Origin of the sequence: Thermococcus sp. EP1, from assembly GCF_001317345.1 — an archaeon.
Lineage (GTDB): Archaea > Methanobacteriota_B > Thermococci > Thermococcales > Thermococcaceae > Thermococcus_A.
Window position 1 is genome coordinate 1 of sequence record NZ_JXCG01000013.1, and the last position, 47,429, is coordinate 47,429.

The following is a 47,429-nucleotide window of genomic DNA, read 5'->3' on the forward strand; positions in this document are numbered from 1 at the left end:
TGGCTGAGTTGCCAATTGCCCCAATTGATAGATTGATTAGAAAGGCTGGTGCTGAGAGAGTTAGCGAAGATGCCGCCAAAGTACTTGCCGAATACCTCGAAGAGTACGCAGTTGAGCTCGCTAAGAAGTCAGTCGAGTTTGCTAGACACGCTGGCAGAAAGACAGTCAAAGCAGAAGACATCAAACTCGCTATCAAAGCTTGATGGCCTTTCTCTCTTTTGTCTTTTATATTATAATTATGGATATCTCCACTGGGTCTCCCATGGCTTAAATATTCTAAAACTGAATCTTTCATGTGTGATTTCTCCCACGAGAAACGTTGGATCACTCATTCTGGGAATAGTAGGAGAACCAGGATTAAGAAGAACCACTTCTTTTCCCATATATTCATATCTCTTATAAAAGAATCTATGAGTATGGCCAAAAATAAGGATATCCACTCCCATTTCCAAAGCCTTATATTTTAATGTCTGCTCGTCTAAACTTAAAAACCGATGACCATGTAAGAGCCCAATTCTAAGTCCCTCAATCTCCAAAACCTTCTCTTCAGGCAAAAAAGGCTTGTCAAGGTTACCTCTTACTGCAATGATTGGTGCAATCTCTTCAAAACGCTCTAGAAGTTCTGGGGCCGTTAAATCCCCAGCATGCAGAATCAATTCCACTTTCTCATCTTTAAAAACATTAAAAAGTAAATCGGGCAGATAAGAGGTTTTGTCTGGATAATGCGTGTCACTTAGTATGCCTACTTTCACAGTTGCTCCCCAACACTCTACGTGGGTATCCTTATATTAAGTTTATCCACTAATTCTTTGTATCTATTCCTCACCGTTACTTCTGTAACTCTAGCAACTTCCGCGACTTCCCTTTGAGTCATCTTCTCTCCCTCAAGAAGACTAGCGATGTATATTGCAGCTGCAGCTATTCCTGTAGGGCCTTTTCCACTAGTAAGACCCCTTTCAATCGCCATATTGACTATTTTTATTGCTCTTCTCTTCGTCTTTTCACGAACTCCAAGCTGATCCCCAAACCTCACAACGTAATCTACTGGATTGGTAGGTCTAAGCTTCAGGTTTAACTCCCGAACTAAGTATCTATAGCTACGGCCAATCTCTTTTTTGTCTACTTTTGAAACATCCTCTATCTCATCAAGAGTTCTAGGAGCATTGGCTACTCTACATGCAGCATATAAACAAGCTGAAACCATGCCCTCTATAGATCTTCCTCGAACTAGTCTGTTAATAACCGCTTTTCTATAAAGAACGGCTGCAATCTCTCGTATATTCCTAGGGAGTCCAAGCTGAGACCCCATTCTATCAAGTTCACTTAGGGCAAATGCCAGATTCCTATCTATAGCATCACTTATCCTCATTCTCCTTTGCCACATTCTCAATCTATACATCTTGGCCCTAGTACTGCCCGAGATATCATTTCCATGAATATCCTTGTTTCTCCAATCTATGTCTGTTGAAAGACCCTTATCATGGAGCATTACAGTCTCAGGAGCTCCAACTCTAGAACGCTTTTCTCTCTGCCCAGGTTCAAATGCTCTCCATTCAGGACCAAGATCCATTATTTCCTCATCCAACACATACCCACATTGAGAACAAACGATTTCCGCCCTGCTTGGATCGTAAATCAAATTTTCCGAACCACAGATTGGACATCTTTTAATACCTCCAAGTTGAGTCAAAAACTCTCACCCCCTCTTTTGGGGGGCAGGGCGACGTTTACTTACTCTTTTTACTTTTTTTGACTTTCTAGAACCAGAAGAGGATCTCTTCCTTTTTCTTTCATCAATATAAAGAATTTCTCCAATATACCTTTCTGGATCTTTGACACGTGGTTTTATAGCTACATATGGAGCAGTGACAGGACCAAAAACATCTTTAACTACCCCAATAAGTTGAAGGTTTTTATCTACTACCGGATCATTTAACACCGGTATGAATGTTGAGCGAAGTATCAAGAAGCCCTGTTTCGCATAATGAGAAACCTTGCCCAAACGCCTCATAGCCCCACCCCAATCGAAAACCTTTTAAATATATTTACTTTTTCCCTTTTAAACCTTTCTACTTACTACTTAATGTAGTCAAATTTGCGGGAAAACTTTTTAAACATTAGGTACCTTTCCAGTAGAATTTTATATTATGATGTGGCAGATTGAGACAAGTATACACTCTTCCGTTTCCTTTAAAGGATAAGCTTTTAAAGTGGTGTATATTTTACCTACTAATGGTTTCTAAAACATGGAGGGGGGTGACTCCATGCCATTGATTGAAGAAGTTGCACCCCACAGATTCGAGAGGATAGGGAGCCATTCACACATTCATGGCCTTGGGTTAGATGAGACAGGGAAAGCGAGATTTATAGGGGATGGCATGGTAGGGCAAACAAAAGCCAGGGAAGCTGCGGGAATTGCAGTGAAACTCATAAAAAAGGGGAAACTAGCAGGAAAGGGAATCTTATTAGTTGGACCAACAGGTAGCGGAAAAACTGCCATTGCAATGGGGATCGCAAAGGAACTTGGAGAAGACGTCCCATTCGTTCAGATTTCAGGAAGTGAAATTTATTCAGCGGAAATTAAAAAGACAGAATTTCTAAAACAAGCATTAAGAAGGGCCATTGGAGTCAGAATAAGCGAGGAAAGAAGAGTCTATGAAGGAAAAGTAGAAAGAATCCAAATTAATAAGACTAAGCATCCATTCAATCCATACGTGGAAATTCCAGAATCTGTAAAAATCACTCTCAAGACTAAAGATGATGAGAAAACTATCAGGGCAGGGCGAGAAATAGCATATCAGCTCTTGGAAATGGGAATTGAGGAGGATGATGTAATCCAATTGGATGCCGAAACCGGCAAAGTTTCAAAACTAGGGACAACAAAAGGAGAAGAGGGCCTGTTCTTTAAAAAAATAGTAGAGATTCCTAGTGGGCCTGTTCTTAAGATAAAGGAGTTCACGTACACAGTTACTTTACATGACTTAGATTTAGTTAACAGTCGTGCAGGAGGAATATTTAGCATATTTTTCGGCGGAGGTCTAGAAATTACAGATGAAATAAGAGAAAAAGTTGATGAGACCGTGAAGCAATGGATAGAAGAAGGGAAGGCCACGCTTGTTCCTGGTGTGCTCTTCATAGATGAGTGCCACATGCTAGATATTGAAGCATTTTCATTTCTAGCACGAGCCATGGAGAATGAACTGGCTCCCATCCTAATTCTGGCAACTAACAGAGGAATAACAAAAATAAGAGGAACTGACCTAGAAGCCCCCCACGGAATCCCAATAGACATGTTGGATAGGTTACTGATAATAAACACAGAACCCTATAGAAGAGATGCAATTAAAGAGATTATAAAGATAAGAGCCAAAGAAGAAGGAATTGAAATCTCAGAGGACGCTATAGAGTATCTCGCAGAACTAGGAGAAAAGACAAGTTTAAGATATGCAGTACAACTTTTGGCACCTGCAAGTGTTCTGGCAGGAAAAGAGAAGGTTAGTAGAGAACATGTAGAAAAAGCAAAAGAGTATTTCTCGGATGTAAAAAGAAGTACTGAATATGTCAAACAGCTCGAAGGAATGCTCCAATGAGTCTCTTTTTTTATAATTCTTCTTAAAGTTTAACCCTTTTTAAAGCCCCCTTCAAGTTTAATCATAAATCTGCTCAACAAAGCATATATACTCCCTTCCATAACTTATAGAATGCATTTCCTTTGCATCTACTGGTTCCGGTGGAAACCTTTTTAAAAGATGTTAAAATTATAGGGATAAAATATAACAATAAAGATAACAATTATGCACAGAAATGTGCTATAATAATCATATAAACATTAAAAATAGGTCAAATTGACAAACATCAATACATTTCCGATGGAGGTAACAAAAATGCTACAGGAAGGACAAACTGATCTCAATTCACTTTTTGAAAAATATATGCACAATGAAAGAATATTTAAAAATAAAGATGTATTGCGGCATAGTTATACACCTAAAGAACTCCCACATAGACGAGAACAAATAGAAACTCTTGTACACATCTTAGTCCCAGTCTTACGGGGAGAAACTCCTTCTAACATTTTTGTATATGGAAAAACGGGGACTGGAAAAACTGTTACTGTGAGATACGTAACAGATGATTTGATGAAGATATCCCAAAAGTACAACATACCTGTAGACGTTATTTACCTTAACTGTGAGATAGTGGATACCCAATATAGGGTGTTAGCCAATATAGTCAACCATTTTAAAGACGAAAGCAAGATAGAAGTTCCTCTTGTTGGATGGCCCACCGACGAGGTCTATACACAGCTGAAAAAAGTTGTTGACATGAAAGAGCGTTTTGTAATAATAGTTCTAGACGAGATAGACAAACTCGTTAAGAAAAGCGGTGACGATATTCTCTATAGCCTCACAAGAATAAATACCGAACTCAACAAAGCAAAAGTGAGTATTATAGGGATTTCCAACGATCTACGGTTTAAGGAATATCTAGACCCAAGAGTACTGTCAAGCCTAAGTGAGGAGGAGGTAGTATTCCCCCCTTATGACGCCAATCAACTTAGAGATATTCTAATGCAAAGAGCACAAGAAGCATTTTATGATGGAGTTTTGGATGATGCGGTTGTTCCTCTCTGTGCCGCTCTAGCGGCTAGAGAGCATGGGGATGCAAGAAGAGCCCTTGACCTACTTAGAGTTAGTGGGGAGATAGCGGAAAGAGAAATGTCCCCCAAAGTCACTGAGAGACATGTGTGGAAAGCCCAAGAAAAGATAGAACAAGATACCATGGAAGAAGTCATCAAAACTTTACCGTTGCATTCAAAAATCCTCCTGTACGCCATAGTTTTACTTGACGAAAATGGAGAACTACCGGCAAACACTGGAGATGTATATTCCGTATACAAAGACCTCTGTGATTATCTTGACCTAGAGCCCTTAACACAAAGAAGAATAAGCGACTTAATAAATGAACTTGACATGCTAGGCATAGTAAATGCCAAGGTCGTGAGCAAAGGTAGGTATGGGAGGACAAAGGAGATAAGGCTCAACGTAACACCTTATAAAGTTAAAAACATATACCGCTTTGAAGAAACATTGAGGCCATTAATCTCAGTGAGCATGCTTAAGCAGAGGAGGTTATTTTATGGATGAACTGGTGAGGGGGTTAATATCAAACAACTACCTAATAACTCCCCCAGCATATTTTCTTTTATCTGAATACTATAAAAAAGAGTTTAACCTTCCTGAACTCATAAAATTTGCAAAAGCAAAAGGAACGTTTATAATTGATGAAATAACGGCCGAGGAGTTTCTGAAGTCTAAGGAAATAATTACTGCTCCAAGTCATTTAGAGAAGTTTCTATCTACTAAAGAGAAACCCAAAGAAGCTGGAGAGGTTCAAGAAAAAACTACAAGAAAGCTTGAAGAAACTGCATATGAAGTTTCAAAAACTCCAAGTGGCCCTATTGAGGCCAAAAGTGTAAGTACAGATATGGAGGAAGTCATTGAAACATCATTTCCTTCTGAAGAAAGTGAAGTTACAGAAGAATCTAGAAGTCTCGAAGAAACAATGCTTCCTGAGACCGTAGAAGAAGTTGAGGAAATATCAACAGAGATCGAGGAACCCCAAGAAATCACAGAAACCTTTGAAAGCGAGAGTAATGGGGAAGAAAATGGAGAAACAAAAAGAAAAATTATCTTTGAAGAATATGGTGTGCCTATAGTTGTCGAGGAAGAAGAGATTCCAGAAGAGAAAAAAGCCTATTCTGTTTATGATGATTTCAAAGTTTCTCCAAAGGAAGGGTTTGAATTCCTAGCGAAGTCAATAAAATCTGAGTTTAATATTAAATTTGATGTACGAAAAGTTAAGATCACACCCCCAAAGGCTAAAAGCGGGACTACTAAAGAAGGAGAGATTATAGTAAAAGTTTATGAGAACTATTTTAAAAGTAGGTTAAAAAAGATGAGAAAAATTCTTCGTGAGAACCCTGAAGTTTCGGGAGTTATTGATATTGGAAAGCTTAGCTACATCAATCCAGAGGGAGATATCACAATAATCGGCCTTATAAACTCAAAAAGAGAAACACGAAACGGATACATGTTTGAAGTGGAAGACAACACTGGAATAATAAAAGTATTTATCGGAAGAGATAAAGAAGATTATGCAAAGGCTTTTGAGATAGTACCCGATAGTGTCATTGCATTTAAAGGAAGATACTCAAATAGAGGCATCTTCTTTGCAGACAGGATTTACTTGCCTGACGTCCCACTCTACAAAAAAGAGAAACCTCCTCTAGAAGAGAAGGTATATGCCGTTCTAATAAGTGACATTCACGTAGGTAGCAACGAGTTCTGTGAAAAGGCATTTATGAAATTTATAGAATGGCTTAATGGACATGTGAACAGCAAAGCAGAAGAAGAAATAGTCAGCAGGATAAAATACCTCATAATAGCTGGAGACGTAGTTGATGGAATCGGTATATACCCAGGTCAGTATAACGAGCTTAATATTCCTGATATTTTTGATCAATACGAGGCTCTTGCAAATCTTCTTTCAAATGTTCCTGAACATATCACGATGTTTATAGGACCCGGAAATCACGATGCTGCAAGAACTGCTTTGCCTCAACCGGAATTCTATAAAGAGTACGCAAAGCCTCTTTATGAATTAAAAAATGCCATTATAATAAGCAACCCAGCAGTAATTGATCTTCATGGTAGAGAATTTTTGATAGTTCACGGTAGGGGAATAGAAGATATCGTTAGCCATATTCCTAATATGAGCCATCACCACCCGGTAAAACCCATGCTAGAACTCCTAAAACTTAGACACGTTGCACCCACCTTCGGGGCAAAAGTTCCTATAGCTCCTGATTCCGAGGATCTACTTGTGATTGAAAGTGTTCCAGACTTAGTACAAATGGGCCACGTTCACGTTCTTGATTACCAAATCTATAGAGGAGTATTCCTAATAAATTCTGGAACATGGCAAGCTCAAACTGAGTTCCAGAAAATGGTTAACATAGTTCCCACACCAGCAAAAGTGCCAATCATCGATGTAGAAACCGCCAGGCTAAGAATGATAGTTGATTTTACTAAATGGTGTGACGTTTGAGGTGAAATAATATGGAAATTTACAGTGAGGATATGAAAAAATACTTTGACTCTTTGCAGAGAGAGATTAATAAAGCCTATGAAATAGCTCAAAAAGCCCGTTCTCAGGGGAGAGACCCCTCAAAAGAGATTGAAGTTCCCCAAGCAACGGATATGGCTGGAAGAGTTGAGAGTCTTGTAGGGCCTAAAGGAGTTGCGGAGAGAATAAGAACACTTGTAAAAGAATATGGAAAAGAACTTGCTGCTTTGAAAATTGTTGATGAGATAATAGAAGGGAGATTTGGAAAGTTTGAGAGTAAAGAAAAACTTGCTGATCAGTCCGTTAGAACAGCCTTGGCTATTCTCACAGAGGGTATTGTTTCTGCACCACTAGAGGGAATCGCAGATGTTAAAATAAAGAAAAATCCCGATGGCACAGAGTACCTTGCTATTTATTATGCAGGACCTATTAGAAGTAGTGGCGGTACTGCCCAAGCTCTTAGTGTTCTTGTTGGAGATTATGTTAGGAAAAAACTTGGCCTAGATAGATTCAAACCTACTGAAGAGCACATTGAGAGGTATGTAGAGGAAATAGACCTATATCACAGAGCTGTTACAAGACTTCAATATCATCCCTCAGCAGACGAAGTCCGTCTGGCAGTTAGAAACATACCAATAGAGATAACTGGAGAAACTACCGACAATGTTGAAGTTAGCCACAGAAACGTTCCAGGAGTCGAAACAAACTACCTAAGGGGAGGTGCAATTTTAGTTATTGCAGAAGGTGTCCTCCAGAAAGCAAAAAAATTAATCAAATACATTGACAAAATGGGGATAGAAGGATGGGAATGGCTAAAAGAATCTGTAGAAGCAAAAGAGAAGGGTAAAACTGAAAATAAAGAAGAAAAAAACACAAGCGATGAAAAAACAGAACAACACTTGGAAGAAACAAATGTAAAAATCAAGAAAGGCTTCTATTATGAACTTTACGAGAAATTTAAAGCAAACATAGCGCCAAATACAAAATATACAAAAGAGATTATTGGAGGAAGACCATTATTTGCAGAACCTTCCACCAATGGAGGCTTTAGGCTCCGGTATGGCAGAAGCAGGGTAAGTGGATTTGCAACCTGGTCCGTAAATCCCGCAGTCATGATAATGGTAGACGAATTCCTAGCAGTAGGGACCCAAATGAAAACAGAGAGACCTGGAAAAGGTTCTATTGCCACACCTGCGAGTACAATCGAGGGGCCTATAGTTAAGTTAAAGAATGGAAGCGTCGTACGAGTTGATGATTATTACAAAGCCCTAGAGCTTAAAGATCAAGTAGAGGAGATACTCTATCTGGGTGATGCTCTTATAGCCTTTGGAGATTTTGTTGAGAACAATCAAACACTTTTACCTGCCAACTATGTTGAAGAGTGGTGGATACAGGAGTTTGTAGAGGCAGTTAACAAAATTTATGAGGTTGAACTGAAACCCTTCCAAGAGAACGATAAAGAGATGGTAGAAGAAGCGGCCGATTATTTAGATCTTGATCCTAACTTCTTAGCAAAACTTCTTTATGACCCCCTTAGAACCAAACCTTCTATTGAAGAAGCTATTCATCTCTCACGCATATTAAGAATACCCCTACACCCATATTATACTCTTTACTGGAACACGCTCACCGTGGAAGAACTGATAAGACTTCAAAACGCACTGGTAAATGCCACCATTGAGTGGGATGAGTATAGGGGTCTTAAATATGCAAGAAAACTTGAAATAAGCCTCCAATCTCTAGGTAATGCAAAACGTTATTTAGAACTTCTTGGAGTAGAGCACAAAGTAGAAGGAGATACTGTAATTGTTGAATATCCTTGGGCCGCTGCACTTCTAACACCTTTGACAAATTTGGAGAAAAAACTTGAGTTTAAGGAATTTTACACTCCAATCGACCTCATAAATGAGATAAGTGAGATTAAGCTGAGAGATAGAGGGATAAGCTGGATAGGTGCGAGAATGGGAAGACCCGAAAAGGCAAAGGAGAGAAAAATGAAACCCCCTGTTCATGTTCTTTTCCCAATTGGTCTAGCTGGGGGAAATTCAAGAGACATCTACAAGGCCGCTCAAGAAGGCAAAACATCCGAAGTAGAAATTGCCCACTTTAAGTGCACCAACTGTGGCCATGTGGATATCTTCCCCCGTTGCCCCCAATGTGGGAGTGATGCAAAGCTTCTCTATCACTGTCCCAAGTGTGGCTTTGAATCTATCTTAGATACTACCTGTCCAAAGTGTGACATAGAAATGAAAGCATACAAAAAGAGAAGGATAAACCCATCAGAACTCTTAAATCAAGCAATGAAAAATGTTGGAATCTATACCCTCGATAAGCTCAAAGGCGTAATGGGTATGAGCTCTGCTCATAAGATACCAGAGCCCCTTGAAAAGGGGATACTACGGGCCAGAAATGATGTATATGTATTCAAAGATGGAACAATAAGATTTGATGCGACAGATGCACCTATAACTCACTTTAAACCCAAAGAAATAGGAGTCAGTGTAGAGAGACTCCAAGAATTGGGTTATACTTATGACTTTGAAGGAAAACCCCTTGTAAGCGAAGATCAAATCCTTGAACTTAAAGTTCAGGACATAATCCTCTCAAAGGAAGCTGGAAAATATCTTGTTAGAGTTGCTAGGTTTATAGATGATCTTCTTGAGAAGTTTTATGGTTTACCAAGATTTTACAACGTTGAAAAAATGGAAGATCTAGTAGGTCATCTCGTTATAGGTTTAGCCCCCCACACCTCGGCTGGGATTATAGGAAGGATTATTGGTTTTGTTGATGCTCTAGTAGGTTATGCTCATCCGTATTATCACGCAGCGAAAAGGAGAAACTGCGACGGTGATGAGGATAGTGTTATGCTTTTACTCGATGCATTGCTCAATTTCAGTAAATACTATCTCCCAGAGAAACGCGGTGGAAAAATGGATGCTCCATTGGTCGTTACTACACGACTTGATCCAAGAGAGGTGGATAGTGAAGTTCATAACATGGACATAGCCAGATACTATCCACTCGAATTTTATAATGCTACTTACGAACTCAAATCCCCCAAAGAGCTAACTGGAACTATAGAACGAGTAGAAGATCGCTTAGGAAAGCCTGAGATGTATGAAGGACTAAAATTCACTCATGATACAGACGATATAGCTCTTGGTCCAAAGATGAGTCTCTATAAGCAATTGGGAGATATGGTCGACAAAGTTAGTCGACAACTAGCTTTGGCCGAAAGGATAAGGGCTGTTAATGAACATCACGTCGCAGAGACCATAATAAACTCCCACATAGTGCCCGATTTAAGAGGAAACCTTAGGAGCTTCACAAGACAAGAATTCAGATGTGTAAAGTGCAATACTAAGTATAGAAGGCCCCCATTAAGTGGTAAATGTACAAAATGTGGAGGCAAAATAGTTCTAACTGTCTCAAAGGGAGCTATCGAAAAGTATTTGCCCACTGCAAAAATGTTAGTTACAAAATACAGTGTTATTGATTATACAAGGCAAAGAATTTGTCTTACTGAAAAGGACATTAAAATATTGTTCCAAAATGTCTTTCCAGAGACTCAAAGAACTCTCTTAGCCCTAAGCCATAAGGACATATGTGAGAGAATGATAGCTAAGAGAACTGGAAGAGCTGTGAAAAATAATGGGTATCTTGATGAACTTAGAGAAAATGGAAAATACAAAAGAGCCGAAAAAGAACAATCAGCATTCAAGTCTCAAGCGCCTAGAAGTGATAAAAAGGAAATTAAAAAGCCCAAAAAGAAAAAAGAAGGAAAGAAAGTAATTAGCCTGGAAGACTTCTTCTCCTAGAACCTTTAATTTTTCTCCACTTAACAAAAAAGATAAATAGTTGAACCACACTATCTTCTTTGATAGGGATGAAATTAGTACCAAGTGTGGCTTACCTTAGAATCCAGAAGCAGTTTTATGTAGGGTACTCTATGGCCCTAGCTGGTTGGGTAGGTGAACATCTGATTATTCGTAAATCTATTCCAAAACCTTCTTTTATGGAAAGGGCCTTGAAGAAGTTAGGATTTTCTCTTGCAGGTGAAGATATCGATGATGATAATTATACATATTTCTTTAAAAGAAAAGATATCGGAATCTCGGCTTATTTTGAACCCTCAAATGACCTTCTATTCCTCCAAGTGTATCCCTTCAAAAAGAGGATCGGCTCTGGTGTAAGCGTTAGAGCACAGTACATTGAATTTTATGATCAGTTTGTGGTCTCTATCGAGCCTGCTCAAAAACTTCCTCCTGGAATCAAGAGCATAGGCGTTAATCCTCTTATACTTGAGGATTATTACCCGATCTCTACTCCCTACTGGGGAATGGTGCATGAGGACTGGGAAAGTGATTTAAAAATGCTTGTTATGAGGGACGAAGTCTTCAATGATCTTGAAAGAAATGAGTATAGATGCCCTATATGCTTTTCTGAGCTTATGATAGAGGATGGGTATTTGAAGTGTCACACCTGCGGATTTGTTTATGCAGGCGAAAGTGAGTTTGATAGAGTATTATCAAGATTCTCATTGGCCCTTGGGGAAGAGGAAATTATATTTTAGCTTTTCTTCTGGAGTAAAATTTATAAATACAACCATAAACTACACAATGGGCACAGCCCCGTGGTGTAGCGGCCAAGCATACGGGACTTTGGATCCCGTGACCGGGGTTCGAATCCCCGCGGGGCTACCATACAACCCTCGGGCTCCAGATATTCCAATTCTCTAACACGTTTTCAAACAATTTTTAGGTGTTTCTTAGTAGCTCCCTCACTCTTAGATGAACACTGTAAAAAGTTAGAAGAATAGTGTCACTCTTCGTGAGTGTATTAAAAAGAAAAAAACACTAAGCGTGATGCTGATAAATCACATAGGTATCTCCGTCGTCGTATATCTCCTGAGGAGCAACACCCCAGAGATATTTCTCCGAGAATCTTGGATATTTATCTATATCGACACCCGCTGTGAAGTATGCAGCCCAGACCAGCTCAGAGCAATAATAACTCCATCCATAAACTTGTTTTGTCCACAACCTATAGTCATAGGGTTTTCCAATCTGAGCAAGAGCAAAAATAACCGCCCTTTTTCTTACACTGTCTGTGGTTCTCACCCTTAAGAGGGCCACTTCATCATACCTCTGTAAGTACTCCGAGAGCTTAATCACTCTAACTCCGGTAAACCAAGCCTCAACCACCATCCACTCTCCTACTTTATCATTGTAATATGCTACCATGCTAGCGTGTGTCCAGTAACCCGGAATCAGCCAATCGCTAGTAGGACTATGTCCTATGAGGATGTCTCCTACAATGACATCAGAGGGATAAGGGTGTTCGTAGTTCTCTTCCCCACCACTGAGAGCTAGCACTGGAGTGGAGAGTGCCAAAATCACAGATACCACAAAGAGAACAGCTTTTTTCATGTTCATCCCCCCAAGTTTTCACAGGCTTGTTAAACCTCAAACATTAAAAACCTTTGCATTTTTCAGAAAAAATTTTAATAATAACAATTTTTTATGAGAGTACTATAAACAAAATCCAAATTACATAGAATAATTTTTGCTTAAATTTAGAGTTATGTATACCCCATGAGAAAGCCCTTGTAAACTCATTATAATCCAATGCATAAAATCTTCTCTACATTCCCGCTTAAATTTATTAACCGCAAGTCCACTAATTATTCTCTGGTGGCAGAAATGATCAAGCTAGTATCTTTTGATGTGTGGAATACTCTTTTGGATATCACCATTATGATTAAAGCTCTCGGAAAAGCACTTTCAGAACTGTTAAACTTGCCTGAAGAGGAAGTGATAGAAAAGATAATCAAGACACGGGAAGAAATCAAAAAAATAAGAAAAGAGAAGAGTGGAAACCCAGAAAGAGCCCTCGAAGAGAGCCAGGAACTTTTAGCTAATGCCCTTAAAGTGGATGTTGAAATAATAAAAAGAGCAGTGGCAAAAGCCACTTTGAACGTCAGTTATGAAATAGTTCTCCCAGGAGTTAAAGAAACCCTAAAAGAACTCCATAGGAAATATATAATCATCACTACAGGGAATGTCATGTTCTGGCCTTCAGCTTATACACGCTTAATTTTAGAGAGATTTGCTCTAGCCGACTATATAACAAAGCAATTCTATTCAGACGAGCTCAAAGCTTATAAACCTATGAAAGAGCTCTTCTTAAAACCCCTTGAATATTTCAATGTTTCCCCAGAGGAAGCCCTTCACATAGGCGACACAAAGCCAGAGGACTTTGAAGGGGCCCTTAATGCAGGTCTTTATGCATGTTGGATAAACAAAGACGCAGAAAAGGTTGAACGAATTCACGAAAGAGGATTCATGGTTAAAAACATTGAAGATCTTTTAGGAATTCTGTCCTCGTTCTAATTTTTAAAATTTTAAATAAAAAGAGAGATTAAAACTTTATGCCGCCCATGATAAGAGCCATGGCTGCCTTTTGTGCATGCAATCTGTTTTCTGCTTCATCCCAAACAACACTGTTTGGAGAGTCCACTACGTCGTCAGTAACTTCTTCTCCCCTGTGAGCTGGGAGACAGTGCATAAAGATGTAGTCTGGCTTTGCATGCTTAACAAGGTCTTTGTTAACTTGGAACGGAGCAAATATCTTCCTTCTTTGCTCTGCCTCAGCTTCTTGGCCCATTGAGGCCCAAACGTCGGTGTAGATCACATCAGCATCCTTAACAGCTTGTATTGGATCATGCAAGAGCTCGAAGCTTCCCCCGCTCTCTGCAGCATTTTGCTCTGCCCACTTAATGACCTTTGCATCGGGTTCATAGCCCTCAGGTGTTGCTACAACAACATTGGCCCCCAACTTTGTTCCAGCAATCATGAGAGAGTGAGCAACGTTATTTCCATCACCAACATAGACTACCTTTAATCCTTCAATCTTACCCTTCTTCTCTTTAATCGTCATGTAGTCAGCTAAGGCCTGACATGGATGTGAAAAGTCGCTTAAACCATTTATAACCGGCACACTTGCATACTTCGCCAAGTCTACGACATCCTGATGATCAAAAACCCTAGCCATTATACCATCCACATACCTGCTCAATACTCTTGCAGTATCCGCTATTGTCTCTCCTCTTCTCAATTGGAGATCTTGGGCATTCAAATACAACCCATAGCCACCAAGCTGATAAATACCAACTTCAAAGCTTATCCTTGTTCTTGTCGATGGCTTTTGGAAAATCATAGCTAACGTTTTACCCTCAAGAACACGATGTGGCTTCCCTATTTTGTTCCATATTTTCATCATTTCGGCTGTTTTAAGAATTGTTTCAAGTTCCTCTCTAGTAAAGTCTTGGAGACATAAAATATCTCTTCCAGCCAAACTTACTACCATGTGCATCACCGTCTAAAGCTCCACATTGCCGTTAATAACTATTTCGTCGTTGAAAAATAACTTATAACGAAAATTTTCGAAAAATTCCTGAGGATTAATGGATAAACGTAAATCCCCACAAATCAATATCTTGCTGAAGTTTTCAACAATGCTAATAAGGAAAGCACTCCTTTTATTCTCGGTGGAGATAATGAAGGACATAAAAGTCAAGCTCATAAATTACACCCCAAGGCCCCTAGAAACCATAACTTGGGCAGCTTTGATAAGCTATTGGGACAAGTGGGAAAGCGAAGCATTCGAAAGGATAACAAAAGATGATGTAGAAAAGCATTTGCCAAGGGTTCTCTCTTATGGACATGAAAGCATCCTAGAACACGCCACCTTTACCTTCGCTATTGAAGGATGTTCTAGAACTTGTAGTCATCAACTTGTTCGCCATAGATTAGCAAGCTACACACAGCAATCAATGCGCTACATCAAAATAAACCCTGAAGATGTCGAAGAAACCTTTGTGATTCCGGAGAGTGTGAAGAAAGATCCAGAACTCTATGAGAAGTGGAAAAAACTTATGGAAGAAACTATTAAGCTCTACGAAGAGAGCTATGCCAAAGGTATACACCAAGAAGATGCACGCTTCATTCTACCACAGGCCGTGAGAACCAAAATAGTTGTAACAATGAACCTGAGAGAGCTCAAGCACTTTCTTGGATTTAGAGCGTGTGCAAGAGCACAATGGGAAATTAACCACATCGCATGGAAGATGCTGGAGGAAATCGCCAAAATAAAGGAACTAAGGCCCATAATAGAATGGGCTAAACTAGGGCCTCGGTGTATAGCACTAGGATACTGTCCAGAGAAAGAGCTCATGCCACCTGGATGCTTAAAAATGACAAAAGATAAGTGGAAAAAGTTAATGGAAGTATGAATCTTATTTCATAAAATTTTTAAAAGTGGTCCTTAAAATAAGAAAAAATATTTGTATAACAACCCTCTTAGAATTGCATTAATGCCCTATTAAAACCTTTATTGGCCTCTTCTCAACTGTAAAGCATTTTTATCGCCACAAATAGCCAAAAAAGCTCTAAAAAGACTTTTATATGTAACTTTAGTGAAATTTTCTTGATACATCCCCCACTTAGTACAATAAGGGAGGTTTAGAATATGGCAGATTATGGGATACTATCTCTTTTGCCACCATTGGTGGCCATAGGTCTAGCAATATTGACAAAAAGAGTACTATTTGCATTATTCTTCGGAGTATGGGTTGGTGGACTCTTAGTCGCAGGGGGAGACCCAATAGAAGCAACAACTCAAACACTTAAATGGATTGTTTTTAATATAGCCTCAGCATGGGAAGAAAACGGCCAACTGGTTACTGATCTCTGGAACACAAGGATATTGCTTTTCGACGCATTGATTGGTGCAGGTGTAGCTTTAATTTATAAAGCAGGTGGAATGAATGCTATTGCAAAGGCCGTAACAAAGAAGGTTAAAAGTAGTAAAGCCGCTTCTTTAATGGCAGCAATCTTTGGAACCGTGATTTTCTTCGATGATTATACAAACACCATTATAGTTGGTAACACAATGAGGCCAATAACAGATAGAGCGAGAGTATCAAGAGAGTTTTTGGCTTATGCTGACGATTCCACAGCTGCCCCTGTAGCAGTTTTAGCCGTTGTTTCAACTTGGATAGGATATGAACTTGGACTCTTGAAAGATGCAATAGCAAGTGTAGGAGAAAGCATAAGTGCCTATTCAGCATGGTTTGCAAGCTGGCCTTATAGATTCTACCCAATATTAGCAATAATCCTAGTTTATCTCGTAGCGATTACTCATAGACATTATGGCCCCATGCTTAAAGCTGAATACAGAGCAAGAAGGGAAGGGAAGGTAATCAGAGATGGGGCTCAACCTATGATGACCACTGAAGTTGATGTTGGAATGCCTATAGAAGGCAAAGAGAATGTGTGGGTATTCATACTCCCCGTGCTAGCATTAGTGACAATGACATTCCTTGGATTATGGGTCACTGGCGGAGGAAGTGCGGCTTATGCTGAAGGGGGCTTCCAAGCTGTTCTTTCAAATGCGGACTCAACTTGGGCCCTTGTATGGGGTTCATTTGCAATGGTTGTTGTCGCAATGGCCCTTGTTATTGGAATGAAAATCATGGACCTCAAAGAAGTTGAAGAAACTGTAGTTGCGGGTATGAAACAGATGCACTTTGCCATGATGATCCTCATCCTCGCCTGGAGTATTAAAAGTGCAAGTGATGCCGTAGGAACTGCAGATTATGTTGTAAGAGTAGCCTCAAATATTCTCTCACCCGGATTAGTCCCATTGGTAATTTTCATTGTCGCAGCCTTCATCTCATTTACCACCGGAACCTCATGGGGAACCTTCGCTATAATGATGCCAATAGCGGTACCTCTAGCTTATCAGCTAAGTGGGAGCTTTGGCCCTGTAGTTTACGCAAGCATAGCATCAGTTTTTGCTGGTGGTGTCTTTGGAGACCACTGCTCACCAATAAGTGATACCACAATCATGAGCTCAATGTTCTCCGGCTGTGATCATATTGATCACGTCAGCACGCAAATTCCATACTCACTTACTGCAGCAGTTGTTGGAGCCTTGATGCTACTATTGTTTGCCATAGGACTAACAAACGGCTGGCTATTACTGGCTATTGCAATACCTCTGCTAATAGGACTCCACTATCTCCTAAGTGAATGGTATGGCAAGAAAGTCGGCATTCCTCATGGAAAAGTACCATTGTATGTGGTAGAAGAAGAACTCGAAGGAAAAGGCGGTGCCATTCCCAAGGGAGCCGTTATAGGGGAAGAATGATCCTATCCCTATCTTTAAATTTTTTACTATTTAAAAATATTTAGAGAAAAGGTTTGTACAACATCATTCACTCGCTAAAATCTCATCTATTGCTTTTTTAAGCTCTTTATACGCCTCCTCAAGTGACTCTGGAATAACTTTTGTGTTGGTTAATACCGGCATGAAATTTGTGTCCCCATTCCATCTTGGGACAACATGAAGGTGAACATGATCATCAATTCCGGCCCCAGCAACTCTCCCAAGATTCACTCCCATATTAAAACCATCAGGATTCATGGCTTTTTTCAATGCCTTTATTATAAGCTGGGATAGTTTCATAATTTCTAAAAGTTCCTCATCGGTAAGATCTTCCCACTTTCCAACATGTCTATAGGGAGCTATCATGACATGACCTGGGTTGTATGGATAATTGTTCATAATTATGAATGCATTCTTCCCCTTGTAAAGAATCAATCTCTCTTCATCTTTGTTTTCCTTTGGGAAATCACAAAATATACAGCCATTGTGTTTAGGGGATCTTATGTATTCAATGCGCCATGGTGCCCATAGGAGTTTCATGTCCTCACCTCAATTGGGGAAAAGCTTGAGGATTAAAAAGGTTTCTCATAAACTTTTTATTTCATTTCAGATATTCACTGTAGGTGATAGAAGATGAAAAGAAAGGGAATTCTTATCATTCTCGACGGCCTTGGAGATAGACCAGTAAGAGAACTCGAGGGAAAGACTCCCCTTGAGTACGCAAAGACTCCAAATATGGACAAACTTGCAAAAATTGGAATCCTTGGTCAACAAGACCCAATAGCTCCTGGGCAACCCGCTGGGAGTGACACTGCACATCTTGCAATATTTGGTTATGACCCTTATCAAACATACAGGGGCAGAGGGTTTTTTGAGGCCTTAGGGGTAGGTCTAAACCTGAATGAAGATGATCTAGCATTTAGAGTCAACTTTGCAACAATTGAAAACGGAACAATAATAGATAGAAGAGCCGGAAGAATTAGCACTGAAGAAGCTCATGAACTAGCAAGGGCCATCCAAGAAAACGTAAAAATCAGCGTAGATTTTATATTTGTCGGTGCAACTGGCCACAGGGCTGTTCTCGTGCTTAAAGGTATGGCTAAAGGTTACAAAGTGGGAGAAAACGACCCCCACGTAGAAGGAAAACCCCCCCATAAGTTTGAGTATGAAGACGAGGAGAGTAAGAAAGTTGCTAAAATCTTAGAAGAATTTGTAGAGAAAGCTCACAGAGTTCTCGAAGAACACCCAATAAACAAGAAAAGAAAAGAAGAAGGCAAACCCGTTGCTAATTACCTCCTAATAAGGGGAGCAGGAACTTATCCAAATATACCAATGAAATTTACAAAGCAATGGAAAGTTAAAGCAGCTGCTGTAGTTGCCACAGCGTTAGTTAAGGGTGTTGCAAGAGCCATAGGATTTGATGTTTATACTCCCGACGGTGCAACTGGTGAATATAATACTAATGCAATCGCCAAAGCCAAAAAGGTAGTGGAGCTTCTCAACGATTATGACTTTGTATTCCTTCACTTCAAGCCAACAGATGCTGCGGGCCACGACAACAATCCAAAGAGAAAAATAGAAATGATAGAGATGGCCGATAAAATGATAGGATATATTATTGAAAATATCAACTTAGAAGAGACTATAATAGCTATTACGGGGGATCATTCAACCCCATGTGAAGTCAAAAACCACAGTGCTGATCCAGTACCTCTTTTAATAGCAGGTGGTGGTGTTAGAACTGATTACACAGAGAGCTTTGGAGAACGGGAATGCATGCATGGAGGAATAGGGAGAATCAGAGGAAAATACATAGTATCAATGATGATGGATTTAATGGGAAGAACTGAAAAGTTTGGTGCTTAATTCTTTTTTCATTTCTTATGTAAAGGTTCACTGAGTTCTATTGTTTCAAACGAATCTCTTGCCAGATCAACGATAAGCAGTTTATTTGTTAAAAGATTTCCACAATGAGTTATGATCTTCACAACTTCAGCAGCCTCTATAGTACCCACGATTCCTGCAAGTGATCCAAAAATAGGCATTTTTTCATTATCCGTATCCTTAATACCCAAAAAAATATCTTCTAAACTCTGAGTTTCCTCAGGAACAATTGTGGTAACTTCACCATAAAGTCCGTTAACTCCCCCATGCACTAACGGGACTTTTGCTTTTTGACAGTATCTATCTATGATATACCGAGTCTCAAAGTTATCAACACAGTCGACCACTACGTCAACTTCTTTTAACACTTCAGTCACATTCTCTTCTGACAATTTTTCATCAGATATTTCCACTTTTATATGAGAGTTAAAATGTTCAAGTTTCCATTTAGCTAAATTAACTTTGGAGTCCTTTCCAACCTCTTCTTCCCAATAGAGAATTTGCCGATCTAAATTGCTCAATTCCGGCCTCTCGCAATCAATGAGCAGAAGAGTACCTACACCAGCTGCTGCTAAATAATAAGCCACAGGACATCCTAATCCTCCAAGACCTACAATGGCCACTTTTGCAGATTTGAGTTTTTCCTGCGCCTCAACCCCCAATAATTTAATCTCTCTATCCTGTCTTTCAATTTCATGTTCTGTAAGCATTAGTAAACACCTCCACGACTTATGAGCTAATTATAAAGGTATTAGTTGATGTAGAGAAAGATAATCTTGTTTTATATCAATCATTTAGGTTTGAGAACCCATAGTATATAAACTATTTCTTTTGCATTTTATCCATTCTATTTTTCTTCTGGAGACCGGTTCTTTCAGGTAAGAATTGTGTCAGAGGCATATTCTCCGACTTATCTAGAAATTTCCTGATAATTTCATACTCCACAAGCATCTGATCATTTGGATCCCTAATTCCTCTACGCACATACCACGCTGGATGCCTTAGATACGTGGACTCAACACCCAGCTTTTTTAGAGCCTTATATGCGGTCCGCCCAATAGCAAAAATCCCCTTTGGTTGTACTATTTTAAGTTCTTTCTCTAAGAGAGATAATTCTTTCTTACTAAAACCTTTAAACTTATTTTCAGGAGGATTACATTTCACAATGTTCGTTATGTAGACAAAATCTGGATTCACCCCAAGAGAAAAAAGCACCTTTCGAAGAAGCATTCCCGAGACATCCCTATAAAAACATATCCCAGTTAAACCACATCCTTTTCTTCCTGGTGCTTCTCCAACCAGAACTATTCGTGAACCGACCCATCCATTAGCAAATGGTAACCCCTCAAACCTTTTCACCTCAACCTGGTATTGGTAGTACTCTTCATGACAAAAGTTTGTAGGATTTTCTATAAACTCGCTATAAAGCTCCACAAGGCGAATAACCTTTTTCTCATCCTCGGGGGTTATAACCAAGAATCTTTGTGAGGGGTTGTATATAGTCCTGGAGTAAATTCCATAAACCCTTTCATCTAATGACAAGAAATCCCTCCAATTCCTCAAAACAAGCGGCATTATCTTAAAATTTTTGGGATTTATGTAAACGTCTCCCACTTTCTTAAGAGTGTCAAACCGTAACAACATATGGAATAAAACGTTAAGTACACTTATAACTCTGATGGTACCATGGAAATGAAGAATTCCATATAAAAGAGGAGAGTGGGCTTCAGAAAATAATAGAAAAGTATGAAAAAGCGAAGAAAATTCAAAAAGGTTATCTAACTCTTGCCTCCCATCGAAGGAAAATGAAAAGGAATATCAGAAAAATCGTGATGTAGTAGCTAACCATGAAAGGGATCACTCCCACAAGGCCAAGTGTATACAATAGAACCAGAAACAGCACTACAGGGAGCAAAAATCGGTATAATCTTTTCCTCTCCATCTTCCCACCAAGATAGTACTCTTCAAATTACTTTTAAAACTCTTTGTATAAAGAAAAAGGTTGAGAAAGGGTTAACCTGCGATAGACTCACAAACTAAAGGTTGAACTTCCAAGTTAAACTCTTCTGGGTACAAAAACATGGCGATCTCTTCTAAGCCCTCTACAATCCTTGGGCTTTGTCGTGAGATTATGTCGTCATTACTTAAAGTATAAACATTCCCATTTTTCACCGCGTCTGTATTGGCAAGAGCTCCTTGGCATAACTCATTTGCTGTTATACCAGCGCTTGGAGGAAGAATTATCACCTCAGGATTTCTAGCAATGACTTCCTCAATGCTTACCTGAGCCCATCCCTGAACGTCGCCAAAGATATTATCCCCACCTGCAAGAGTTAATAACTCATTAATGAAAGTTCCATTGCCTGCTGTCATCAGAGGGTCTCCCCATACAATGTAAAACACTTTGGGTTTTCTCTTACCCTCTACTTTTTTCTGTATGTCTTCTATTTTATTTTTCATGTCAATAATCACTTCTTGGGCTTGTTCTGGCCTATTTGTAACATTTCCAAGAAGTTCAAGGGCCTTATAGATCCCTTCTATACTTTGGGGCTCTACTATCACGACAGGCGCTATTTTCTCCAATTGATCTAAATACCTGATGTGATAGGAGAGGGCAATTATTAGGTCTGGATTTAAAGAGGCAATCACTTCAATGTTAGGATCCATATCTCCAACCACTGTTCGACCTTCTTGAACATTTTCTGGATAGTTATCCCATTTTGTGATTCCAATAACTTTATCCAACGCCCCAATAAAATAGAGAGTCTCTGTAATGCTTGGGGCAAGAGACACAATACGCTCTGGTTCGCTTTCTATTGTCACCTCTCTATTGGCAAAGTCCACAACTTTTAGAGGGTACTTTTCAATGGGAGTGGTTGTTGTTTGAGTTTCTTGTGAAGTGGTTTGCTCCTGAGTGGTTTGTGTTCCCGTACTAGGAGCTTGATTCACACATCCAGCAATGAACACTCCGAACACAAGCAACAGTGCTATAAACATGGTTTTCTTCATACTTCTCACCTTGGATATTTTGTCCATCTACAATAAAAAAGAGAGAGTATATAAATTTATTGGATAATTTATCCAAATAGTTTCTCAGTAAGACCATTCTCATTTAAAAAAATCCCAGAGATTAAGCACTGAAACATCGCAAAACAAACCTATTAAACATCTAAGCTAAAAATAATGTAAGAAAAACAAACTAAAGTGTTGAAAGTACTTTGGTTGTAACATCATTCCCTTCCTTATCATAGATTCTGTAATAGCACTTGCATGGGAATTTCATGCTTGCCCTTTTCATGGCAGCAAGGGCAAATTTGAGGTGTTGTCTGTTAACTCTAACTGTAAGGATCTTTTGGTCCTTTTTCAGTCTTGCTGCAAGCCCAATTGGCTTTCCAAATGGTCTTCTCATACCATTTCCATAACGGTCGGCCTTTCTTCCAGTTGCCATTGGGTTCTCTCTGAGTATTTGGAATGGGTAAACTCTAATCTTATAGTGGAAGTTGCTTCTACCAACGTTTTTGCTAAGGAATCTATTAAGTTGGGTTCTTGCGGCTTCAAGGGCATTTTGTCTAATCTGGACTGGTTCTGCTGTATGAAGGCTAACTTCAAACTCAAAATCTCCAGCAGGATTTCCCATGTCGAATATGGTAATTCTCGGACCAGGAGCACCTCTAATGTACTCCCTTCTTGTGTAAGCAGGTTTGTCAACGTATCTGTCAATCTTAGCTGGTCTCAAAGCCATATATCTCACCTCCCAAATGAGCGTAATCTAAAGGTAAGCACTTTCCTCAACTTATAAAAGTTTTGGATTCTTGACTTGAAAGCTTTTTGGTGCTTGTTATATAAAGGTTTTTATATTCGTGAAGTATCATACAATTGGGTGGTATTATGCAATTTGAGGACGCTTATAAGGAAGTATATGAAATAGTAAAACCAAAGTACAAGCTTTTTACTGCTGGTCCAGTCGCATGTTTTCCAGAAGTTCTTGAAATAATGAAAGTCCAAATGTTCAGCCACAGGGCCAAAGAATATAAGCAAATGCACGTAGATACCGTTGAAAGACTTAAAAAATTCCTTGAAGTTGAAAAAGGTGAAGTTCTCTTATTCCCAAGCTCCGGAACTGGAGTTATGGAAGCAAGCATAAGAAACGGTATTAGTAAAAAGGGGAAAGTTCTCGTCACAATCATAGGTGCCTTTGGAAAAAGATACAAACAGGTTGTTGAGAGTAATGGAAGAACAGCCATAACTTTAGAATACGAACCTGGAAAGGCCGTTAAGCCTGAAGACCTCGATGAAATCCTTAAGAAAAATCCAGATGTTGAAGCTGTCACTATAACTTACAACGAAACATCTACTGGTGTTCTCAACCCATTACCAGAACTTGCTAAAGTCGCCAAAGAGCACGATAAGCTTGTTTTTGTCGATGCTGTAAGTGCCATGGGTGGTGCAGACATTAAATTCACTAAGTGGGGAATAGACGTTGTTTTTGGAAGCTCTCAAAAGGCTTTTGGAGTCCCCCCAGGTTTAGCAATCGGGGCATTCAGTGAACGTTTCATAGAGATAGCGAACAAAGCTGAGGAGAAGGGTTGGTACTTTGATATTCCAAGATATATAAAAGTCCAAAACGAAAAACAGGGACCACCATCAACACCAGCAATGCCTCAAGAGTTTGGGCTCAATGTTGTCCTGAGAATAATCGAGAAAATGGGCGGAAAAGAAAAATGGCTTGATATGTACAAAAAGAGAAGCGAAATGATAAGGAACGGAGTAAAAGATATTGGTCTAGAGATTCTTGCAGAACCAGGATATGAAAGTCCCACAATAACAGCTGTACTTACGCCAGAGGGCATTAAAGGAGATCAAGTTTACAACGCAATGCGTGAGAGAGGCTTTGAGTTAGCAAAAGGTTACGGCGAGGGAATCAAAGAGAAGACCTTTAGAATCGGCAACATGGGTTACATGACCTTTGAAGACATTCAAGAAATGCTCAAAAACTTAAAAGAAGTGATAGATGAATTAAAGGCAAAAATTTAGGCTGCCTTTTCCAATTCTATTCTTCCCTCTTTTTGGACAATCCTGTAGATTGTGTTCACCCTTCTGAGACCACTTTTTATGTCCCTATAAAGTTCAATGAGTAGCTCAAACCTGGCAAGAGTGTTATCATCAATTCTAAGCCAGTGTTTTATTTCATCTAGAAGATCCCTAGAAAGAACGAGGGACGAAATTATGAACGGATAATCATCAATAATCTTGTCCAGAAGATAAGGAATATCTATCGTGTGAAGGGTGTCTATAATGACATAATCAGGGTTAAACTCCTTAATTTTCTTGATTACATCTTTGGTTCTTTGTTTGGTGCTTTTTTCATTAAATTCTGTGTCAATTACGTGAATATTTTCTTTAAAGGGCTTAAATTCGCCATAGGCTGTGATAACAGCTATCTTCCAATCATCAGGGATAAGGTGTATCATTGCCTCGATGAGCTTTGTTTTACCAGATCTACTTGTTCCAACAACAAGAATATCCTCCCTTTTTGAAATCGACTCCCTAATAATTTCAAGCTGATGCTTGCTTATTGTTCCATACCTTAAAAGGTCTTCAGGAGTAAAGATGTAGACTCCCATTTTTACTCACCAAAATATATTTGATTCTTGATGTTATTAACTATATGGTAATGTCAGTTTCATGCGTGGGGGGAGTGAGGTGAATATACGAAAGCTCCTTCTTGGAATTATTCTCATTCTTATTTTTAATGGGATATTCTTCTCAAGGGCCCTTATCCTTGAAACAAATAGTGAAAACTCTCCAATATTCATGGAACAAAACTTCAAACAATGTTCAGTGCAAATTAAAGTAAGAGAGGTAAGAAACGTACTTGAGAATTACGTTAACTTTACAATAAATGGCAAGTCTTATGCCCTTAAAGGGTTTTTCGGAGACTACTTCTGTTTCTCCGAGGGGATTTTGCTGATAGCTGGCTATCCCGGTGATCCCAATGCACCTAGTACTGAAATACTCTTTCTTGATAACTCTCTCAATAAAAAGTGGTGGCAATATTTTGCGAGAGGGTTGTGGTTTGATTCTTATCAAGATGCCAAGATAATACTGACAAATGGGTGTGTATACTGGATTGAAGAAAAGAATGGGAAGTCCAAATACTTTTGCCCAAACACCGGTTTAATAACAGATGTTAAGGAAAGCAGTGATTCAAGCTATGTCGCAACCACTGAAGGATATGTTTATCTACTAAAAGACCATAAACTCGAAAAGGGCATTAGAGTCGCTAAACCTTGGAAAGGAGAAAACCTAAGGATGCTTGTTGAGATTGGAGTTGGAGAGAAGTATATTGCAATAGTTTATTCCTTTGTAAATCCCCCCGGAGAGGAAAAAAGAGGACTATGCGTTTACACTAAAAATTTAGTAAAACTTGCATGCAGAAGACTTGACTATACTCCAAAAGAAGTGGTTATAATGAATGGCATAATATATGTGAAAGATTTCTACACAGGTAAGATTAGAGCTTACAGAGTATACTCCTTGCTTTGAGTGCCCACTCTTCGGTACACAAGGCTTTTGAATATTCAAAACGTATTTTCAAATTAGGCTAGGTGAACAAATATGAAAAAACAAGCCTTAACCTTCCCATTATTGTCTTCATCCTATTCTTTGGGTTATTTTTCATATCAATGAAACCAGTGAATGGGCCTGAACTGGATTCATATGCCAACCCCACCTCTAAAGGAAACCTCTCCCTATCCCTATCCATTTCCCCAAAGGTCCTGACTCCTAATGAGAGCTTCAACCTAACCATTAGGTTGAGGAACATTGGAAACACTGATGTTAGGGTAATTCCTCCCATGCGATGGACAAGTTTACACATTGAAATTTACTTCGAAAACGGAACCCAGATCAAATATACCGGGGCAAGACCTTCACTTCTACCCCCAACAGATGAAAATCTAAAGATTCTCCACCCAGGAGAGGAAATCGTTAATAACTACTATTTTTCATGGAACACAAAACCCGTGCAGGGAGAGGTAAAAGACTGGTATTTTCCGTGGGAGGGTAGATATAAAGTTGTAGTTGTATACACTCCGAATATAGAATACTCAAAGAGAACTCTTCCATATTGGAAGGAGAGAGTGTTAAAAGATGAAGATTGGTTTGAGATTAATAATCAATAGCCTTGCCACGTTATTAGACGAAATTCTAACTGAGAAATACAATTAGTTAATTTTTTAAACCCTATCTTTTATTCCCACATGAACTCATGAGGCTCTCTCGAAGAATGCGGGTTTCCCGCGTGAGAGAGCTGAGGTTTAGAGAAACCTTTAAAAACCCACCCTAATGAATAGACTTAGGTATAACTTTGGAGGTGTGTTAAGATGGCAAAAGAGAAGCCACACGTTAATGTAGTGTTTATCGGACACGTAGACCACGGAAAGAGTACAACAATCGGAAGATTGCTCTTTGACACAGCTAACATCCCAGAGAACATCATCAAGAAGTTCGAAGAGATGGGTGAAAAAGGTAAGTCATTCAAGTTCGCTTGGGTAATGGACAGACTCAAAGAAGAGAGAGAAAGAGGTATCACAATAGACGTTGCTCACACCAAGTTCGAGACCCCACATAGATACATCACCATTATCGACGCTCCAGGTCACAGAGACTTCGTTAAGAACATGATCACTGGTGCAAGCCAGGCTGACACCGCAATCCTTGTTGTTGCTGCTACTGATGGTGTCATGCCACAAACCAAGGAGCACGCTTTCCTTGCAAGAACACTTGGTATAAGCAACATCATCGTTGCAATAAACAAGATGGACATGGTCAAATACGATGAGAAAAAGTTCAAAGAGGTTTCTGAGCAAGTTAAGAAACTCCTCATGATGCTCGGTTACAAGAACTTCCCAATCATTCCAATCAGCGCTTGGGAAGGCGACAACGTAGTTAAGAAGAGCGAAAACATGCCATGGTACAACGGCCCCACACTCATAGAGGCTCTTGACCAAGTTCCAGAACCAGAGAAGCCCATTGATAAACCACTCAGAATCCCAATCCAAGATGTTTACTCAATTAAGGGTGTCGGTACAGTCCCAGTTGGTAGAGTTGAGACTGGAAAACTTAAGGTCGGTGACGTTGTTATCTTCGAGCCAGCCTCAACAATATTCCACAAGCCAATACAAGGTGAAGTTAAGAGCATTGAGATGCACCACGAATCAATGCCCGAGGCCCTTCCAGGTGACAACATTGGTTTCAACGTCAGAGGTGTCGGTAAGAACGATATCAAGAGAGGTGACGTAGCAGGTCACTCAACCAACCCACCAACAGTTGTCAGACCAAAGGACACATTCAAGGCCCAGATTATCGTTCTCAACCACCCAACAGCAATTACAATCGGTTACACCCCAGTTCTCCACGCCCACACAACACAGGTTGCAGTTAGATTCGAGCAACTCCTTGCTAAGCTCGACCCAAGAACAGGTAACATAGTAGAAGAGAACCCACAATTCATCAAGACCGGTGACTCAGCTATCGTTCTCCTCAGACCAACCAAGCCAATGGTCATTGAGCCAGTTAAGGAGTTACCACAACTCGGTAGATTCGCTATCAGAGATATGGGTCAAACAGTTGCAGCTGGTATGGTTATATCCATCCAGAAGGGCGAGTGAAGCCCTTCTCTAGCCTTTTCCTTTAACATTATTAATTTTATCATTAGAGCTTATAGAGGTGACAAAAATGCAAAAGGCAAGAATTAAACTGGCGAGCACAAACATAAGTGCTCTTAATGAGGTTACAGATCAAATCAAGCAAATTGCAGAGAGAACTGGTGTTAGAATGAGCGGGCCAATACCATTGCCAACAAAGAGAATAAGGATCACCACAAGAAAGAGCCCAGATGGCGAAGGAAGTGCAACTTTTGATAGGTTTGAGCTTAGAGTCCACAAGAGACTCATTGACATTGAAGCTGACGAGAGAGCTATGAGGCAAATTATGAGAATTCGCGTTCCTGAGGATGTTACTATTGAGATTGAGCTCGTCTCATGATTCTCATTATTTTTAGCGCCGGGGTAGCCTAGCCTGGGAAGGCGCGGGCCTGGAGAGTCCGTGGGCGTTAAGCCCGCCAGGGTTCAAATCCCTGCCCCGGCGCCAACACTCTTATAAGTCCTCTTTTCTCATCCACCTTGGTGAAGTGTCATGGAAGACTACCTCAAGCTTATTCCAAAGAGACTAGATAAAATTGAGCTGAGAAAAATTGATAATAAATATTACCTTTTAATCCCTATGAGTTCTCGATTAGATTTTCTCGCAAGAAAGCTCCATGGGGAATATAGACGACTCGAACTTGATGAAGTGGGAGCTTTCATATGGGAACTATGCGATGGAACAAGAACAATAGAACAAATTGGAAAGAAAGTCAAAGAAAAATTTGGAGAAGAAGCTGAACCATTATATGAACGCCTTGTAACGTTCATCCTTGAATTGTACAAGAGAAACCTTATTCTCTTGGGTGGATGGGATGAACAAAGAGATTGAAGGCACTCTTTTAGCTTTTATAGGAATGTTTCTATATGGAATAGAACCTGTAGTTATAAAAGCAAATCCAGCAAATCCTATGAGTTTTGCAGCGTTTTCTGCCATTATTGCCTCTTTTATTCTTTGGTCAATTGTTTTTTCAACCTCAAGCTGGAAAGATGTTAAAGAAAATCCACAATATATACCCAAAGCCGTCCTTGTAGGAATATTTGGAACTGCCCTAGCATACATAGCATATTCCTACGGAGCCCAGCTTAGTACTGCAATAAATGCCTCACTAATAACAAGAGCCGAAGTCCTTTTTTCCTTTGTGCTCGCTTATATCCTATTACGAGAAAGAATAACAAGAAAACAGATCCTTTGGTCTGTTTTGATCCTTTTAGGACTCATCTTAGTGATAACTCAAGGTAAACCTGTTGTTCCTAAAAAAGGAGATTTACTTCTTCTGTTAGTCCCGTTATTTTGGCAAAGTGGACATGTAATAGCAAAGAAGCTTCCTTACAACCCATTTCTTATAGCAGCTTTTCGAAACACCTTTGGAGGAATTTTACTTTTCATACTCGCCCTTCCCCAAGGCCTTGAATTCTCAAAATTTGCAATAGCCGAAGCTATCATACTTTCCATCGGCCAAGTCATATGGTATCTATCAATAAAACGTATAAACCTCTCAAAAGCCACCGCCATAATTACTCCCGCCCCAGCCGTGGCAATTGGGATAGCTCTACTCCTAGGAGAGAAGTTTACAAGCTATCATATGATTGGTTTCATTCTGATAACTATAGGGACTCTCATGGTAAGTAGAATAAAAAGTGAATTAAAAGAGCCTGCTTAAAAGGTCCTTCTCATTTTTTGGAACCCTTAATCTAACATATGAGTTATTCAAAGGTTTGAATGCTGACCCTGGTACTGTCAATACCCCTCTTTCCAAAAAATAATGGTAAATATCTCCTTCTCCACTAACAAGCATTATTGGAGTTTGTGGATGAGTTTCAGCTATTTGAAACACCCTCTTGAGGGCGTGGATTATTTTCTGTTTTATAGTTGCTATTTGCCTTCTGCTATTTTCCAAGAAATTTTGATCTTTAAGTGCTTCGACTGCTAATACCTCACCAATCGCACTTATTGGAAAAGGAAGATCTACCTTTTCATAGAGCTTCCCAAGCTCTTTGTTCTTTATAACTGCATATCCTACTCTCATTGAAGCCAAGCCAAAGCCCTTGGAAAATGAACGCAAGATAATTAGATTATCCGAGCTTAAGTTTATGGCTGATTCTTTCTTTTCAACAAAATCTCCATAGGCCTCATCTATCAACACCAAGACCCCTTTTCGACTAGCTTCCTCCACGATCTCCTCCACTTCTTTGAGTTTTAACACTTGGCCAGTGGGATTGTGTGGGTTATCAAGATAAAGCAGAACATGATCCTCAGTTATTGAGTGAATAAGGTCATCTAAATCAATCCTAAAATTATTTTCCTTTTTCAAAAAAACTGGAGTATAAACTCCTCCCATGGCAACTACATCGCTGACATATCTAGTATATTGAGGAGAAACTCCAAGAACTTTAGATCCATTTCTTATTACAAACTTGTTTACTTTTTCAAAACATCCCATGGAACCGTATCCAAAGAAAATACTTTCCTTTTCAATACCCCAATACTCAGATAGAGCATTTCTAAGTTCAGTATACTTAACATCAGGATATCTAGAAATGTCTATCTCAATAGTTTTTAGCTTTCTTTTTACTCTTTCTGGAGTCCCAAATGGATTTGTCCCAAGAGAGCAGTCAAGTATATCATCTTTATGTAGGAGTTTATCAGCATAACCCCCTGGAATTTCAACATCAAAAAGTTCCCTTCGGATTTTATCTCTCCACTTCACAATGATCACTCTTCCAATTCATCCTCTAGCAATTTTTCCATTACCCTCTGCTTTTTCTTTTCGAAATCCTCTTTATCCAAGAACTCCCAGTAATACTTTCCACTGGGGAATCTTCCTTCTTTTACTTCTTCTCTATAATTTTCCAATGCTAATTGGATTATGCTCCTTAGATCAGCATATTTCTTAACAAACGGGGGTGCATGCTCATAGACCCCTAGTAAATCATGCCAAACCAAAACTTGGCCATCACAATGGGGACCAGACCCTATTCCAATAGTTGGTATATTGACTTCCTCTGTAACAAGTTTGGCTACATCAGAGAGCACAAACTCCAAAACAACTGCAAATGCCCCAGCTTTTTCCAAAGCCTTTGCATCTTTAATAATTTCTTCAATTTCTTCTTCTGTCTCCCCAGTTATGTGATATCCTCCCAAACGAAGGTATCTTTGTGGTGTAAGCCCAGTATGGCCCATAACAGGTATTCCAGCTCTAACAAGTCTCTTAACGAGTTTTCTATGATCGTAACCCCCTTCAATTTTCACTGCATCTGCTCCTGCTTGAATCAACCGGGCCGCATTTTTCATACCTTCTTCAATACTCACTTCATAACTCATAAATGGCATATCAGCCAGAACTAAGCCCCGTTTAACAGCTTTGGCTACAGCCCTAGTGTGATAAAGCATCTGATCCATAGTGACATTTAAGGTATTTTCATCTCCATAAACCACCATTCCAAGAGAATCCCCTACAAAAATAATGTCAATTCCAGCTTTGTCCGCTATGAGTGCAGAGGGATAGTCGTACGCTGTAACCATTACTATCTTCTCTTTCCCTTTCATTTCCATAATCTTCTTCACTGTTATTTGTCTCATGATGCTCTCCCCTAAACCCTAATAAACTTGGGGAAATATTAACCTATCGGGTGAGAGAGATGAAAAAGTGGGAACATTATGAACATACTGCAGACATTGGAATAAGAGGTTATGGGGATACTCTAGAAGAGGCCTTTGAATCAGTTGCCATAGCCCTTTTTGACGTTATGGTAGATGTGAGAAAAGTTGAGAAAAAAGAAGCGAGACACGTCGAAGCTGAGGGAGAAGATTTACAGTCACTCTTATATGATTTCCTTGAAAGACTTCTAATCCTCCACGATGTGGAAGGTCTAGTTTTTAGAGACTTCGATGTAAAAATAGAAAAGAGCAAAGAAGGATATAAGTTAAAAGCAGTAGCCTATGGGGAGCATTTAAGTGAAAAACATGAACCAAAAGAAGAAGTTAAAGCAATAACTTATCATGAAATGGAAATAAAACGGCTTGAAGATGGTAAATGGATGGTTCAGCTTGTCCCGGATATTTGAGGTGATCAGATGGAAGAAGTATTAAAAATAAATAGATCATTCTACGAGAGATATTCCCAACTTGATGAGAGCAAAGAATTCTGGAATCTCTTACTTACCCCTTTAAGACAAAGCATACGAATAAACACCTTAAAAGCCCCATTAGATTATGTCAAGTCCAGATTAGAGGAAAAATACGAACTCGAACCAATTCCATGGGTAAAGGAGGGATTTTTCATAAATACTCGCGAGTTTGGAAAGATGATAGAATATTCACTAGGACTCGTTTTTCCTCAAGAAGCCTCTTCCATGATACCCCCTGTAGTCTTAGACCCCAAACCTGGAGAACTCGTACTTGATATGGCAGCCGCTCCTGGTGCAAAAACAACCCAATTAGCACAACGCATGGAAAATGAAGGGTGCATAATAGCCAATGACATGAAAAAATGGCGTGTCAATGTATTAATAGCTAATTTAAATCGATTTGGAGTATTAAATACAAAGGTTACTGTCAAAGATGGAGCATATTTTAGTCGGTTTGAGAATACCTTTGATAAAGTACTTTTAGATGCCCCTTGTTCAAGTGTGGGAATGATACGAAAAAGCTTCAAGTTCCTAAATGACTGGAGCATGAAAAAGGTAATTATGTATTCTAACATCCAAAAAAAGCTTATACTGGCTGCGTACAAAGCTTTAAAACCAGGCGGAATACTTGTGTACTCCACATGTACAATAGATCCTTTTGAAAATGAGGAAATTGTAGACTATCTCCTTCGTAAAACCGATGCAAAGCTCGAAAAAATAAATATCCCCTTGAAATCTACCCCACCAGTTTTGGAATTCGAAGGAAGGAAATACTCTGAGGAGGTGAAAAAGTGTCTAAGGCTACATCCAGAGGACAACAACACAGAGGCGTTCTTTGTGGCAAGGATAAGGAAGCCATGAATAAAAAAGTAAAAGAGATGCTCATAGAACAGTATGGATATGCACCAGATCTAGTTTTTGAAGTTAAGCCAAACAGAAGAGTTTACGCTTACAAGCCCTGCTCATTTAATCCTAGGGTATATACCGAAAAAGGCATTTACTTTGGGAAAATTGAGAGTGATGGAATAAGACTAACCATAGAGGGAGCATTCCTAGTTGGTCCGAAGGGTCAAAAAAACATAGTTGAAGTCGATAAAGAAAAAGCTAAGCTGTGGTTGGCTGGGAAAGATCTAAAAATCAGTGAAAAGATAAATGGATGGGTAATACTAAAATGGGGCCAGTACTACCTTGGATGTGGAAAAGCTAAAGAGGGGATTATAAAAAATTATGTACCCAAAGAGCGGAGAATTAATCTCGAATAACACAATCTTTTAAAGTTTTGAGAGTTATTTAATAGTGAGGTGAGGAGAATGGAGATACCCTTGAAGAGATTGGATAAGATAAGGTGGGAAATACCCAAGTTTAATAGGAGAATGAGAGTTCCTGGAAGAGTTTATGCTGACGACACTTTACTTCAAAAAATGCGTCAAGACAAAACTTTAGAACAGGCCACCAATGTGGCCATGCTTCCCGGAATTTATAAATATTCTATCGTAATGCCCGATGGCCACCAAGGATATGGTTTTCCAATAGGTGGTGTAGCTGCTTTTGATGTAAAAGAGGGTGTGATAAGCCCTGGGGGCGTCGGATATGACATTAACTGCGGTGTCAGGCTTATTAGGACCAATTTAGTGGAGAAAGAAGTGAGACCAAAGATTAAACAGCTCATTGATACCCTATTCAAAAACGTCCCAAGTGGCCTCGGAAGCAAGGGAAGGATCAGACTTCACTGGACTCAGTTGGATGATGTACTAGCTGACGGAGCAAAATGGGCTGTAGATAATGGTTACGGATGGAAAGATGATTTAGAGCACTTAGAAGAAGGAGGAAGAATGGAAGGAGCAAATCCAAACGCCGTTAGTCAAAAAGCAAAACAACGGGGAGCGCCCCAATTAGGGTCACTCGGAAGTGGAAATCACTTCTTAGAAATTCAAGTTGTTGACAAGGTCTTTAATGAAGAAATTGCCAAGGCATATGGGCTTTTTGAGGGCCAAATCGTGGTAATGGTACATACAGGATCGAGGGGTCTTGGGCATCAGGTGGCCAGCGACTACCTGAGAATTATGGAAAAAGCAAACAGAAAGTATAACGTCCCATGGCCCGATAGAGAACTTGTTAGTGTTCCATTCCAAACCGAAGAAGGACAAAGATACTTTAGTGCTATGAAGGCAGCAGCAAACTTCGCTTGGGCAAATAGACAAATGATTACTCACTGGGTAAGAGAGAGCTTTGAGGAAGTATTTAAACAAAAGGCAGAAGACTTAGGAATGCACATAGTTTACGATGTAGCCCACAACATAGCAAAGGTAGAAGAGCACGAAGTTAACGGAAGAAAGATCAAAGTCGTAGTCCACAGAAAGGGTGCCACACGAGCATTCCCTGCTGGACATGAAGCAATCCCCAAAGCATATCGTGATGTTGGGCAACCAGTATTAATTCCTGGCTCCATGGGTACAGCAAGCTATGTATTGGCAGGTGCTGAGGGCTCAATGAGAGAAACATTTGGAAGTACATGTCACGGTGCAGGGAGAGTTTTGAGCAGACATGCTGCAACAAGACAGTTTAGAGGAGATAGACTCAGGAATGAGCTCATGCAGAGAGGAATATACATCAGGGCAGCAAGCATGAGGGTTGTAGCCGAGGAGGCACCAGGAGCTTACAAGAACGTTGATAACGTCGTTAGAGTTGTACACGAAGCAGGAATAGCTAATCTTGTTGCAAGGATGAGACCCATCGGAGTTGCAAAAGGTTGATCCTTATTTTTAAATTTTCCAATTCTAGTTAAAAAGAGAAAACCTCATCTCAAATCGCTCGTGATGAACCTTATGTACGCTATTGTAAATGGCAATAAAAGCTCAACCAGGAGTATTGCAATACTGTTAAAAGTCAACAAAAGAGAATCTCCAAGAGATAGGTAATCCCGGGCAGTTTCATCCCCTGCAAAAGCGCTTATTATAAGCTGTCCATAGTGGTGGGTTGGATTCAACAAAAACAGCCTATTTTTCCACAACTCCCTCTTATCCCTCCATTCCGCTATTGCAGGACATAGATTGAGAGGACTTTCATAAATAGGCTGTTCTTTTTCCACCCTATAAACTGGGGAAGGACAATATGGCTCTTCTCCCACAATTTTATCAACTGCAATCTCAACTATGAAGGGGTATATTAAAGTCAGAAATATTCCAAGGGTTATTGCCAATAGTATTGCAGTTTCAGGCTTTTTCAAGAGCGTTGATAACATAATACCGATGCTTAGAAATGTCATCATGTAAATTAGAGTGAAAATGGCCGCTATTAGAGCCCTTAGAATGGAAGTGATATCGAGAGGCATTCCAAGCAATAGGAGGTAAGCTATTGAAAAGACGTACCCTATCATGACTATTGAGAACAATGCCATACTGTTTCCAATGAATTTTCCATTTATAACTTGATCCCTGTAAATTGGGTGGCTCATTAACACTTTAACCGTTCCCTCTTCGATTTCCTTGTTTATTGTGTCAGCTCCAAGAACTATCCCTATTATCGCCCCAAAAATGAGGAGCACCATTAAATTCCTAGTTATGGAAATTGATAGGGGAGTTGCCACTATGGTGCCTTCTGCCCCAGATAGAGGAAAGGAAGTGTAGCTTACGATTATCTGTCCTGCTCGATTTATGAGGTCATCTTTAATCGAGTAATTGAAGAAAAACGTTATAAAAAGATAGAAAGCGAGCAGGCTTATGAATCTCTTACTCCTTATAGATGAGGAGAACTCCTTGAATGCTATGTTGAGTTCCTTCATTTATCTTTACCTCCTTCCTACACGGCGCATCAGTAGTATAACTGTTGCAAATGCCATCACCAAGATTATTACTCCAAGGTAAGCCGAACTTGAGCTTTGCCTCACTCTAGCAGTAAGCTGGATTCGTGACTCTGTTTGGTCAGATTTTACACCTATATTTATCCGATATTCTCCAGCAGGTGTTGCTTTTGAGGGTTTTATACGAATAGTTATTGTCTCAACACCCTTCCCCTCTATCTTAGCCAGCTTTTGAGGTTCTACTTCAACATCCCACCCTTGTGGAGCATTCACTTCAATGTTAACGTTAGTCACGGTGTTTCCGAAGTTTCTGAGGGTTATGGGAATGCTCTTCTCTTCGTCAGGCTTTAGGGATACGAGGTAGTTTGCAGCTTCAACATGAAGTTCATATCTTCCTATAACTTCCACTTCAATTTTCTTCTCTATTTCGTTTCCAGAGGTGCTTCTTATCTTCAATGTAACATTGTAAACCCCTGGCTGTGCATTAAATGACGGGATTATTCTTAAATAGGCACTCTTAGCTTCCCCACTATCTACTTTTATACTCTTAATTTCAAAATTGCTCTGTACATCCCTGAGAAAGCTCACAGCCCAACCAGATGGAAGCCCTTCAATGCTTAAAGTATATTCATCGTTCTCCTTACCTAGATTTTCAATTCTAATCTCATAAACAGGTTGAAAGTCAAAGCCCGTTATTAAATGATCGCTCTCCATATCTACAGCGAAGTAGTATAAAAGCCTCTTCAGGGTAATTCTCTCATCTTTTTTCTCCCCATCCTCAAGCATTATTCTTTCCTCTTTGATTTCATACCCCTCTTTACTTACGATTATTGTGTAATTCCCCTTTGGAAGTTGCACCTCCAAAACACCATTTGTATCTGCGATGTAAGTCTCATTTCCAATCTGTACTTTGGGTTTTGATACGGGCCTTCCTTCTTCATCAATTATGCTCAAAATCAGGTTTGCAGGTTCTTCCTTGTGCGTTTTGTAAATGAAAACGCTTACACTTTTCTCCATTTTGTTAACGGAAAACTTTATTTTATGCTCACCCAATTCGGCATTTCTTGGACTCTTCACAACAAGATTAACAACCTCACTCTTATCTAAGAGAAATGATCTAATTCTCTGCCCATTTAGGGAGAAGTATGCATTCCACTCTGGAGGGACCTCTTTTATTTGAAGCTCAATCACCTTTTCATCAACATATGGTGTAAACTGTATTGGAAAGATTATTTTCTCACCAGCCTCAGCCTCTATTGATAAAAGCGGCACCTTAAGACCTACTCCTCCATTCGGATCCTTAGTTACATTTAAATCTACCCTCCCTACTTTATCTCCCACAGCAAAAATAATACTATGGATTCCTTTTGCTGCCTCTGGGACATTTATTAGAAGATTAACCGTTATAGAACTTCCAGGATTAAGAATAAGGCCATTGATCCTGTAATTGCTACTCTCATCAAAAAAATCAACTTCCCAGTCTGCTGGCTTTGAAAGTATCCTTAAACTAAGCTCTGAACTGTCAGTATTCTCATTGACAATGTTAATAGGAAGCTGAACTCTACTTCCTGCGTCTACCTTCAAACTCCTGAATGGATAATAAATCTCATAATTATCACTTTTTTCATGCCTTACTTGAATGTTAGCAGAGTAAATATCTAGAACTCCATTATTATATATAAGGACGAGTTTATCAAACACTCTCGAGGAGTTTTTCTTTATAGTAACTTCTGCTCCATTTATCTTTAGAGAGAGCATGTCTTCAGTAGAGTTAATTATCAAAATCGAATACCCATCGATATTAAAAATATTGCCTTCTTGAGGCCCTATTTCCTTAAGAAAGCTTGGTTTGTATTGAAGAACTACAAAAATGCCCCTTTCATCAAAACTACCTCTCATTATCCTTATGTTATCGATCTCAAAAGTTCGATTAAGCTCTACTACACTCCTGATCTTACCTTTCCTGTAAATTATTGCATAAGGTTTTAAAGTGTACTTTTCTTGAGTTATCTTAATCTGATAATCCCCCACAATTAAAGTTTCTCCAATTTGTACCCTTCCCTCAAACACTGTTATCCATGGCAAGGAAGCTGTTGCTGGAAAAATAGAGGTCAAGAGAAATAATATCAAAATAAAAGTAAGCTTTTTCATTTTCATCACTCCTTCTTGTAAATTGTTTTGAGAAAAACGTCCTCCAAGCTCGGCTCCTCAATTTCAAGATTTATTATGGTCATCCCTCTCTTCGACAGATAATCCGAGATCTGGTCTCTGATGTCGTCTCTGGCAAATATTATCATTTTCTTGTCGTTTATCTTTTCCATCCTCACTATGTCATCAAGATCAAATTCAGGAAGCTTTTGTTTAGCCTCTATTTTTATCTCATAACCCTCGAGTTCCATGAACTGTCTCTTTATTTCCTCCAATGTCCCCATCGCTCTGAGCTTTCCACTTACGAGAATTCCAACATTATCACTTAACTCTTCAACTTCGCTAAGTATGTGAGAGGAGAAGAATACAGTCTTTCCCTTTTTTGCCTCCTCTTTCACTATGCTTTTGACGAGATGAGCCCCTTCGGGATCAAGACCACTCGTTGGCTCATCGAGTATTAAAACTTCTGGGTCATTTATTAGGGCCTGAGCCAAAAGCAAACGCTGTTTCATGCCCTTTGAGAACGTTTTTGCCTTTCTGTAACGAACATCCCAAAGACCAACTAACTTGAGCAGCTCCTCTATACGTTTTTCTTTCTCGGCTCTGCTCATGTTGTAGAAATTGGCAAAAAACTCTAGATTGCGCCATGCAGTAAGCTCGCCATATACTGTTGCGTTTTCAGGAAGGTAGCCGACTTTTTCTTTGACTTTAATTGGCTCCTTAAAAACGTCACTTCCAAGTATCCTTATGCTCCCACTGTCTGGGATTATCAACCCCAACATGCTCAATATTGTAGTAGTCTTCCCTGCACCGTTAGGACCTAAAAATCCAAAAATGCTCCCTTCTTCAATGTTCAATGTTAGATTATCAACTGCTACCAATTCTTTATACTTCTTGGTCAGACTCTCAATTTCAATAGCGTACATAAAATCACCTCAAATCAGCTTTCATGAATTTTGCATAAGCTGCTGTAAATGGCAGGAGAAGCATTACTATCAACAGTAAGATGTTTTGCCAGACCAAACTCAAACTTTCCCTAATGGATCTATCCTCTACAACACTCTCCTCATAAGCCAAAGCAGAAACTACTTCACTAATTTGGGGCTTCCCCCCGAAGAGTATTCTGATAACTTCCTGATAATGGTAGTTAGGAGAGACATAAAGGATTTTTTCAGCTGTTGTTGTCATTTTAGTCAACCATGCTTGATATGCCGGGTCTTTGAGGAACAACTCTTGTAGTTGTTCTTCACTTAGATTTGTAGCATTTTCCGGAATATTAGGAAGAGGAGGCAAGCCAGCCACTACAAACCCTATTACTCCACCAATTATTGAAAGCAAAAAGCCGAAAAAGAGGAATGTAAATATTGCAAGGATGATAGCGTTTTTGGACTTCCTAATAAATACTGAAATAAGTAATCCGAGGCTTAGAAAAACTAGTCCATAGAGTAGGCTAAAGGGTAATGTTACTAAAAATCTCATCAGGTCACTTACAGTTATTGGGACTCCTAAGAGCAGTGCAAAAGCTACTGTTAAAGCATAAAACAATGATAGAGTTACGCTAAGAGTTAACAAACCTCCCAAAAGTTTACCCAAGAGCACTTTATCCCTATACACAGGCTTTGAAACTATCAACTTTAGAGTGCCCCTTTCTAATTCCGCATTTATTGTTGTTGCCCCAATGAGAATTCCTGATAATGATATTAAGTAGTTGAAAGCATTTGAGAAGCTTGATAAGAAAAGCATTTGGAAAGGTGTTTTATATAAATTTGCACTTATACCAAGTTTCTTAGAGCTATATATCATCCCTAAAGAAGTTATCACAAAAAGTAGCACTATTATTTGAAATCTCTTTGTTCTGATACTTATTTCGAAATCCTTCATTGCTATATTGATGGCTTTCATACTCATCACCTCACTAGAAGGTGGTCTGTTTGCTTAAAAAATATTACTCCTTATAGTTGTATATTATGACTTAATATGATAAAATATCATAAAAATTTTAAATAGTATTTGAGCAACAGAGTGTAAGTGAAAACCATAGAAGTGCCTCGTGTGTGGAGGAAGGCAGTGGTAATAGGTTGTGTTAGTAAAAAAGAATAGATAATTACTGGCCTCCCCCGCCCTAAAGAACAAGGCTTTCAAAAGAAGAAATAATTAGTAAGGAGGACGCCAAAGTAATTGAAAGCATAATAATAACTAAAATTACTGAAAGGCTTTGATCTCACTCTTTTTCGAGGATAACAGCAGTACCATAGGCAAATATTTCAGCAGCCCCAGACGCAACCGCCGATGTCATGAACCTCACTCCAATGATACCGTTTGCACCCATTTCCTTTGCATGTTGTATCATTCTTTGGAGTGCTACTTCTCTAGCCTCTGCAAGCATTTCAGTGTACTCCTTTACCTCTCCACCAGTAATATTCCTCAATCCTGCCAAAATATCTTTTCCAATGTGTTTCGCCCTGACAGTTGCCCCTCTAGCAATCCCTAAGACTTTGACAACCTTATATCCAGGAACTTCTTCAGTTGTAGCAATTATCATTTCATTCACACGGCATCACCTCATACCTCGAAGTTCGAAGTAATATTTCTCTTCAAAGCTTAAATACTTTTCTTGAACATTAGAAATATGGTGGGAAAATGGAACTCACTCACGTGGATGAAAATGGTGTTAAAATGGTAGAAGTTGGACAAAAAGATGTTGTTTTTAGAAGAGCCATTGCTAAAGGTAGAATAAAACTCAAACCAGAAACAATAAAGCTTATTCAAGAAGGGAAGACCAAAAAAGGCAATGTTATAGCAAGTGCCCAAATTGCAGGAATCTTAGCTGTAAAGAGAACATGGGAGTTAATACCACTATGCCACCCAATACCACTAACTGGGGTTGACATAAACTTTGAGTTTGGAGAGGATTACATAGAAGCTACCTGCGAAGTAAGGGCCTATTATAAGACAGGTGTTGAAATGGAAGCTTTAACCGGAGTTAGCGTTGCCTTACTTACTATATGGGACATGGTCAAGGCTGTAGAGAAAGACGAAAACGGCCAGTATCCATTCACAAAAATCGAGGATATTAGAGTCATTGAAAAAGTTAAGAAATGATTCAAACACAAAAAAGTGTTTGAAAGAGATTTTTTGTGTTTATACCGTTAAGAGGGTTGTAACGCCATGAAACTTAACAGCGAAGCAAGAGCAATATACAAGAGTATTAGAGAGGAGATAAAGAAAAGAATCCAGCTAAAGGAGAGCTTAGCCTATCTTGACGACTTTACGCTAACTAATGACAAAGAAGAAATCTTAAAGCGCCAAAATTACTTAAAGGAAAGCCTCTCAAAGATCCAACCAGGGCTTAAGGAACTCCTCGCTCGAATAAAGCCTATTCGGTTTAAAAAAGATTATCTCCACGATAGACTTCTAGTTGTGGATGAAACAGAATTTGAAAAAGCAAAAAACCTAGAAATTTGTGATGTTGCTTTAGAACCCGAGGATGGTTACGACTTGATATTAAGTACTATAGGGTATGGAATTGATGTGGGGATTTCAATAAGTGAAATCGCCCCTGAACTTTATATTTTGCCCTTATGGGAAAACAGAGAAACTTTAAATGCATTATCTAATATAAAAGCACTTTTAGGAGAAAAAAGCGTTGCAAATGAGATTTTGATAAAACTAAAAGAATTAACACCCACTATGAAGAAGAAAGAACTCTTGATAAACTTGGATGAGATAATAAGAGAAGAAGAAAATAACCTTAACACCCGGATTGAAGAACGTCTAAAAGAATTTAGCCTAACCCTCAGTGGGAAAGAGTTGTTAGAATTCCTGAAAAGGCTAAAAGAAGGCAATTATGAAACTATCTTCTCCCACTTTTCCCAGATAGAAGATGACATTCTCAGAGAAATAAGAAAAAGTGAAGAGAAGCTAAATAAGTTACTGGGAATCGATGTTGAACTGTTCTCAAGGGAAACTCTATATCCTGTTGAAGTCCCTAGTGATGCTATTGAACTCCTAAGACATGAACTTGAAAGGGAAATAAAGCTTGAAATATATCTCAAAAGTCGTGAAATTCTGAAGAAAATAAGACCACTAATACCAAAATTAAGAGAAGAACTAAAAAAAGCATATGAACTTGAATTTTTAAGGGCCGTTAAAGAGTTTACTCAGGGGTTCACTTTTCCAACGATAGCCGAAGGAGGTATTGGATTCATAAACGGGAAACATCTGTTTATCAAAAACCCTCAACCTGTAAGCTATATCATTGGAGACGTTATTGAGCTAGATGACACTAATGGAGAGAGGGTTATAATTTTAACTGGAGCAAACAGTGGTGGAAAGACTTCACTCCTTGAGTTGATCGCCCAAGTGACTATTCTAACCCATATGGGTCTTCCTGTAAACGCTGAAAAGGCCTGGATAGAAGTACTAGATGAACTGTTCTTCTTCAGAAGAAAACGTTCCTCATATGGTGCCGGAACATTTGAAACAGTCTTGAAAAGTTTTGCACGCTCTCTTATACGAGAAGGTAAAAAACTTATTCTCATCGATGAATTTGAGGCTATAACCGAACCGGGAGCAGCAGTAAAAATAATTGGAGAACTTTTGAAGATAGGCTACGAAAAGAGTTTTTATATCGTGATTGTATCCCATCTAGGTGAGGACCTGAAATCTATGCTTCCCTTTGCGCGTGTTGATGGCATAGAAGCAAAAGGCCTCGATGAAAATCTCAACCTAATAGTAGACAGACAGCCAAAGTTTGGAATCCTAGGAAAGAGCACGCCAGAATTAATTGTGGAAAAACTATATCATACTAAAAGAGGACAGGAAAAAGAAATTTTTAGGAGAATTTTAAAAGCTTTCAAGGAATAATGTTGAAGTTAGAGGTTTTTAGAAAAGTATAAGCCTCCTTGAGTTCAGGTCTTTCTTTGAGAAAGCGCAGAATATACTGGCCACAATTCGAGCCTATCAAGTTTTCTCTTGTATCACCCACTGAAATTATGATGTCATATCCCAACTTTCTGAGGTTCTCTACGAATTCCTTGTGCTTTATTGGAAGGCCAGTTTCTAGATCAACGTCATTAGTGAGGGAGTTTTTCATCACGCTGACTGTTGGATTGAGCGGTGTTATCTTAATGAGGAAATATTCCTTCGGGAAATATTCTGCAATTATTCTAGCATCTACCTCATTCTCTCTTGCGAGTGCAAAGTTTAGTGTTATCTTTTTACCTCCTTCATCATAAAACGCCTTTCCATACTCAGCTATCTTTTCAAACCCCCATTTTCTTACTGGAATTATTTTATCCCTCTGCTCTGGGTTAGTAGAATGTATTGAGAACTGTAGCTGGAAGTTATCCTTAAAAAGCTCTTTTTTAAGCTCTAGTAGAGCGTCAAAGAATTTGTCTGTACCTATTGGAGCTATAGTAGAAATAGAGGGATAAAAGTTCTCATAATGCTCACCTAAATACCTCAATGCCTCAATAACAGCCATGTTAAAGCTTGGTTCACCCATCCGTGCAAATTGCACCTTGAATCTTCTCGTTTTCGGTTTTCCACCCCAGCGCTTCTCTATTGGATACTCTATTTGCTCAAGTAGCTCATCAAGATCAAGCTTACCCTTATAAAAGAAACCCGCATCACACATCTTGCAACCCACTGGACACCCATTAAGTGATGAGACTATAAGCACCCACTTTTCAGCAGGGTTGGAAGTTGGAACTGATTCAACAAATTCCACTATATTTCCCTTTGAAGTCTTCCCGATGTAAACAACGGCAACATTCGGATCTCCAATTTCACTCAATATTTCCATATTTCTCCCTCCTCCAAATCATCATAGCAGTCTTTATTCCATCAGCAATCGCGAGTGCACTCTGGCGATAAATCCCATTCTTTACATCACCAACTAGGAATAGGTTGTCATCATTAAGCCCCTCAATGAGTTCAACATTAGGAACCCTGCCAATAGCGCCTAAGACCAAATCCACTTTAAAATCACCAACGTCGGTTTTAGCTAAAAGTTTTTCTTCTCTTTGGATGTCCAATACTTGACCCATGAAAGTCTTGATATTCCCTCGTTTTGCAACAAGGTTTTGAAGATAAGGTAGAGCTTTAGGTTCGCTCCTCATAAGTATTATTACTTCATCAGCCATTTCACTCATACTTAAAGCATAATCAAACGCCACATCTCCCCCACCTATAATAAGAACCCTTTCATAATGCCTTTTCGGAACTTCTGCCACGTGATATATTACACTATCAAATGGAAGTTTTTTTGGTTTTGTTCCCGTTGCTACAACTAGATATTTGAACTTGTAGTCTCCAGCGTTGGTTTGAACCCTAAAAAAGCCATCAACTTTCCCTATAGACTTAACTTCTTCATAAATAATCTTCAAACCATATTTCTTCACATACCTTTTTAGAATTTCAACCACTTCCTCACCTCGTATACCCTCAGGGAAAAACATAGTATTCTCCACAGAGTAAGCATTCCTGATAAGACCTCCAACACTATTGCGCTCAAAGATTACGCTTTCAATATTGTAACGGGCCAGTTGCACGGCAGTTGCTATTCCCCCAATCCCAGCGCCTATTATCCCAACGAGAGCCATTCAAGCACCTCCTCAAGAAGTGGTGTCACTGCAAAGCCATGGGAAAGGTTCCTTAAAGTAGCCTCGTGGAAAAACCTATTCTGAGTGATTGTTCCATCTACTGGAAAGACAACATTAAACCCCCTCACAAAAGCCTCTCGGGCAGTAGTTTCACAACAGAGATGCGTCATGACACCGGTAATTACCACAGTCTCAATACCAAGTTTTCTCAAGAGCTCTTCAAGTTTCGTTCTATAGAAGGCATTATACGTGTTTTTCTCAATGATAATCTTAGCAAACGGTTTGAAATTGTCAAGAATTTCGTTAAGAGGATCTTCCCTATGCATCCCACTACCCCACCACCAAACCATTATCCCCTCTTTATGCGAATGGCGAGTAAAAATTATGGGAACTCCAAGGGCATTAATCTTTCTGTAAAACCCTTCTAATCGAGATATTAAAGCCTGTGAAGAAGGAAGATACGCAGGACTCTTAGGAACTAAAAAGTACTTTTGGAGATCAATGGCTAGAACAGCAGCTTTTTTGAATAATTTAACCTTTTCCCACTTTCTTGGCCTAAAATATCTCTCCCTAACTTTCAAAATGAAGTCTTCAGTAAAATACTCTTCCTTCATGGTTAAAGATAGGAAAGAGAATTTAAAAATTATCTGTATTTAGCTATTGACCAGCTTCTTTCTCTATATCTTCCACGACTTTCTATCTCTTTAAGCCTCTCTTCAACTTCCTTCCTCTTTTTCTCGCCCCTGATTTCTTCATAACCCTTTAAAACTTCGTTAAAACCTCTTTCAAACCATTTATAGTGAGTGCTCTCCATCGCTCTCTTTAAAAGATGCAAATCAACTCCTTGAGCCTCAAGGCTTATCTCAAATTCAGCAAGGCCAAAGTCTATGAAGTAAATCCTACCACCTCTGAGGATCATGTTAGAAGTCGTTAGGTCACCATGTACTATTCCAGCCTCGTGAAGTTTTCCAACTTGCCTTCCAATTTCTCTGCACAGCTTCAGACGCTCTTCCATGTGAATTTTCTCCAAAAGTTCCTTTAACCTCTCGCCTTCAATGTATTCCATAACTATTTTCATTTCCCTCAAATCCACCTCATAAACGTAAGGAACATTAACTCCAAACTGTTTGGCCCTATGCAGAATCCTAGCTTCTCTAACCGTCCGTTCCTTTCTCAATTTTTCGTCTATCTCTCTTATACGATAGCGCTTTGGAATACGGTGCTTTATAATAATCTTTTCTCCATAGAAAGGGAAGTAAAATTCTTTAAAGTCTGCAAGATATATTTTCGCCTCTGCTCCTTGCTTTACTAGCCTCATGCACCTCACCCACTTATTCCAAGTGCTTTAATAATATTCTGAACATCCTCTAACACAAACCTAATGGAAATGACATTCTCTATTTTTAGCACTAATATGGCTTTTCCTTCTTTGAGTACTAGCCTAGCCTCACCAATATCATTTTCTCCAAGTTTTTTCATAGCATATTTAAGCTTTTCATCTTTACGATCAAGCATATCATCAAGAAGTGATGCTCTGTTCTCAATCTCTACATCCAATACCCCATAATCCAAAACGTTTTCTATAACTTCTTTAAGTTTTTCAATATCTTTAATAGGATAAACCCGAAGGCCTTCCATTTTCAGATCCCCATATATGAGTTCTGTTTTTAGGCGTATTAAAGTTTCCTTGAATCACATGCCAAAACTTTAAGCATTATAGTCACATGGATTAGTTAAAACCATAGAAAACCAAGTGAAAAAGCTGATAAAAGCCCTAGAACGAGAGAATTGGACTCAAATATCGTTGAATTTGCCCCTTCTAATACCTTTCCTTAAATCAAGAAATTCCCTTATTTTTACCTTGCCTTTGCTAATCTCATTCACATATTTTACGAACTCTTCTTTTCGCTCAGGTAGAATACCCACAACAAACCTCACATCAACACCAAAGTCTCTCTCAACAACTTCTCCTCCAAACTTCTCAACTGCTTTTTCAACTGCACTATACAAATTATAAGGAAAAATAATCTCTATAGGCTCTTTTTTCACGATCTCTATTATACCTGCCTCTTCTAAAACCTCATTTGCTGTCTCACTGTAAGCTTTTATCAATCCACCATAACCAAGCTTTGTGCCTCCAAAATATCTTGTAACAACAACCACAACATTTTCTAAGCCCTTATATTCAAGAACCTTCAGAACGGGCCTTCCCGCACTTCCTCTAGGTTCACCGTCATCATCATAGTGAATAATCAGAGTATTACCTTCCCTAACTCGATAAGCAGAAACATTATGCGTGGCATCAGCATGAGCTTCTTTAACCTTTGCAACGAATTCCTTAGCCTCTTTTTCGCTTTTTGCCGGTACTGCGTAACCTATAAAAAGGGAGTCTACATAGGTTTTTTCGACTTTTCCAAAACCTTTAATCGTTTTATAGCTCTCCATAAGGGAGGCTAAGACAAACTAAACTTAAGAATCTTTTGGAACCTTTTTCCTGTATTTTGTCCAAAATACCTTGAAATCATTATCATATATACTACAAGTCAATTTAATACTTGACTTTTAAATAGAAATCTTTTTATAGAGCCCTAACGAAAGGCCCTTGTTTAACAAAGGAGGTAATTGAGATGATGGTAGGACAAGGAGGACAACCCGTTGTTATTCTTCCAGAAGGTACTCAAAGATATGTGGGCAGAGACGCCCAGAGATTAAATATTTTGGCTGCCAGAGTAATAGCAGAGACAGTAAGGACTACCCTCGGTCCAAAGGGTATGGATAAAATGCTTGTTGACAGCCTTG

At 39.2% G+C, this 47,429-nt stretch carries 48 protein-coding genes, 2 tRNA genes and 1 pseudogene; 26 read left to right on the forward strand and 25 right to left on the reverse strand.

Annotated elements, in window-relative coordinates; translation table 11 throughout:
* The first annotated feature begins 8 nt into the window (after positions 1-8).
* On the forward strand, positions 9-203 hold the full coding sequence (hpkA, locus tag EP1X_RS08655) for an archaeal histone HpkA (protein ID WP_055283738.1): 195 nt from the start codon (positions 9-11) through the stop codon (positions 201-203).
* Positions 204-236: 33 nt separating this feature from the next.
* Here hpkA and EP1X_RS08660 read toward each other — a convergent pair whose 3' ends face one another.
* The 3 genes from EP1X_RS08660 to EP1X_RS08670 are packed head-to-tail and all read right to left on the reverse strand — an operon-like array spanning position 237 to position 2,011.
* Complete coding sequence (locus EP1X_RS08660) at positions 237-752, reverse strand: metallophosphoesterase (RefSeq protein ID WP_055283652.1); 516 nt, start codon at positions 750-752, stop codon at positions 237-239.
* Between the two features lie 17 nt (positions 753-769).
* Positions 770-1,690 (reverse strand): transcription initiation factor IIB, encoded by a 921-nt coding sequence (locus EP1X_RS08665; protein ID WP_082391540.1) that lies wholly within the window; start codon positions 1,688-1,690, stop codon positions 770-772.
* A gap of 6 nt (positions 1,691-1,696) precedes the next feature.
* Positions 1,697-2,011 (reverse strand): Gar1/Naf1 family protein, encoded by a 315-nt coding sequence (locus EP1X_RS08670; protein ID WP_055283655.1) that lies wholly within the window; start codon positions 2,009-2,011, stop codon positions 1,697-1,699.
* A 253-nt stretch (positions 2,012-2,264) separates the two neighbouring features.
* Between EP1X_RS08670 and EP1X_RS08675 the strand changes: the two genes are divergently transcribed.
* The 6 genes from EP1X_RS08675 (at position 2,265) to EP1X_RS08700 (ending at position 11,831) form a co-directional block, all read left to right on the forward strand.
* The gene (locus tag EP1X_RS08675; RefSeq protein ID WP_055283656.1) at positions 2,265-3,590 is read left to right on the forward strand and encodes a RuvB-like helicase; all 1,326 of its coding nucleotides are present in this window, start codon (positions 2,265-2,267) and stop codon (positions 3,588-3,590) included.
* A gap of 294 nt (positions 3,591-3,884) precedes the next feature.
* Complete coding sequence (locus EP1X_RS08680) at positions 3,885-5,147, forward strand: ORC1-type DNA replication protein (protein WP_055283658.1); 1,263 nt, start codon at positions 3,885-3,887, stop codon at positions 5,145-5,147.
* Entirely contained in the window at positions 5,140-7,110 is a 1,971-nt protein-coding gene (locus tag EP1X_RS08685; protein WP_055283660.1) for a DNA-directed DNA polymerase II small subunit, read from the forward strand. The genes EP1X_RS08680 and EP1X_RS08685 overlap by 8 nt, the downstream gene beginning before the upstream one ends.
* Before the next feature lie 11 nt (positions 7,111-7,121).
* Positions 7,122-10,946: a DNA polymerase II large subunit gene (locus EP1X_RS08690; RefSeq protein ID WP_055283663.1), complete on the forward strand. Its 3,825-nt coding sequence runs from the start codon at positions 7,122-7,124 to the stop codon at positions 10,944-10,946.
* 68 nt (positions 10,947-11,014) lie between these two features.
* A complete protein-coding gene (locus tag EP1X_RS08695; RefSeq protein ID WP_055283665.1) occupies positions 11,015-11,701 on the forward strand; it encodes a hypothetical protein in 687 nt (228 codons plus the stop codon).
* Positions 11,702-11,755: 54 nt separating this feature from the next.
* A tRNA-Gln gene (locus EP1X_RS08700) sits at positions 11,756-11,831 on the forward strand.
* Positions 11,832-11,984: 153 nt separating this feature from the next.
* Here EP1X_RS08700 and EP1X_RS08705 read toward each other — a convergent pair.
* Entirely contained in the window at positions 11,985-12,557 is a 573-nt protein-coding gene (locus tag EP1X_RS08705; protein ID WP_055283667.1) for a YiiX/YebB-like N1pC/P60 family cysteine hydrolase, read from the reverse strand.
* 276 nt (positions 12,558-12,833) lie between these two features.
* Here EP1X_RS08705 and EP1X_RS08710 point away from each other — a divergent pair, with 276 nt between their 5' ends.
* Positions 12,834-13,520 (forward strand): HAD family hydrolase, encoded by a 687-nt coding sequence (locus EP1X_RS08710; RefSeq protein ID WP_055283741.1) that lies wholly within the window; start codon positions 12,834-12,836, stop codon positions 13,518-13,520.
* A 28-nt stretch (positions 13,521-13,548) separates the two neighbouring features.
* On the opposite strand, the gene argF is transcribed toward EP1X_RS08710, so the two are convergent.
* Positions 13,549-14,496, reverse strand: coding sequence for an ornithine carbamoyltransferase (gene argF / locus EP1X_RS08715; protein WP_055283669.1), 948 nt, complete (start codon positions 14,494-14,496; stop codon positions 13,549-13,551).
* Positions 14,497-14,686: 190 nt separating this feature from the next.
* Between argF and thyX the strand changes: the two genes are divergently transcribed.
* Positions 14,687-15,421 (forward strand): FAD-dependent thymidylate synthase, encoded by a 735-nt coding sequence (thyX, locus tag EP1X_RS08720; protein WP_055283671.1) that lies wholly within the window; start codon positions 14,687-14,689, stop codon positions 15,419-15,421.
* Positions 15,422-15,657: 236 nt separating this feature from the next.
* A complete protein-coding gene (locus tag EP1X_RS08725; RefSeq protein WP_055283673.1) occupies positions 15,658-17,340 on the forward strand; it encodes a Na+/H+ antiporter NhaC family protein in 1,683 nt (560 codons plus the stop codon).
* Positions 17,341-17,403: 63 nt separating this feature from the next.
* Here the strand turns inward: EP1X_RS08725 and EP1X_RS08730 are convergent, their stop codons facing one another.
* On the reverse strand, positions 17,404-17,898 hold the full coding sequence (locus EP1X_RS08730) for an HIT domain-containing protein (RefSeq protein WP_055283675.1): 495 nt from the start codon (positions 17,896-17,898) through the stop codon (positions 17,404-17,406).
* Between the two features lie 93 nt (positions 17,899-17,991).
* Here EP1X_RS08730 and EP1X_RS08735 point away from each other — a divergent pair, with 93 nt between their 5' ends.
* Positions 17,992-19,224: a 2,3-bisphosphoglycerate-independent phosphoglycerate mutase gene (locus tag EP1X_RS08735; RefSeq protein WP_055283677.1), complete on the forward strand. Its 1,233-nt coding sequence runs from the start codon at positions 17,992-17,994 to the stop codon at positions 19,222-19,224.
* 8 nt (positions 19,225-19,232) lie between these two features.
* Here EP1X_RS08735 and EP1X_RS08740 read toward each other — a convergent pair whose 3' ends face one another.
* From EP1X_RS08740 to EP1X_RS08755, 5 genes are all read right to left on the reverse strand, one after another.
* Positions 19,233-19,952 (reverse strand): ThiF family adenylyltransferase, encoded by a 720-nt coding sequence (locus tag EP1X_RS08740; protein WP_055283679.1) that lies wholly within the window; start codon positions 19,950-19,952, stop codon positions 19,233-19,235.
* A 112-nt stretch (positions 19,953-20,064) separates the two neighbouring features.
* Positions 20,065-20,886 carry a uracil-DNA glycosylase family protein gene (locus tag EP1X_RS08745; protein WP_055283680.1) on the reverse strand — a complete coding sequence of 274 codons (822 nt, stop codon included), beginning with the start codon at positions 20,884-20,886 and terminating at the stop codon, positions 20,065-20,067.
* A gap of 130 nt (positions 20,887-21,016) precedes the next feature.
* The gene (locus EP1X_RS10160; RefSeq protein WP_172672619.1) at positions 21,017-21,184 is read right to left on the reverse strand and encodes a hypothetical protein; all 168 of its coding nucleotides are present in this window, start codon (positions 21,182-21,184) and stop codon (positions 21,017-21,019) included.
* A 71-nt stretch (positions 21,185-21,255) separates the two neighbouring features.
* On the reverse strand, positions 21,256-22,251 hold the full coding sequence (locus EP1X_RS08750; RefSeq protein ID WP_055283682.1) for an ABC transporter substrate-binding protein: 996 nt from the start codon (positions 22,249-22,251) through the stop codon (positions 21,256-21,258).
* A 190-nt stretch (positions 22,252-22,441) separates the two neighbouring features.
* A complete protein-coding gene (locus EP1X_RS08755) occupies positions 22,442-22,984 on the reverse strand; it encodes a 50S ribosomal protein L16 (RefSeq protein WP_055283684.1) in 543 nt (180 codons plus the stop codon).
* Positions 22,985-23,130: 146 nt separating this feature from the next.
* Here EP1X_RS08755 and EP1X_RS08760 point away from each other — a divergent pair, with 146 nt between their 5' ends.
* Entirely contained in the window at positions 23,131-24,276 is a 1,146-nt protein-coding gene (locus EP1X_RS08760) for an alanine--glyoxylate aminotransferase family protein (protein ID WP_055283686.1), read from the forward strand.
* Here the strand turns inward: EP1X_RS08760 and EP1X_RS08765 are convergent.
* The gene (locus tag EP1X_RS08765; protein WP_055283688.1) at positions 24,273-24,866 is read right to left on the reverse strand and encodes an ATP-binding protein; all 594 of its coding nucleotides are present in this window, start codon (positions 24,864-24,866) and stop codon (positions 24,273-24,275) included. The genes EP1X_RS08760 and EP1X_RS08765 overlap by 4 nt on opposite strands.
* Before the next feature lie 79 nt (positions 24,867-24,945).
* Here EP1X_RS08765 and EP1X_RS10185 point away from each other — a divergent pair, with 79 nt between their 5' ends.
* The 7 genes from EP1X_RS10185 (at position 24,946) to EP1X_RS08805 (ending at position 29,611) form a co-directional block, all read left to right on the forward strand.
* Positions 24,946-25,788 (forward strand): hypothetical protein, encoded by an 843-nt coding sequence (locus EP1X_RS10185; RefSeq protein WP_055283690.1) that lies wholly within the window; start codon positions 24,946-24,948, stop codon positions 25,786-25,788.
* Positions 25,789-25,850: 62 nt separating this feature from the next.
* The gene (locus tag EP1X_RS10085; RefSeq protein ID WP_156300731.1) at positions 25,851-26,426 is read left to right on the forward strand and encodes a hypothetical protein; all 576 of its coding nucleotides are present in this window, start codon (positions 25,851-25,853) and stop codon (positions 26,424-26,426) included.
* Between the two features lie 201 nt (positions 26,427-26,627).
* On the forward strand, positions 26,628-27,914 hold the full coding sequence (gene tuf, locus EP1X_RS08785) for a translation elongation factor EF-1 subunit alpha (RefSeq protein WP_055283695.1): 1,287 nt from the start codon (positions 26,628-26,630) through the stop codon (positions 27,912-27,914).
* A 67-nt stretch (positions 27,915-27,981) separates the two neighbouring features.
* Entirely contained in the window at positions 27,982-28,290 is a 309-nt protein-coding gene (rpsJ, locus tag EP1X_RS08790; protein ID WP_055283697.1) for a 30S ribosomal protein S10, read from the forward strand.
* Positions 28,291-28,307: 17 nt separating this feature from the next.
* Positions 28,308-28,395: transfer RNA gene (locus tag EP1X_RS08795), tRNA-Ser, on the forward strand.
* A 45-nt stretch (positions 28,396-28,440) separates the two neighbouring features.
* The gene (locus EP1X_RS08800; RefSeq protein ID WP_055283699.1) at positions 28,441-28,779 is read left to right on the forward strand and encodes a PqqD family protein; all 339 of its coding nucleotides are present in this window, start codon (positions 28,441-28,443) and stop codon (positions 28,777-28,779) included.
* A complete protein-coding gene (locus EP1X_RS08805; RefSeq protein WP_055283700.1) occupies positions 28,763-29,611 on the forward strand; it encodes a DMT family transporter in 849 nt (282 codons plus the stop codon). The genes EP1X_RS08800 and EP1X_RS08805 overlap by 17 nt, the downstream gene beginning before the upstream one ends.
* Here the strand turns inward: EP1X_RS08805 and EP1X_RS08810 are convergent.
* Both EP1X_RS08810 and panB read right to left on the reverse strand, forming a co-directional pair.
* Positions 29,594-30,658 carry a histidinol-phosphate transaminase gene (locus EP1X_RS08810; RefSeq protein WP_055283702.1) on the reverse strand — a complete coding sequence of 355 codons (1,065 nt, stop codon included), beginning with the start codon at positions 30,656-30,658 and terminating at the stop codon, positions 29,594-29,596. The genes EP1X_RS08805 and EP1X_RS08810 overlap by 18 nt on opposite strands.
* A 5-nt stretch (positions 30,659-30,663) precedes the next feature.
* Positions 30,664-31,530, reverse strand: coding sequence for a 3-methyl-2-oxobutanoate hydroxymethyltransferase (gene panB, locus EP1X_RS08815; RefSeq protein WP_055283704.1), 867 nt, complete (start codon positions 31,528-31,530; stop codon positions 30,664-30,666).
* 59 nt (positions 31,531-31,589) lie between these two features.
* Here panB and EP1X_RS08820 point away from each other — a divergent pair, with 59 nt between their 5' ends.
* From EP1X_RS08820 to EP1X_RS08835, 4 genes are read left to right on the forward strand one after another with little or no spacing between them, the layout of a single operon-like run.
* A complete protein-coding gene (locus EP1X_RS08820; protein ID WP_055283705.1) occupies positions 31,590-32,015 on the forward strand; it encodes an archease in 426 nt (141 codons plus the stop codon).
* A 9-nt stretch (positions 32,016-32,024) separates the two neighbouring features.
* Positions 32,025-32,939 (forward strand): tRNA (cytosine(49)-C(5))-methyltransferase, encoded by a 915-nt coding sequence (locus EP1X_RS08825; RefSeq protein ID WP_055283707.1) that lies wholly within the window; start codon positions 32,025-32,027, stop codon positions 32,937-32,939.
* Entirely contained in the window at positions 32,936-33,340 is a 405-nt protein-coding gene (locus EP1X_RS08830) for a hypothetical protein (RefSeq protein ID WP_055283709.1), read from the forward strand. Before EP1X_RS08825 ends, EP1X_RS08830 begins: the two co-directional genes overlap by 4 nt.
* Before the next feature lie 48 nt (positions 33,341-33,388).
* Positions 33,389-34,831, forward strand: coding sequence for an RtcB family protein (locus tag EP1X_RS08835; RefSeq protein WP_055283711.1), 1,443 nt, complete (start codon positions 33,389-33,391; stop codon positions 34,829-34,831).
* 44 nt (positions 34,832-34,875) lie between these two features.
* Here the strand turns inward: EP1X_RS08835 and EP1X_RS08840 are convergent, their stop codons facing one another.
* The 5 genes from EP1X_RS08840 to EP1X_RS08860 form a co-directional block, all read right to left on the reverse strand.
* Positions 34,876-35,859: an ABC transporter permease gene (locus EP1X_RS08840; protein WP_055283712.1), complete on the reverse strand. Its 984-nt coding sequence runs from the start codon at positions 35,857-35,859 to the stop codon at positions 34,876-34,878.
* A 6-nt stretch (positions 35,860-35,865) separates the two neighbouring features.
* Positions 35,866-38,028: an NEW3 domain-containing protein gene (locus tag EP1X_RS08845; RefSeq protein ID WP_055283714.1), complete on the reverse strand. Its 2,163-nt coding sequence runs from the start codon at positions 38,026-38,028 to the stop codon at positions 35,866-35,868.
* Between the two features lie 5 nt (positions 38,029-38,033).
* Positions 38,034-38,951, reverse strand: a complete 918-nt coding sequence (locus EP1X_RS08850) for an ABC transporter ATP-binding protein (RefSeq protein ID WP_055283716.1) — start codon at positions 38,949-38,951, stop codon at positions 38,034-38,036.
* Positions 38,952-38,955: 4 nt separating this feature from the next.
* Entirely contained in the window at positions 38,956-39,927 is a 972-nt protein-coding gene (locus EP1X_RS08855; RefSeq protein WP_055283718.1) for an ABC transporter permease, read from the reverse strand.
* Positions 39,928-40,246: 319 nt separating this feature from the next.
* Entirely contained in the window at positions 40,247-40,567 is a 321-nt protein-coding gene (locus EP1X_RS08860; RefSeq protein ID WP_371180453.1) for a YbjQ family protein, read from the reverse strand.
* Positions 40,568-40,665: 98 nt separating this feature from the next.
* On the opposite strand from EP1X_RS08860, the gene moaC reads away from it, so the two are divergent.
* Together moaC and EP1X_RS08870 are read left to right on the forward strand one after the other, a co-directional pair.
* Positions 40,666-41,127 (forward strand): cyclic pyranopterin monophosphate synthase MoaC, encoded by a 462-nt coding sequence (gene moaC / locus EP1X_RS08865; RefSeq protein ID WP_055283722.1) that lies wholly within the window; start codon positions 40,666-40,668, stop codon positions 41,125-41,127.
* Between the two features lie 66 nt (positions 41,128-41,193).
* A complete protein-coding gene (locus tag EP1X_RS08870; RefSeq protein WP_055283724.1) occupies positions 41,194-42,891 on the forward strand; it encodes a DNA mismatch repair protein in 1,698 nt (565 codons plus the stop codon).
* On the opposite strand, the gene EP1X_RS08875 is transcribed toward EP1X_RS08870, so the two are convergent.
* The 6 genes from EP1X_RS08875 to EP1X_RS08900 all read right to left on the reverse strand — a co-directional run bounded on the left by EP1X_RS08875 (position 42,881) and on the right by EP1X_RS08900 (position 47,075).
* Positions 42,881-43,831 (reverse strand): radical SAM protein, encoded by a 951-nt coding sequence (locus tag EP1X_RS08875; RefSeq protein WP_055283726.1) that lies wholly within the window; start codon positions 43,829-43,831, stop codon positions 42,881-42,883. The genes EP1X_RS08870 and EP1X_RS08875 overlap by 11 nt on opposite strands.
* Complete coding sequence (locus tag EP1X_RS08880; RefSeq protein ID WP_055283728.1) at positions 43,815-44,630, reverse strand: NAD(P)/FAD-dependent oxidoreductase; 816 nt, start codon at positions 44,628-44,630, stop codon at positions 43,815-43,817. Before EP1X_RS08880 ends, EP1X_RS08875 begins: the two co-directional genes overlap by 17 nt.
* On the reverse strand, positions 44,612-45,244 hold the full coding sequence (locus EP1X_RS08885) for an isochorismatase family protein (RefSeq protein WP_055283730.1): 633 nt from the start codon (positions 45,242-45,244) through the stop codon (positions 44,612-44,614). The genes EP1X_RS08880 and EP1X_RS08885 overlap by 19 nt, the downstream gene beginning before the upstream one ends.
* A 29-nt stretch (positions 45,245-45,273) precedes the next feature.
* Positions 45,274-45,948, reverse strand: coding sequence for a Kae1-associated kinase Bud32 (locus tag EP1X_RS08890; RefSeq protein WP_055283732.1), 675 nt, complete (start codon positions 45,946-45,948; stop codon positions 45,274-45,276).
* Positions 45,949-45,953: 5 nt separating this feature from the next.
* On the reverse strand, positions 45,954-46,268 hold the full coding sequence (locus tag EP1X_RS08895; protein WP_055283734.1) for a hypothetical protein: 315 nt from the start codon (positions 46,266-46,268) through the stop codon (positions 45,954-45,956).
* A 156-nt stretch (positions 46,269-46,424) separates the two neighbouring features.
* The gene (locus tag EP1X_RS08900) at positions 46,425-47,075 is read right to left on the reverse strand and encodes a YigZ family protein (RefSeq protein WP_055283736.1); all 651 of its coding nucleotides are present in this window, start codon (positions 47,073-47,075) and stop codon (positions 46,425-46,427) included.
* A gap of 185 nt (positions 47,076-47,260) precedes the next feature.
* On the opposite strand from EP1X_RS08900, the pseudogene EP1X_RS10220 reads away from it, so the two are divergent.
* A pseudogene (locus EP1X_RS10220) lies at positions 47,261-47,429 on the forward strand (thermosome subunit); the annotation flags it as partial.

Coding starts and splice junctions, on each gene's coding strand:
- EP1X_RS08670 (WP_055283655.1), bottom strand. CDS start 2,011: ATGAGGCGTTTGGGCAAGGTTTCTCATTATGCGAAACAGGGCTTCTTG.
- EP1X_RS08675 (WP_055283656.1), top strand. CDS start 2,265: ATGCCATTGATTGAAGAAGTTGCACCCCACAGATTCGAGAGGATAGGG.
- EP1X_RS08680 (WP_055283658.1), top strand. CDS start 3,885: ATGCTACAGGAAGGACAAACTGATCTCAATTCACTTTTTGAAAAATAT.
- EP1X_RS08685 (WP_055283660.1), top strand. CDS start 5,140: ATGGATGAACTGGTGAGGGGGTTAATATCAAACAACTACCTAATAACT.
- EP1X_RS08690 (WP_055283663.1), top strand. CDS start 7,122: ATGGAAATTTACAGTGAGGATATGAAAAAATACTTTGACTCTTTGCAG.
- EP1X_RS08695 (WP_055283665.1), top strand. CDS start 11,015: ATGAAATTAGTACCAAGTGTGGCTTACCTTAGAATCCAGAAGCAGTTT.
- EP1X_RS08705 (WP_055283667.1), bottom strand. CDS start 12,557: ATGAAAAAAGCTGTTCTCTTTGTGGTATCTGTGATTTTGGCACTCTCC.
- argF (WP_055283669.1), bottom strand. CDS start 14,496: ATGGTAGTAAGTTTGGCTGGAAGAGATATTTTATGTCTCCAAGACTTT.
- thyX (WP_055283671.1), top strand. CDS start 14,687: ATGAAGGACATAAAAGTCAAGCTCATAAATTACACCCCAAGGCCCCTA.
- EP1X_RS08725 (WP_055283673.1), top strand. CDS start 15,658: ATGGCAGATTATGGGATACTATCTCTTTTGCCACCATTGGTGGCCATA.
- EP1X_RS08730 (WP_055283675.1), bottom strand. CDS start 17,898: ATGAAACTCCTATGGGCACCATGGCGCATTGAATACATAAGATCCCCT.
- EP1X_RS08735 (WP_055283677.1), top strand. CDS start 17,992: ATGAAAAGAAAGGGAATTCTTATCATTCTCGACGGCCTTGGAGATAGA.
- EP1X_RS08740 (WP_055283679.1), bottom strand. CDS start 19,952: ATGCTTACAGAACATGAAATTGAAAGACAGGATAGAGAGATTAAATTA.
- EP1X_RS08745 (WP_055283680.1), bottom strand. CDS start 20,886: ATGTTGTTACGGTTTGACACTCTTAAGAAAGTGGGAGACGTTTACATA.
- EP1X_RS10160 (WP_172672619.1), bottom strand. CDS start 21,184: ATGGAGAGGAAAAGATTATACCGATTTTTGCTCCCTGTAGTGCTGTTT.
- EP1X_RS08750 (WP_055283682.1), bottom strand. CDS start 22,251: ATGAAGAAAACCATGTTTATAGCACTGTTGCTTGTGTTCGGAGTGTTC.
- EP1X_RS08755 (WP_055283684.1), bottom strand. CDS start 22,984: ATGGCTTTGAGACCAGCTAAGATTGACAGATACGTTGACAAACCTGCT.
- EP1X_RS08760 (WP_055283686.1), top strand. CDS start 23,131: ATGCAATTTGAGGACGCTTATAAGGAAGTATATGAAATAGTAAAACCA.
- EP1X_RS08765 (WP_055283688.1), bottom strand. CDS start 24,866: ATGGGAGTCTACATCTTTACTCCTGAAGACCTTTTAAGGTATGGAACA.
- tuf (WP_055283695.1), top strand. CDS start 26,628: ATGGCAAAAGAGAAGCCACACGTTAATGTAGTGTTTATCGGACACGTA.
- rpsJ (WP_055283697.1), top strand. CDS start 27,982: ATGCAAAAGGCAAGAATTAAACTGGCGAGCACAAACATAAGTGCTCTT.
- EP1X_RS08800 (WP_055283699.1), top strand. CDS start 28,441: ATGGAAGACTACCTCAAGCTTATTCCAAAGAGACTAGATAAAATTGAG.
- EP1X_RS08805 (WP_055283700.1), top strand. CDS start 28,763: ATGAACAAAGAGATTGAAGGCACTCTTTTAGCTTTTATAGGAATGTTT.
- panB (WP_055283704.1), bottom strand. CDS start 31,530: ATGAGACAAATAACAGTGAAGAAGATTATGGAAATGAAAGGGAAAGAG.
- EP1X_RS08820 (WP_055283705.1), top strand. CDS start 31,590: ATGAAAAAGTGGGAACATTATGAACATACTGCAGACATTGGAATAAGA.
- EP1X_RS08825 (WP_055283707.1), top strand. CDS start 32,025: ATGGAAGAAGTATTAAAAATAAATAGATCATTCTACGAGAGATATTCC.
- EP1X_RS08830 (WP_055283709.1), top strand. CDS start 32,936: ATGAATAAAAAAGTAAAAGAGATGCTCATAGAACAGTATGGATATGCA.
- EP1X_RS08835 (WP_055283711.1), top strand. CDS start 33,389: ATGGAGATACCCTTGAAGAGATTGGATAAGATAAGGTGGGAAATACCC.
- EP1X_RS08840 (WP_055283712.1), bottom strand. CDS start 35,859: ATGAAGGAACTCAACATAGCATTCAAGGAGTTCTCCTCATCTATAAGG.
- EP1X_RS08845 (WP_055283714.1), bottom strand. CDS start 38,028: ATGAAAAAGCTTACTTTTATTTTGATATTATTTCTCTTGACCTCTATT.
- EP1X_RS08850 (WP_055283716.1), bottom strand. CDS start 38,951: ATGTACGCTATTGAAATTGAGAGTCTGACCAAGAAGTATAAAGAATTG.
- EP1X_RS08855 (WP_055283718.1), bottom strand. CDS start 39,927: ATGAAAGCCATCAATATAGCAATGAAGGATTTCGAAATAAGTATCAGA.
- EP1X_RS08860 (WP_371180453.1), bottom strand. CDS start 40,567: ATGATAATTGCTACAACTGAAGAAGTTCCTGGATATAAGGTTGTCAAA.
- moaC (WP_055283722.1), top strand. CDS start 40,666: ATGGAACTCACTCACGTGGATGAAAATGGTGTTAAAATGGTAGAAGTT.
- EP1X_RS08870 (WP_055283724.1), top strand. CDS start 41,194: ATGAAACTTAACAGCGAAGCAAGAGCAATATACAAGAGTATTAGAGAG.
- EP1X_RS08875 (WP_055283726.1), bottom strand. CDS start 43,831: ATGGAAATATTGAGTGAAATTGGAGATCCGAATGTTGCCGTTGTTTAC.
- EP1X_RS08880 (WP_055283728.1), bottom strand. CDS start 44,630: ATGGCTCTCGTTGGGATAATAGGCGCTGGGATTGGGGGAATAGCAACT.
- EP1X_RS08885 (WP_055283730.1), bottom strand. CDS start 45,244: ATGAAGGAAGAGTATTTTACTGAAGACTTCATTTTGAAAGTTAGGGAG.
- EP1X_RS08890 (WP_055283732.1), bottom strand. CDS start 45,948: ATGAGGCTAGTAAAGCAAGGAGCAGAGGCGAAAATATATCTTGCAGAC.
- EP1X_RS08895 (WP_055283734.1), bottom strand. CDS start 46,268: ATGGAAGGCCTTCGGGTTTATCCTATTAAAGATATTGAAAAACTTAAA.
- EP1X_RS08900 (WP_055283736.1), bottom strand. CDS start 47,075: ATGGAGAGCTATAAAACGATTAAAGGTTTTGGAAAAGTCGAAAAAACC.